General features: G+C 64.3%; 54 protein-coding genes, 1 other RNA gene and 1 pseudogene. 17 read left to right on the top strand and 39 right to left on the bottom strand.

Going from position 1 to position 54760, the window contains the following annotated elements:
* Window positions 1-257 precede the first annotated feature (257 nt).
* The 5 genes from ACTIFE_RS18010 (at window position 258) to ACTIFE_RS17990 (ending at window position 5193) form a co-directional block, all read left to right on the top strand.
* The gene (locus ACTIFE_RS18010) at window positions 258-1868 is read left to right on the top strand and encodes a phosphoenolpyruvate carboxykinase (RefSeq protein ID WP_439530517.1); all 1611 of its coding nucleotides are present in this window, start codon (window positions 258-260) and stop codon (window positions 1866-1868) included.
* Between the two features lie 206 nt (window positions 1869-2074).
* Window positions 2075-2431, top strand: coding sequence for an XdhC family protein (locus tag ACTIFE_RS18005; protein ID WP_439530516.1), 357 nt, complete (start codon window positions 2075-2077; stop codon window positions 2429-2431).
* On the top strand, window positions 2421-3137 hold the full coding sequence (locus ACTIFE_RS18000) for an XdhC family protein (protein ID WP_439530515.1): 717 nt from the start codon (window positions 2421-2423) through the stop codon (window positions 3135-3137). Before ACTIFE_RS18005 ends, ACTIFE_RS18000 begins: the two co-directional genes overlap by 11 nt.
* Entirely contained in the window at window positions 3137-4747 is a 1611-nt protein-coding gene (locus ACTIFE_RS17995) for an NTP transferase domain-containing protein (protein WP_439530514.1), read from the top strand. The genes ACTIFE_RS18000 and ACTIFE_RS17995 overlap by 1 nt, the downstream gene beginning before the upstream one ends.
* Before the next feature lie 242 nt (window positions 4748-4989).
* The gene (locus tag ACTIFE_RS17990) at window positions 4990-5193 is read left to right on the top strand and encodes a hypothetical protein (RefSeq protein WP_439530513.1); all 204 of its coding nucleotides are present in this window, start codon (window positions 4990-4992) and stop codon (window positions 5191-5193) included.
* Window positions 5194-5360: 167 nt separating this feature from the next.
* Here ACTIFE_RS17990 and ACTIFE_RS17985 read toward each other — a convergent pair whose 3' ends face one another.
* From ACTIFE_RS17985 to ACTIFE_RS17960, 6 genes are all read right to left on the bottom strand, one after another.
* Complete coding sequence (locus tag ACTIFE_RS17985) at window positions 5361-5768, bottom strand: F0F1 ATP synthase subunit epsilon (protein WP_439530512.1); 408 nt, start codon at window positions 5766-5768, stop codon at window positions 5361-5363.
* A gap of 107 nt (window positions 5769-5875) precedes the next feature.
* Window positions 5876-7300 carry a F0F1 ATP synthase subunit beta gene (gene atpD / locus ACTIFE_RS17980; protein ID WP_439530511.1) on the bottom strand — a complete coding sequence of 475 codons (1425 nt, stop codon included), beginning with the start codon at window positions 7298-7300 and terminating at the stop codon, window positions 5876-5878.
* A gap of 19 nt (window positions 7301-7319) precedes the next feature.
* The gene (locus ACTIFE_RS17975) at window positions 7320-8198 is read right to left on the bottom strand and encodes a F0F1 ATP synthase subunit gamma (protein WP_439530510.1); all 879 of its coding nucleotides are present in this window, start codon (window positions 8196-8198) and stop codon (window positions 7320-7322) included.
* 36 nt (window positions 8199-8234) lie between these two features.
* Entirely contained in the window at window positions 8235-9764 is a 1530-nt protein-coding gene (gene atpA, locus ACTIFE_RS17970) for a F0F1 ATP synthase subunit alpha (RefSeq protein WP_439530509.1), read from the bottom strand.
* Window positions 9764-10324, bottom strand: a complete 561-nt coding sequence (locus tag ACTIFE_RS17965; RefSeq protein ID WP_439530508.1) for a F0F1 ATP synthase subunit delta — start codon at window positions 10322-10324, stop codon at window positions 9764-9766. The genes atpA and ACTIFE_RS17965 overlap by 1 nt, the downstream gene beginning before the upstream one ends.
* A gap of 232 nt (window positions 10325-10556) precedes the next feature.
* The gene (locus tag ACTIFE_RS17960) at window positions 10557-12728 is read right to left on the bottom strand and encodes a primosomal protein N' (RefSeq protein ID WP_439530534.1); all 2172 of its coding nucleotides are present in this window, start codon (window positions 12726-12728) and stop codon (window positions 10557-10559) included.
* Window positions 12729-13088: 360 nt separating this feature from the next.
* Here ACTIFE_RS17960 and fsa point away from each other — a divergent pair, with 360 nt between their 5' ends.
* Together fsa and ACTIFE_RS17950 are read left to right on the top strand one after the other, a co-directional pair.
* Window positions 13089-13742, top strand: coding sequence for a fructose-6-phosphate aldolase (fsa, locus tag ACTIFE_RS17955; protein WP_439530507.1), 654 nt, complete (start codon window positions 13089-13091; stop codon window positions 13740-13742).
* Window positions 13743-14142: 400 nt separating this feature from the next.
* Complete coding sequence (locus ACTIFE_RS17950; protein ID WP_439530506.1) at window positions 14143-14565, top strand: MerR family transcriptional regulator; 423 nt, start codon at window positions 14143-14145, stop codon at window positions 14563-14565.
* 310 nt (window positions 14566-14875) lie between these two features.
* Here ACTIFE_RS17950 and lpdA read toward each other — a convergent pair whose 3' ends face one another.
* The 12 genes from lpdA to ACTIFE_RS17890 all read right to left on the bottom strand — a co-directional run bounded on the left by lpdA (window position 14876) and on the right by ACTIFE_RS17890 (window position 28643).
* Window positions 14876-16279 carry a dihydrolipoyl dehydrogenase gene (gene lpdA / locus ACTIFE_RS17945; protein WP_439530505.1) on the bottom strand — a complete coding sequence of 468 codons (1404 nt, stop codon included), beginning with the start codon at window positions 16277-16279 and terminating at the stop codon, window positions 14876-14878.
* 47 nt (window positions 16280-16326) lie between these two features.
* A complete protein-coding gene (gene lfb1, locus ACTIFE_RS17940; protein WP_439530504.1) occupies window positions 16327-16785 on the bottom strand; it encodes an LIC10280 family protein in 459 nt (152 codons plus the stop codon).
* Complete coding sequence (locus ACTIFE_RS17935) at window positions 16782-17369, bottom strand: HXXEE domain-containing protein (protein WP_439530503.1); 588 nt, start codon at window positions 17367-17369, stop codon at window positions 16782-16784. Before ACTIFE_RS17935 ends, lfb1 begins: the two co-directional genes overlap by 4 nt.
* Before the next feature lie 185 nt (window positions 17370-17554).
* Entirely contained in the window at window positions 17555-18784 is a 1230-nt protein-coding gene (odhB, locus tag ACTIFE_RS17930; protein ID WP_439530502.1) for a 2-oxoglutarate dehydrogenase complex dihydrolipoyllysine-residue succinyltransferase, read from the bottom strand.
* A gap of 78 nt (window positions 18785-18862) precedes the next feature.
* Window positions 18863-21850, bottom strand: a complete 2988-nt coding sequence (locus ACTIFE_RS17925; protein ID WP_439530501.1) for a 2-oxoglutarate dehydrogenase E1 component — start codon at window positions 21848-21850, stop codon at window positions 18863-18865.
* 198 nt (window positions 21851-22048) lie between these two features.
* A complete protein-coding gene (gene sucD / locus ACTIFE_RS17920) occupies window positions 22049-22951 on the bottom strand; it encodes a succinate--CoA ligase subunit alpha (RefSeq protein WP_439530500.1) in 903 nt (300 codons plus the stop codon).
* The gene (locus tag ACTIFE_RS17915) at window positions 22951-23331 is read right to left on the bottom strand and encodes a hypothetical protein (RefSeq protein ID WP_439530499.1); all 381 of its coding nucleotides are present in this window, start codon (window positions 23329-23331) and stop codon (window positions 22951-22953) included. Before ACTIFE_RS17915 ends, sucD begins: the two co-directional genes overlap by 1 nt.
* The gene (sucC, locus tag ACTIFE_RS17910; RefSeq protein WP_439530498.1) at window positions 23331-24530 is read right to left on the bottom strand and encodes an ADP-forming succinate--CoA ligase subunit beta; all 1200 of its coding nucleotides are present in this window, start codon (window positions 24528-24530) and stop codon (window positions 23331-23333) included. The genes ACTIFE_RS17915 and sucC overlap by 1 nt, the downstream gene beginning before the upstream one ends.
* A gap of 81 nt (window positions 24531-24611) precedes the next feature.
* The gene (gene mdh / locus ACTIFE_RS17905) at window positions 24612-25574 is read right to left on the bottom strand and encodes a malate dehydrogenase (protein ID WP_439530497.1); all 963 of its coding nucleotides are present in this window, start codon (window positions 25572-25574) and stop codon (window positions 24612-24614) included.
* 159 nt (window positions 25575-25733) lie between these two features.
* The gene (gene zapE, locus ACTIFE_RS17900; RefSeq protein WP_439530533.1) at window positions 25734-26909 is read right to left on the bottom strand and encodes a cell division protein ZapE; all 1176 of its coding nucleotides are present in this window, start codon (window positions 26907-26909) and stop codon (window positions 25734-25736) included.
* A 269-nt stretch (window positions 26910-27178) separates the two neighbouring features.
* Complete coding sequence (locus ACTIFE_RS17895; protein ID WP_439530496.1) at window positions 27179-27982, bottom strand: DUF7662 domain-containing protein; 804 nt, start codon at window positions 27980-27982, stop codon at window positions 27179-27181.
* 112 nt (window positions 27983-28094) lie between these two features.
* Window positions 28095-28643: a protease inhibitor Inh/omp19 family protein gene (locus tag ACTIFE_RS17890; protein WP_439530495.1), complete on the bottom strand. Its 549-nt coding sequence runs from the start codon at window positions 28641-28643 to the stop codon at window positions 28095-28097.
* Between the two features lie 196 nt (window positions 28644-28839).
* On the opposite strand from ACTIFE_RS17890, the gene ACTIFE_RS17885 reads away from it, so the two are divergent.
* The gene (locus ACTIFE_RS17885) at window positions 28840-29421 is read left to right on the top strand and encodes a GNAT family N-acetyltransferase (RefSeq protein ID WP_439530494.1); all 582 of its coding nucleotides are present in this window, start codon (window positions 28840-28842) and stop codon (window positions 29419-29421) included.
* A 39-nt stretch (window positions 29422-29460) separates the two neighbouring features.
* Here ACTIFE_RS17885 and ACTIFE_RS17880 read toward each other — a convergent pair whose 3' ends face one another.
* The gene (locus tag ACTIFE_RS17880) at window positions 29461-30642 is read right to left on the bottom strand and encodes a pyridoxal-phosphate-dependent aminotransferase family protein (protein ID WP_439530493.1); all 1182 of its coding nucleotides are present in this window, start codon (window positions 30640-30642) and stop codon (window positions 29461-29463) included.
* Window positions 30643-30900: 258 nt separating this feature from the next.
* Here ACTIFE_RS17880 and ACTIFE_RS17875 point away from each other — a divergent pair, with 258 nt between their 5' ends.
* On the top strand, window positions 30901-31758 hold the full coding sequence (locus ACTIFE_RS17875) for an N-formylglutamate amidohydrolase (protein ID WP_439530492.1): 858 nt from the start codon (window positions 30901-30903) through the stop codon (window positions 31756-31758).
* On the opposite strand, the gene ACTIFE_RS17870 is transcribed toward ACTIFE_RS17875, so the two are convergent.
* Complete coding sequence (locus tag ACTIFE_RS17870) at window positions 31759-32943, bottom strand: NAD(P)/FAD-dependent oxidoreductase (RefSeq protein WP_439530491.1); 1185 nt, start codon at window positions 32941-32943, stop codon at window positions 31759-31761.
* Between the two features lie 341 nt (window positions 32944-33284).
* Window positions 33285-34493, bottom strand: coding sequence for an acyl-CoA dehydrogenase (locus tag ACTIFE_RS17865; protein ID WP_439530490.1), 1209 nt, complete (start codon window positions 34491-34493; stop codon window positions 33285-33287).
* A gap of 170 nt (window positions 34494-34663) precedes the next feature.
* Here ACTIFE_RS17865 and ACTIFE_RS17860 point away from each other — a divergent pair, with 170 nt between their 5' ends.
* A complete protein-coding gene (locus tag ACTIFE_RS17860) occupies window positions 34664-35587 on the top strand; it encodes a LysR substrate-binding domain-containing protein (RefSeq protein WP_439530532.1) in 924 nt (307 codons plus the stop codon).
* Between the two features lie 66 nt (window positions 35588-35653).
* The gene (locus ACTIFE_RS17855; RefSeq protein ID WP_439530489.1) at window positions 35654-36742 is read left to right on the top strand and encodes a glycosyltransferase family 61 protein; all 1089 of its coding nucleotides are present in this window, start codon (window positions 35654-35656) and stop codon (window positions 36740-36742) included.
* A gap of 23 nt (window positions 36743-36765) precedes the next feature.
* Here ACTIFE_RS17855 and ACTIFE_RS17850 read toward each other — a convergent pair whose 3' ends face one another.
* The 5 genes from ACTIFE_RS17850 to ACTIFE_RS17830 form a co-directional block, all read right to left on the bottom strand.
* Window positions 36766-37506 (bottom strand): hypothetical protein, encoded by a 741-nt coding sequence (locus ACTIFE_RS17850; protein ID WP_439530488.1) that lies wholly within the window; start codon window positions 37504-37506, stop codon window positions 36766-36768.
* Between the two features lie 17 nt (window positions 37507-37523).
* Complete coding sequence (locus tag ACTIFE_RS17845) at window positions 37524-38480, bottom strand: glycosyltransferase family 2 protein (protein ID WP_439530487.1); 957 nt, start codon at window positions 38478-38480, stop codon at window positions 37524-37526.
* Window positions 38477-39541 carry a glycosyltransferase family 4 protein gene (locus ACTIFE_RS17840; RefSeq protein WP_439530486.1) on the bottom strand — a complete coding sequence of 355 codons (1065 nt, stop codon included), beginning with the start codon at window positions 39539-39541 and terminating at the stop codon, window positions 38477-38479. Before ACTIFE_RS17840 ends, ACTIFE_RS17845 begins: the two co-directional genes overlap by 4 nt.
* A 75-nt stretch (window positions 39542-39616) precedes the next feature.
* Window positions 39617-40570: a DMT family transporter gene (locus ACTIFE_RS17835; RefSeq protein WP_439530485.1), complete on the bottom strand. Its 954-nt coding sequence runs from the start codon at window positions 40568-40570 to the stop codon at window positions 39617-39619.
* An 87-nt stretch (window positions 40571-40657) separates the two neighbouring features.
* The gene (locus ACTIFE_RS17830; RefSeq protein WP_439530484.1) at window positions 40658-41284 is read right to left on the bottom strand and encodes a nitroreductase family protein; all 627 of its coding nucleotides are present in this window, start codon (window positions 41282-41284) and stop codon (window positions 40658-40660) included.
* Between the two features lie 122 nt (window positions 41285-41406).
* Here ACTIFE_RS17830 and ACTIFE_RS17825 point away from each other — a divergent pair, with 122 nt between their 5' ends.
* Window positions 41407-42330, top strand: coding sequence for a LysR substrate-binding domain-containing protein (locus ACTIFE_RS17825; RefSeq protein ID WP_439530483.1), 924 nt, complete (start codon window positions 41407-41409; stop codon window positions 42328-42330).
* Here ACTIFE_RS17825 and ACTIFE_RS17820 read toward each other — a convergent pair.
* On the bottom strand, window positions 42327-42806 hold the full coding sequence (locus tag ACTIFE_RS17820) for a methyltransferase family protein (RefSeq protein WP_439530482.1): 480 nt from the start codon (window positions 42804-42806) through the stop codon (window positions 42327-42329). The genes ACTIFE_RS17825 and ACTIFE_RS17820 overlap by 4 nt on opposite strands.
* A 93-nt stretch (window positions 42807-42899) precedes the next feature.
* Between ACTIFE_RS17820 and ACTIFE_RS17815 the strand changes: the two genes are divergently transcribed.
* Window positions 42900-43277 (top strand): MAPEG family protein, encoded by a 378-nt coding sequence (locus ACTIFE_RS17815; protein ID WP_439530481.1) that lies wholly within the window; start codon window positions 42900-42902, stop codon window positions 43275-43277.
* A gap of 118 nt (window positions 43278-43395) precedes the next feature.
* Window positions 43396-45270 carry a DNA helicase RecQ gene (recQ, locus tag ACTIFE_RS17810; protein WP_439530480.1) on the top strand — a complete coding sequence of 625 codons (1875 nt, stop codon included), beginning with the start codon at window positions 43396-43398 and terminating at the stop codon, window positions 45268-45270.
* Between the two features lie 33 nt (window positions 45271-45303).
* On the opposite strand, the gene msrA is transcribed toward recQ, so the two are convergent.
* The 4 genes from msrA to ffs all read right to left on the bottom strand — a co-directional run bounded on the left by msrA (window position 45304) and on the right by ffs (window position 48604).
* Window positions 45304-45939, bottom strand: coding sequence for a peptide-methionine (S)-S-oxide reductase MsrA (gene msrA / locus ACTIFE_RS17805; protein WP_439530479.1), 636 nt, complete (start codon window positions 45937-45939; stop codon window positions 45304-45306).
* A gap of 95 nt (window positions 45940-46034) precedes the next feature.
* Complete coding sequence (locus ACTIFE_RS17800; protein ID WP_439530478.1) at window positions 46035-46355, bottom strand: heavy metal-binding domain-containing protein; 321 nt, start codon at window positions 46353-46355, stop codon at window positions 46035-46037.
* Between the two features lie 75 nt (window positions 46356-46430).
* Window positions 46431-48461: a DNA polymerase III subunit gamma/tau gene (locus ACTIFE_RS17795; RefSeq protein WP_439530477.1), complete on the bottom strand. Its 2031-nt coding sequence runs from the start codon at window positions 48459-48461 to the stop codon at window positions 46431-46433.
* A gap of 45 nt (window positions 48462-48506) precedes the next feature.
* Window positions 48507-48604, bottom strand: an RNA gene (gene ffs / locus ACTIFE_RS17790) — signal recognition particle sRNA small type.
* Between the two features lie 465 nt (window positions 48605-49069).
* On the opposite strand from ffs, the gene ACTIFE_RS17785 reads away from it, so the two are divergent.
* Both ACTIFE_RS17785 and ACTIFE_RS17780 read left to right on the top strand, forming a co-directional pair.
* Complete coding sequence (locus ACTIFE_RS17785) at window positions 49070-49225, top strand: DUF5993 family protein (RefSeq protein WP_439530476.1); 156 nt, start codon at window positions 49070-49072, stop codon at window positions 49223-49225.
* A 10-nt stretch (window positions 49226-49235) separates the two neighbouring features.
* Window positions 49236-49802, top strand: coding sequence for a disulfide bond formation protein B (locus ACTIFE_RS17780; protein ID WP_439530475.1), 567 nt, complete (start codon window positions 49236-49238; stop codon window positions 49800-49802).
* Between the two features lie 78 nt (window positions 49803-49880).
* Here ACTIFE_RS17780 and ACTIFE_RS17775 read toward each other — a convergent pair whose 3' ends face one another.
* Window positions 49881-50153 (bottom strand): DUF1150 family protein, encoded by a 273-nt coding sequence (locus ACTIFE_RS17775; RefSeq protein ID WP_439530474.1) that lies wholly within the window; start codon window positions 50151-50153, stop codon window positions 49881-49883.
* A 64-nt stretch (window positions 50154-50217) separates the two neighbouring features.
* Window positions 50218-50646 carry an Hsp20 family protein gene (locus tag ACTIFE_RS17770; protein ID WP_439530473.1) on the bottom strand — a complete coding sequence of 143 codons (429 nt, stop codon included), beginning with the start codon at window positions 50644-50646 and terminating at the stop codon, window positions 50218-50220.
* A 160-nt stretch (window positions 50647-50806) separates the two neighbouring features.
* Here ACTIFE_RS17770 and ACTIFE_RS17765 point away from each other — a divergent pair, with 160 nt between their 5' ends.
* A complete protein-coding gene (locus tag ACTIFE_RS17765) occupies window positions 50807-51157 on the top strand; it encodes an MmcQ/YjbR family DNA-binding protein (protein ID WP_439530472.1) in 351 nt (116 codons plus the stop codon).
* Between the two features lie 37 nt (window positions 51158-51194).
* Here ACTIFE_RS17765 and ACTIFE_RS17760 read toward each other — a convergent pair whose 3' ends face one another.
* The 6 genes and pseudogenes from ACTIFE_RS17760 to ugpC form a co-directional block, all read right to left on the bottom strand.
* Window positions 51195-51434, bottom strand: coding sequence for a hypothetical protein (locus tag ACTIFE_RS17760; protein ID WP_439530471.1), 240 nt, complete (start codon window positions 51432-51434; stop codon window positions 51195-51197).
* Window positions 51435-51531: 97 nt separating this feature from the next.
* A complete protein-coding gene (locus tag ACTIFE_RS17755) occupies window positions 51532-51993 on the bottom strand; it encodes a hypothetical protein (protein WP_439530470.1) in 462 nt (153 codons plus the stop codon).
* A 135-nt stretch (window positions 51994-52128) separates the two neighbouring features.
* Window positions 52129-52359 carry a 30S ribosomal protein S21 gene (gene rpsU / locus ACTIFE_RS17750; RefSeq protein WP_106752703.1) on the bottom strand — a complete coding sequence of 77 codons (231 nt, stop codon included), beginning with the start codon at window positions 52357-52359 and terminating at the stop codon, window positions 52129-52131.
* A gap of 241 nt (window positions 52360-52600) precedes the next feature.
* Window positions 52601-52807 carry a cold-shock protein gene (locus ACTIFE_RS17745; protein ID WP_106752704.1) on the bottom strand — a complete coding sequence of 69 codons (207 nt, stop codon included), beginning with the start codon at window positions 52805-52807 and terminating at the stop codon, window positions 52601-52603.
* A gap of 313 nt (window positions 52808-53120) precedes the next feature.
* The gene (locus tag ACTIFE_RS17740) at window positions 53121-54038 is read right to left on the bottom strand and encodes a tyrosine recombinase XerC (RefSeq protein ID WP_439530469.1); all 918 of its coding nucleotides are present in this window, start codon (window positions 54036-54038) and stop codon (window positions 53121-53123) included.
* Between the two features lie 206 nt (window positions 54039-54244).
* Window positions 54245-54760, bottom strand: a pseudogene (gene ugpC, locus ACTIFE_RS17735) (sn-glycerol-3-phosphate ABC transporter ATP-binding protein UgpC); the annotation flags it as partial.

Here is a 54760-nt window from a genome sequence, read left to right as displayed (position 1 = left end):
CCCTCAGTCAACGGAATAAGGAAAGACAAAAGCAGCAGCGCCACAGTTTTGCTTAAATTCGAACAGTGAAATAAATCATATTCGCAAGTCTTCGCCTTTTAATCGATTTAGTGCGACGGTTCTCCAAAGGGATCACTTGTTGCAGAAATCCCAATCAACTAGGTTCCGGCAGCCGCAGGACTTGGGAGACGGCGCAACGGTAAAGGCCCCTCCCCCTGCCGCTCCATTTCACGTTCTTCGACAGGGATTGCGCGACCATGAAAGAGACGGGCGTCAGAAATCCGGCCTTTGGCCTTGAAACAATCGGGCTGACGGATCTGTCCGCGATCTACTGGAACCAGAACGAGCCGGCGCTCTATGAGCAGGCGCTGGCGCGCGGGGAAGCCTGCCTGGCGGCCGGCGGCGCACTGGTTGCCGACACAGGCCAGCACACAGGGCGCTCGCCCAAGGACAAGTTCGTCGTTGCCGATGAGAACACCGAGAATCAGGTCTGGTGGGACAACAATGCCCGCATGAGCCGGGAGCAGTTCGACGTGCTGCTGACCGACTTCATCGCCCATGCCAAGGGCCGGGACCTGTTCGCGCAGGATCTGTTTGGCGGTGCCGACGCCGACTATCGCCTGCCGGTCCGGGTCTACACCCAGTATGCCTGGCACTCGCTGTTCATCCGCAACCTGTTGATCCGTCCGAAGGCCGAAGAGCTGGCCTCGTTCCTGCCGAAGATGACTATCATCGACCTGCCGAGCTTCAAGGCCGATCCGGCCCATCACGGTTGCCGCTCCGAAACCGTCATTGCCTGCGACCTGACGCGAATGATCGTGCTGATCGGCGGCACGTCCTATGCCGGCGAAATGAAGAAGTCGGTCTTCACCTTCCTCAACTACCTGCTGCCGCCGCAGGGCGTGATGCCGATGCATTGTTCGGCCAACGTCGGCAAGGATGGCGATACAGCCGTCTTCTTCGGCCTGTCAGGCACCGGCAAGACCACCCTGTCCGCAGATCCTGAGCGTACGCTGATCGGCGACGACGAGCACGGCTGGGGCAAGAGCGGCGTCTTCAACTTCGAAGGCGGCTGCTACGCCAAGACCATCAAGCTGTCGAAGGAAGCCGAGCCGGAAATCTACTCCACCACCCAGCGTTTTGGCACCGTGCTTGAAAACGTCGTGCTGGACGACAACCGCGTCCCGGATTTCGATGATGGCCGCAAGACCGAGAACACCCGCGCGGCTTACCCGATCCACTTCATCTCGAACGCATCGAGCACCGGCATTGCCCCGCAGCCGAAGACGATCATCATGCTGACTGCCGATGCTTTCGGCGTGATGCCGCCGATCGCCAAGCTGACCCCGGCGCAGGCCATGTACCACTTCCTGTCCGGCTACACTGCCAAGGTCGCCGGTACCGAAAAGGGCGTCACCGAACCGCAGGCGACCTTCTCCACCTGCTTCGGCGCTCCGTTCATCCCGCGCCACCCGACCGAATACGGCAACCTGCTGCGCGACCTGATCGCGGAGCACAATGTCGACTGCTGGCTGGTCAACACCGGCTGGACGGGCGGCGCCTATGGCATCGGCAACCGCATGCCGATCAAGGCCACCCGCACGCTCTTGCGGGCAGCGCTGGACGGGTCGCTGAAAGATGCTTCGTTCCGCACCGACGCCAACTTCGGCTTCGCCGTGCCGGAAGCGGTTCCGGGCGTCGACAGCGCCATCCTCGACCCGCGCTCGACCTGGGCTGACGATGTCGCCTATGACGCGCAGGCCAAGAAGCTGGTGCAGATGTTCATCAGCAACTTCGCCAAGTTCGAAGAAGCCGTGGACGGCGCCGTGCGCGACGCGGCCCCCGTCCTGCGGGAAGCGGCGGAGTAACACACGGCTTCCCTTTTGGCAGCCTGTCCGCCGGCAGGCCGCCCTTCGCAGCGCTCCGGGGAAACCCGGGGCGCTGTTTTGCTGTGGCGTGGCCTGCGACAGTTCCGGTTCCCCTTCCGCGCAGGCCCCTTTTCGCCCTGCGGACCGCCCTATATGGTCTTGTCGTAAGGCTTGCAGCACTCGGCTGCAGGAAGGGAGGACGCAGGATGCAGCAGGAGAACCAGAGCAACGCTGGAAACACCGGCGCCGATGTTCTCGCCATTGCGGAACGCTGGGCTCGGTCCGGGCGCAAGGTGGCCGTGGCAACCGTTGTCGAAACCTGGGGCTCTGCCCCGCGTCCGGTTGGCTCGCATCTCGTCATCGATGCCGATGGCAACTTCGAAGGATCGGTTTCGGGCGGCTGCGTCGAAGGCGCCGTCGTCAGCGAAGCGGCAGATGTCATCGCCAGCGGCAAGCCAACCGTACTCGAGTTCGGCGTTGCCGATGAAACCGCCTGGCGCGTCGGCCTGTCCTGTGGCGGCCGCATTCGCGTCTATGTGGAGCCCGTGACCGATGCGGCTTGACCTCCTTTCCGCGCTGAATGACGCAAGGGCCCGGCGGCAGGCCGCGATCCTTGTGACCGATCTGCAGGATGGCGGCCAGCGCCTCGTCCGCTCGTCAACCCTGTCTGCCGATGACCCGCTGTATCTTGAATTAGAAAAGCGCTTTCGCAGCGGGGCGTCCGGTCAGGTCGAGGCCCCGGACGGCCGCGCCGCGTTCCTGACGGTCTCGGTCCCCTCGCCACGGCTCGTCATCATCGGCGCTGTCCATATCTCGCAGGCGCTGCTGCCGATGGCCGAGATCGCCGGCTTCGATGTCACGGTCATCGATCCGAGAACTGCCTTTGCCAGTGAGGAGCGCTTTCCAGCGCAGGTCTTGAAGCCGGATTGGCCGCAGGATGCGCTAGCGACCGCCCCACTTGACGCCTATACCGCCGTTGCAGCCGTCACACATGACCCGAAGATCGACGACTACCCCTTGATCGAGGCTCTGCGCGCCGGGTGTTTCTATGTCGGAGCGCTTGGCAGCCGGAAGACCCACGCCAGGCGGGCCGAGCGCCTGCTGGCTGCCGGCCTTGGCGAGGCAGACATTGCCCGCATAAAAGCTCCGATCGGCCTCAGCATCGGCGCGTCCTCCCCGGCAGAGATCGCGGTTGCCGTTCTGGCTGAAATTATCGCCGCCCTGCGCCAGAAAACGGAAGCCCGGTCTAACAACCCGGTGACCCTCTGATGCGCTTTGGTCCGGTTTCCCTTGCCGAGGCCGTCGGCGCCCTGCTCGCCCACAGCCAGCACGCCGGGGAGCGGGTGCTGAAAAAAGGTCACACCCTGACGTCTGACGATGTCGCCAGGCTGGCTGAGACCGGGCTCACGTCCCTCATCGTTGCGCGGCTTGAACCAGGCGATGTCTCCGAAGATGACGCGGCCCGGCAGCTTGCAAGTGCCGTCGCCGGGCCGGCCATCACCACCGACGCGCCCTTCACGGGCCGGGTCAATCTCTATGCCGAAGCCAATGGCGTGTTGCAGCTCGACGTGGCGGCGATCCATCGCTTCAACCGGATCGATCCGGCAATCACCCTTGCCACCCTGCCGGACCTGACCGCCGTTGAGGCTGGACGCATGGTCGCCACCGTAAAGATCATTCCCTTTGCTGTACCGGGCCAGTCCGTAGCCGTCGCTGATGCGGCGGCGCGCGCTGCGGTGCGCATTGCCCCTTACCGGCCGCGCCCGGTGGGTTTAGTGGCAACGCGGCTGCCGCAACTCAAGACGGTCACCATGGACAAGACGCGCCGCGTCGTGCAGCAGCGCCTGGCGCCGTCCGGCAGCCTGTTGCTGCCCGAAATCAGGACAGAACATGCAGCTCATACCGTCGCTGCTGCCTTGCGGGAGCTTCTCGACCAGGGCGCAGGTCTGGTGATCCTTTTCGGCGCATCGGCAGTCGTTGACCAGGGGGATGTGCTGCCTGAAGCCATCCGGCTTGCCGGTGGATCGGTCCGGCACTTCGGCATGCCGGTCGATCCCGGCAATCTGCTGCTGCTGGGCGACGTCGCCGGCGTGCCGGTCATCGGCGCACCGGGCTGCGCCCGCAGCCCCAAGGAGAACGGCTTCGACTGGGTGCTGCAGCGCTTGCTTGCCGACATCCCCGTCACCGCCGATGATATCACCGCGCTGGGCGTTGGAGGCCTGCTGATGGAAATCACATCCCGGCCGCAGCTGCGTGAGCCGGCCACTCCTCGCCGGAAGCGGCGCTATGGCGCGCTGATCCTTGCCGCCGGGCGCTCCAGCCGGATGGAAGGCGGCAACAAGCTGCTCGCAAGACTGGGTGGCCAGAGCCTTGTCGCCCATGCCCTCGATGCGGCCTGCAACAGCTGCGTTTCCGATGTTGTGCTCGTCACCGGTCATATGGCCGATGTCGTGGCAGCCGAAGCGACGGGGCGGGCGGTCGGGATTGCCCATAATCCGGATTTTGCCTCCGGCATGGCGAGTTCCATCCGGACAGGACTGCTGGCGCTGCCGGTTGACCTCGATGGGGTCGTCATTCTTTTGGGCGATATGCCCGGCGTCACGGCTGCAATGGTGGACAAACTGATTGCCGCGCATGATCGGGACAGGCGTCACCTCATCGTTATCGCCACCGCCGAGGGAAAGCGCGGCAATCCGGTTCTGTTCGACGCGGTCTTTCTCGACGCGCTGAAAGCACTTGAAGGTGACATCGGCGCAAGGCACCTGATCGCCCGCGAAGCCGAGACCGTGGTAGAGGTGGAACTTGGAGGAGCCGCCCGGCTCGACCTCGACACCCGGGAAGCACTGGCGGCGGCCGGCGGGGAAATAAACATCAGTTAACCTTTGGCAAAGCCATGTGATTTCTGCGCAGCTCTTATGCCGTCAAAAGAGTTGCGTTGCAGCATCTGGGTGCTTATGTATGCACCACTCGCGTTGCCACGCGGCAGGCCGGGCTCGCCCGCGCCTCGCGTTACAGCAACCAGGATTTCATAGACAGGTGCGCACGCATGGCCGTCCCGGAGACCCCGGGCCAACGGCCGGCTTTTTGCGCTTTCCTGTCACAGACCGACATGAGGATGACCATGGATCTGAGCTTGCCCCGTCCGGGCCGCTGCAAATGGGCAGAAGGCGATACCGGCAACTACACGTTCCCGTGCAACCAGCGCGTTGATGCGGGTGTGTCTTACTGCACCGATCACCGTGCGCTCGTCTACATGCCGCCGGAAGAGCGTCGCCGCTCCAAGCCGGCAAACAACTCGGCAAGCTTCAAGCGAATCGCCGCCTAATAAAAACACAAGCGGCGCACGTGGCCCCATCGCGTGCAAAGAAGTCCGGAGCGAAAGCCCGGGCTTTTTTGTTGAGCTGAGTTTGGCGCGGCGGACGCTGCAAAAGCAAAGGGCAGGAACCTTTCGGTCCTGCCCTTAAACCTTGACAGTGTGTGGGACGCGTCGGATCAGGCGGCCTTGAGGGCGGACTGGATCTCGCGGAGCTGGCTCAACAGCGTCTCGGCCTTCAGCCGGCTGGCGTCATCGCGCGCATCGGCGACGTCTTCCTCGGCGTTCTTGACGTGTTGCGCCAGGACATCCGCCTTCAACTCGGTCACCGGGATCGCCATTTCGGCAAGCACGGTAAGACCGCGGTCGTTGACATCAGCGAAGCCGCCCCGGACAAAGAATTCGAGGACCTGGCCGCCATCCTTGCGCACCTTCAGGAGGCCGGGACGGATGGTGGACATGAACGGGCTGTGATCCTTGAGGACGCCGAACTCGCCTTCGCTGCCCGGCACGGTGACCTCAAGAACCTTTTCCGACAGGAGAAGGCGCTCGGGCGAGACAAGCTCGAACTGGAATGGCTGTGCCATCTGGCAAGTCCTTTACTGGTCGACTGGCTGGCAATCGGATCGTTAAACGAGGCGCGGCGGCCGCGCCCCGGTTGAGCAGACCGCCGGTCGCCCGGCGGCCTGTTGCATCACGCGGCTTCGGCAGCCAGGCGCTGAGCCTTCTCGATCGCTTCCTGGATGTTGCCGACCATGTAGAAGGCAGCTTCCGGCAGGTGATCATAGTCGCCGCTGACCAGGCCCTTGAAGCCCTTGATCGTGTCTTCGAGGGCGACGAGCTTGCCCGGCGAACCGGTGAAGACTTCTGCGACGAAGAACGGCTGCGACAGGAAGCGCTCGATCTTGCGGGCGCGGGCCACGGTGAGCTTGTCCTCTTCGGACAGTTCGTCCATGCCCAGGATCGCGATGATGTCCTGCAGGGCCTTGTAGCGCTGCAGGGTCTGCTGAACCTGACGCGCGACGTTGTAGTGCTCGTCGCCAATGATGCGGGCGTCAAGCATGCGCGAGGTGGAGTCCAGCGGATCCACGGCCGGGTAGATGCCCTTTTCGGCGATCGAACGGTTCAGAACCGTCGTTGCGTCGAGGTGGGCGAAGGTCGAAGCCGGCGCCGGGTCGGTCAAGTCGTCGGCGGGCACGTAAACGGCCTGCACCGAGGTGATCGAACCCTTGGTGGTGGTGGTGATGCGTTCCTGCATCGTGCCCATGTCGGTCGCCAGCGTCGGCTGGTAACCCACGGCCGACGGGATACGGCCGAGCAGAGCCGACACTTCCGAACCCGCCTGGGTGAAGCGGAAGATGTTGTCGACGAAGAACAGAACGTCCTGGCCCTGGTCGCGGAAGTGCTCGGCAACGGTCAGACCGGTCAGCGCAACGCGGGCGCGCGCACCGGGGGGCTCGTTCATCTGGCCGTAAACAAGCGCGGCCTTGGAGCCTTCGCCGCCGCCTTCCTTGTTCACGCCGGACTCGATCATTTCCCAGTAAAGGTCGTTGCCTTCACGGGTGCGCTCGCCGACGCCTGCAAACACGGAGTAACCACCGTGTGCCTTTGCGACGTTGTTGATCAGTTCCATGATCAGAACGGTCTTGCCCACGCCGGCGCCGCCGAACAGGCCGATCTTGCCGCCCTTGGCGTAAGGAGCCAGAAGGTCCACGACCTTGATGCCGGTGACCAGGATCTCGGCTTCCGTCGACTGTTCGACGAAGGACGGAGCTTCCTGGTGGATGCCGCGCTTGGTGTCGTGCACGATCGGTCCGGCTTCGTCCACCGGCTCGCCGATCACGTTCATGATGCGGCCAAGCGTGCCGGCGCCGACCGGAACCGCGATGGAACCGCCGGTGTCGGTCACCTTCTGACCGCGGACCAGACCTTCGGTCGAGTCCATGGCGATGGTGCGCACGGTGTTTTCGCCAAGATGCTGGGCAACTTCGAGCACCAGACGGGCGCCCTGGTTCTCAGTTTCCAGGCTGTTCAGAATCTGCGGCAGGTGGCCGTCGAACTTGACGTCGACCACGGCGCCGATGACCTGGGTAATCTGTCCGACTTTGGTGTCAGCCATCCCTCAATCCTCGATCCGGTCAGAGCGCCTCTGCGCCCGAGATGATTTCAATCAGTTCCTTGGTGATCTGAGCCTGACGCTGACGGTTGTACTTCAAGGTCAGTTTCTTGATCATGTCACCGGCGTTGCGGGTCGCGTTGTCCATGGCGGACATGCGGGCGCCCTGCTCCGACGCGGCGTTCTCAAGGAGCGCACGGAAGATCTGCACCGCGATGTTGCGGGGCAGGATATCGGTCAGAATTTCGGCCTCGTCCGGCTCGTACTCGTAGATCTGCGCAGCGTCAGTGGACACCTTGCCTTCCGGCAGCTTGGCCGGAATGATCTGCAGAGCCGTCGGCACCTGGCTGATGACCGACTTGAACTCGGCATACATCAGGGTGCAGACGTCAAACTGATCCTTGTCATACATGGACAGGACCAGATCGGCCACTTCGGCGGCATTGGCATAGCCAATCGACTTCACGCCGCGCAGTTCGATCGTGCGCAGCACGAGCTTGCCGAACTCACGCTTGATCGCGTCATAGCCCTTCTTGCCGACGCAGAGGATTTTCACCTCCTTGCCCTGGGCAATCAGGCTGCGGGCGCGCTCGCGCGCCAGCTTGGCGATCGACGAATTGAAGCCACCGCACAGGCCGCGCTCGGCCGTGGCGACGATCAGGAGATGTACCTGATCGCGCCCCGTGCCGGACATCAGCTTCGGCGCATCGTCGCGGCCTTCGAAGGCGACGGCGATATTGGCCAGCACCTGGTCCATGCGTTCCGCATAGGGCCGGGCAGCCTCCGCAGCTTCCTGGGCGCGACGCAGCTTCGCCGCGGCCACCATTTTCATGGCCTTGGTGATCTTCTGCGTCGCCTTGACCGAGGCGATGCGGTTTCGTAGGTCCTTCAGGCTCGGCATGGCCGCCCCCGCTCCTTCTCAGACAGCGTTCCGGGATTAAGAGAAGCTCTTGGCGAAAGCATCGATCGCCGCGCGCAGGCGGGCGGTCAGCTCGTCGTCGAGAGCCTTCTTCTGCCAGATCGCGTCGAGAAGGTCCTTGTGCTCACCACGCAGGGAGAGCAGCAGGCCTGCCTCGAAGGCGCGAACGCGATCGACGGGGATTTTGTCCAGGTAACCGTTCACGCCGGCATAGATCACCGCAACCTGCTCCTCGGTCTTGAGGGGCGAGAACTGCGGCTGCTTCAGCAGCTCGACAAGACGGGCACCGCGGTTCAGCAGGCGCTGGGTGGTGGCGTCCAGATCCGAACCGAACTGGGCAAAGGCCGCCATTTCGCGGTACTGCGCCAGTTCGCCCTTGATCGGGCCTGCGACCTGCTTCATCGCCTTGACCTGGGCCGCAGATCCCACGCGGGACACGGACAGGCCGACGTTCACCGCCGGGCGGACGCCCTGGTAGAACAGGTCGGTTTCAAGGAAGATCTGACCGTCGGTGATCGAGATCACGTTGGTCGGAATATAGGCCGACACGTCGTTCGCCTGGGTCTCGATGACCGGAAGAGCGGTAAGCGAACCGTTGCCATTGGCATCGTTCAGCTTGGCCGCACGCTCCAGCAGACGGGAGTGCAGGTAGAACACGTCGCCCGGGAAAGCTTCACGTCCGGGCGGGCGGCGCAGGAGCAGGGACATCTGGCGGTAAGCCACGGCCTGCTTGGACAGATCGTCATAACCGATCACGGCATGCATGCCGTTGTCGCGGAAGAACTCGCCCATGGCACAGCCAGCAAACGGGGCCAGGAACTGCAGCGGAGCGGCGTCCGAAGCGGTCGCGGCAACGACGATGGAGTACGGCAGGGCGCCGGCGTCTTCCAGGGTCTTCACGAACTGGGCAACGGTGGAGCGCTTCTGACCGACTGCGACGTAGATGCAGTACAGCTTGTTGCTCTCGTCGTCGCCTTCATGCAGGGACTTCTGGTTCAGGAAGGTGTCGAGCAGAATGGCGGTCTTGCCGGTCTGACGGTCACCGATCACCAGTTCGCGCTGGCCACGACCGACCGGGATCAGGGCGTCAATCGCCTTGAGGCCGGTGGACATCGGCTCGTGCACGGACTTGCGCGGCAGAATGCCAGGCGCCTTGACGTCCACGCGACGCTTCTCGGTGAACTCGATCGGGCCCTTGCCGTCCAGCGGGTTGCCCAGCGGATCGACAACGCGGCCGAGCAGGCCCTTGCCGACCGGAACTTCCACGATGGCGCCGGTGCGCTTGACGGTGTCGCCTTCCTTGATTTCACGGTCGGAACCGAAAATCACGATACCGACGTTGTCGGTTTCAAGGTTGAGCGCCATTCCGCGCACGCCACCGGGGAACTCGACCATTTCACCAGCCTGGACATTGTCCAGGCCGTAGACACGGGCGATGCCGTCACCGACGGACAGTACCTGACCAACCTCAGAAACTGCGGCATCCTGGCCGAAGCTCTTGATTTGGTCCTTGAGGATAGCGGAAATTTCCGCGGCCCGAATATCCATCAGCCGACCTCTTTCATTGCGAACTTAAGAGAATTGAGCTTGGTGCGCAGCGACGTATCGATCATCCGGCTGCCGACCTTGACGATAAGACCGCCAATGAGGGCTGGATCGACGCGTGCGGCGATGTTGATCTTCTTGCCCGTGGAGGCGGAAATCGCCTCCTTGAGCGCCGCGACATGGGCGTCCGACAGCGGGGCTGCGGACAGGACCTCTGCCGTTGCCTCGCCGCGCTTTTCAGCCAGCAGGGCACGGAAGGCCTTGATCATGTCGGGAAGAACGAAAAGGCGCCGGTTCTTGGCCGCCAGTTTGACGAAGTTGGCCGCCAGACCAGAGATGCCTGCCTTCGACAGCAGGGCATCAAGCGCCGCCAGCTGCTCGTCGGCAGTAAACACCGGGCTGCGTACAAGGCGAACGAGATCCGCGCTTTCCGCCAACATGGCATCAAAAGCTGCGAGGTCACGCTCGACCTCGCCGGTCGCGCCACCGTCTTCGGCAAGTTCGAGCAGGGCTGCGGCATACCGCTTCGCCACGCCGGAAACGAGAGTTGTGTTGTCAGTCACCTGATCCGAGCTCTCTGACACAATTTCAAGGCACCGCAGCAGACTATCTGCCTGCAAAACCTTGAAATTAATTGGGTTTTCAGGGTCAATTGGATTGACGGCATAACCGCGCCCCCAGAAGCCGCGCCTCGCATAACACAGGCTGTCGGGGTGTGCAACTTCACAAGGCTGGACATTCGCTGCAATTGCGAAGGATTCTTGCCGCAGCGGCTCGCCCCCGTCACAAATGCCGTCACAGAAACTGCTGCGGATCGATGTCGATTTGCAGTTTCAGCCCCCCGCGCGCCGGCGGAGCTAGGCGCATCCAGTGCCTCAGGTAGGCCTGCAGATCGGTCTGGCGCGGCGCCATCGCCAGGAGCCGGAAGCGGTAGCGGCCGCGCACCATCGCCAGTGCCGCTTCGGCCGGGCCCAGGATCGTGACATTCCTGTCTGGCGGGGCGACGCGCGAGACCGCACGGGCGAAAGCTTCCGCCGCAGCTTTCTCCGGCCCCGAGATCACCAGCGCGGCGAGGCGGCCGAACGGCGGCAACCCGGCCACCCGGCGCGCTTCGATTTCTGCCCGGTAGAAGGCCTCCCGATCGCCCGATAGCAGCGCCCGCAGCACCGGATGGTCCGGCGAATAGCTCTGCAATATGCCGCGTCCGCCGCCCGTCACGCGCCCGGCCCGGCCCGTGACCTGCGCCAGCAACTGGAATGTCCGCTCCGCTGCACGGGGGTCGCCATGCGCCAGACCCAGGTCGGCATCGACGACACCCACCAGTTTCATCAGCGGAAAGTTATGCCCCTTGGCGACAAGCTGCGTCCCGATGACGATGTCGGCCCCGCCTTCTTCGACAATCTTCATTTCCCGCCGCAGCCGCTCCGGTCCGCCGAGGAGGTCGGAGGACAGGACGAGGACGCGAGCTTCCGGAAACAGCCCCTCCACCTCTTCTGCAACACGCTCGACGCCCGGACCGCAGGCGACCAGCGCATCCTGGGTGCCGCAGGCCGGACAGGACCGAGGAATCGCTTCGCTATGGCCGCAGTGATGGCAGATCAGCTTGCCCTTCATCCGGTGCTCCACCAGCCAGGCGCTGCACTGGCTGCACTGGAACCGGTGGCCGCAGGACCGGCAGAGTGTCAGCGGAGCATAGCCACGCCGGTTGAGAAACAGCAGCGACTGGCCCTTCTGGGCCAATGTCTCGCGCATCGCCATGATGAGGCCGGGCGCGATCCAGCGGCCACGTTCGGGCCCTTCGATGCGCATGTCGATGACCGACAGGTCTGGCAGGCTGGCGCCGCTGGCCCGTTCCGGCAGCACATGGCGCTGGTAACGTCCGACGTCGGCATTGACCCGGCTTTCCACGGATGGCGTTGCTGAGGCAAGGACGACCGGAAACCGCGCCAGATGCCCGCGCACCACCGCCATGTCGCGGGCATTGTAGGACACCCGGTCATCCTGCTTGAAGGCCGTGTCATGCTCTTCGTCGACAACGATGAGCCCCAGATCGGCGAAAGGCAGGAAGAGGGCCGAGCGTGCCCCGACCACCACCGGCACCTCTCCGCTCGCAACCCCGCGCCAGACTCGCGCGCGTTTCTTTGGTGTGATTTCCGAATGCCATTCGGCCGGCGCGACGCCGAAGCGCGTCTCGAAGCGGCGCAGGAACTGTTCCGTCAGGCCGATTTCAGGCACCAGCACCACCGCCTGCCGGCCGCGCCGGACGGCTTCGGCGACGGCCTCGAAATAGACCTCGGTCTTGCCCGAGCCGGTGACGCCGTCAATGAGCGAAACAACGCCGCCCTTGTCGAAGCTTGCCACCAGCGCGCTCGCCACCTCAGCCTGCATCGGCGTCAGGTTCGGCGGGTTGAAGTCAGGCTCAGGCATTGGTGGCAGCGGGGTCGCCGTCATGAACACGGGTTCAAACACTCCTTGCGCCGTCAGGCCGTCGATGACGGAGGAACTGACCCTGGCGGTGGCGGCAAGGCCGGCGCGGGTCCAGGCAAAGCCCTCGCTCGCGGTATCGATCACCCGCGCCCTTGCCGGGGTCATGCGATCGGGCTGGCGATCCAGCACCAGACGCAGGCCGGGGACTGGCGCTTCCCGCTCCAGCGCGTCTTCCGAGCGCAGCACCATGCGCAGCACCATGCCGGGGGAAGCCAGGGTCCAGGCGGCGACCCAGTCAATGAAACGGCGCAATTCGTCCGTCAGCGGCGGACAGTCATAGACCTGACTGATCTGTTTCAGCTTGGCGGGATTGATCGCCGCATCCGCCGGCGTGTCCCAGACAGCGCCGATGACCTCGCGCGGGCCCAGCGGCACCCGCACGATGGTCCCCGGCACCACGGTCTGGCCCGCCGGAACGCGATAGGTATAGGGTTCCGGCACAGCGACAGGCACCAGCACACTGGCGATGGTCTCGCGCATTTCGGGCAGGTCGTCGAACAGCACGCCGCAATCGTCTCCGGTTGTTTTATCCAGCTTGGCTGGCCCGATTTCAGCCGAGGTCCGGCTCAGGTCAAACCAGTGTTCTCGCTCAGGTCTGGTCCAAGCCTGAAGATGGGCCTGAGCACCCCTGGCTTCGACCTCGTGGCCCTTCCCTTGCCGAAGCCTGAGGTACGCTCCGCAAAATGACAGGCCTCACCGAATCGGGGGTGTTGCACTGTGCGATCCTACGCTAAACAGACGGGGACCGGAGTGGCAGATGGCGCATGCCGTCTTCCGTCCCGCCTCATTTCGAGTGGACGCGCTCTGTTTCTGTCGGGCGCAAGGGGAGTTGATACCCAAATGAAGTTCTTTGTCGATACGGCTGACACCGCAGAAATCGCCGAACTGGCCGCCACCGGCCTGCTGGACGGCGTAACCACCAATCCGTCCCTGATCATGAAGGCTGGCCGCCCGATGAAGGATGTGATCGCAGAGATCTGCCAGATCACCGATGGCCCGGTTTCCGCAGAAGTTGCCGCGACCGACTATGAAGGCATCATGCGCGAGGCCAAGGTGCTCGCCGCCATTGCGCCGAATGTCGTCATCAAGCTGCCGCTGACCATGGATGGTCTCAAGGCCTGCAAGGCGCTCACTTCGGCCGGCCACAAGACCAACGTCACCCTGTGCTTCTCGGCCACCCAGGCCCTTCTGGCGGCCAAGGCCGGCGCCACCTACATCTCGCCCTTCATCGGCCGCCTCGACGACATCAATCTCGATGGCCTCGAACTGATCCGCGAAATCCGCACGATCTACGACAACTACGGCTTCGCCACCGAGATCCTGGCTGCCTCGATCCGCACGATCAACCACGTGCGTGACTGCGCCATCATCGGCGCAGATGTCGCCACCATCCCGCCGTCGACCCTCAAGGCCCTGGTCAAGCACCCGCTGACCGACAAGGGCCTCGAAACGTTCCTGGCCGACTGGGCCAAGACCGGCCAGTCGATCGCCTGATCGCTCTGGTCTCCCGCCTTGAAACGGCACCCTTTGGGGTGCCGTTTTTGTTTGTACGCCTTCTCATTCGTCGCGTTTCTCCGCCGTCATTCCGGACAAGGTGAGCGCAGCGAACCGCAGATCCGGAATCCAGCGTGTCAGTGCGAGCGCAAGCGAGCGCATCATCAATGCAACATCAACGCCACGTACTGGAAAAGCTATGTCGCGCTCCGCGCGGCTGATTTCTGGATCCCGGCTCGGCGCTTCGCTTACGCTCAGCTGGGCCGGGATGACGGCCTCGTTCAGGTTTGCGACCCGCAGCCTCGCATACGAACTCCGTTTCCGCCCACCCCTCATACCCCTTGCAGTCAGCGCACAAAACACTCAATCTATAGCCATTGGAGCTATAGGAATTCCGGCCATGTCCGACCTGTCCATCGGTGATCTCGCCCGCCGTACCGGCGTCAAGGTGCCGACGATCCGCTATTATGAACAGATGGGGCTGGTGCCGGAACCCCCGCGCACCGAGGGCAACCAGCGCCGCTATGGACGGGCCGAACTGGACCGCCTCACCTTCATCAAGCATGCCCGTGATCTCGGGCTGCCAATGGAGGCGATCCGCGACCTGATCAACCTCAGTGCCCATCCCGAGCGCCCCTGCGGCGATGCCGAACGGATCGCCGCCGAACAGCTCACTGCAGTTCGCGACAAAATCGCCCGCCTGCAGCGGCTGGAAGCGGAACTGGCGCGGATCATGGCCCATGACCACGGCGCCCACACCGTCGCCGACTGCCACGTCCTGCGTGCCCTGGCCGACCATTCCCTCTGCGACGGCGACCACTGAGCGCGGCGTGGCGCCTGGCCTACTGCTTCCGAGACGACACACCGCCAACGACCCCACTCCGAGGTCATCCCCGCGCGAGGCGGGGATCCAGCTGCGCCGCACAAGCATCAACGCTCTGAAACAGTCGAGGCAGAATGGATCCCCGCACGAGGCGGGGGTGACCGTGGTGGTGAAAGGCAATGGCCGAGAGCCGACAAGCACCTTTCCAGCATCCGCGGGTCTAACCGGAGCACAGGCGACAACGAGAACAAAAAATGGCCGGAGCGTCACCGCTCCGGCCTTCTTGTATCCGGCGCTGAAACCAGCCCGATCAGGCGTGGATCGGCTTGGCGAACGTCGCGAGGGCTGCTTCCTTCACGGCTTCCGACATGGTCGGATGCGCGTGGCAGGTGCGGCCGAGGTCTTCCGAAGAGCCGCCGAATTCCATCAGCACGGCGGCTTCGTGGATCATTTCGCCAGCGCCATGGCCAACGATGTGCACGCCGAGCACGCGGTCCGTGACGGCATCCGCCAGCACCTTGACGAAGCCGTCGGTGTGGTTCATGGCGCGGGCCCGGCCATTGGCGACGAAGTTGAACTTGCCGGCCTTGTAGGCAATGCCTGCGGCCTTCAGCTCTTCCTCGGTCTTGCCCACCGACGCCACCTCCGGCGAGGTGTAGACCACGCCCGGAATGATGTCGTAGTTCACATGGCCGGCCTGGCCAGCCAGCATCTCGGCCAACGCCACGCCTTCGTCTTCCGCCTTGTGCGCCAGCATCGGGCCGACGATGACGTCGCCGATGGCATAGATGCCCGGCACGCTTGTCTGGTAATGGCCATTCGTCTCGACGCGGCCGCGGTTGTCCAGCTTGACGCCAGCCTCTTCGAGGCCAAGTCCCGCCGTGTAGGGTTTGCGGCCAATGGCGACGAGCACCACGTCGGCCTCGATCACTTCAGCGGCACCGCCAGCGGCCGGCTCAACCGAGACTTCCAGGCCCTTGCCCTTCTTGGCAACGCCGGTGACCTTGGACGACAGCTTGAAGGTCATGCCCTGCTTGCCCAGCATCCGCTGGAACTGCTTCGACACGTCGCCGTCCATCGGGCCGAGGATCTTGTCCATGAATTCGACCACGGTGACCTTGGCGCCGAGACGGCCCCAGACCGAGCCCAGTTCCAGGCCGATGACGCCGCCGCCGACCACCACGAGGTGATCCGGCACCTTTTCCAGCGTCAACGCACCGGTGGAGGAGACGACCTGCTTCTCGTCGATCTCGACGCCCGGCAATTGCATGACGTCCGAGCCGGTGGCAATCACGATCGACTTGGTGGCGAGTTCAGTCACCGTGCCGTCTTCGGCGGTGACGGACACCTTGCCCTGCCCGAGGATCTTGCCGGTGCCATGGAAGGCGTCGATCTTGTTCTTCTTCAGGAGGAAGGCAACGCCGCCGACATTGGCGTCGATGGTCGCCTGCTTGTGCGTCATCATCGCCGGCAGGTCGAGCTTCGGCTTGGCTACCTTGATACCGAGCGCCTCGAAGCCGTGGCCGGCCTCATGGAACATCTCGGAGGCATGCAACAATGCCTTGGACGGAATGCAGCCGACGTTCAGGCAGGTGCCGCCATGGGTGGCGCGCTTCTCGACGACCGCGACCTTCAGGCCAAGCTGGGCCGCCTTGATGGCGCAGACATAGCCACCGGGACCGGTACCGATGACGACGAGATCATACTGGGACATTGGAATGCCTCTGTTTCAGGATGTGGAATGATCTGGGAACGGGAGGTTCATTTGAGCGGGAGCAGCTTTTCCGACGCGCGGCCACGGGCCCAGGTCCCTTCCAGCGTCCGGTCCGGCCGGACCACATAGACCACCGGATCCGGTTGCCCCCAATAGACGGTGAGAATGTCGCCGGCCAGGGTTCCCTCGCCGAGATAGACGCTGCCGCCAACCTCCCAGCGCAGGAAGGCCCGTCCGTCCTGGACCCGCAACTGCAGCCGGCCCTTGTAGGTCGAGCCATCCGGGTTCCGTCCCTCGACCGCATAGGAGCCCTCAAGGCTGGCGGGCTGCGGATTGAACGCGCGGACGACCGGAGCGAACCGGGAGGCATCGGCCTGGAGTTTGCCGAAGGGAGCCGCCGCGGCTTCAGACGGGGCGAGGAAGAGAGGCGAACAGGCGAACACGACAATGGCCAGGCGCAAGGCGAGCGTGATCCATGACCGGGGACGGGCGAACAAGGTCATCATGCCGATTTCTCCTGTGCGTTCCCGGCGAGACCAGCCTTGACCCGCGCAAGGATCAATCCATGCAGCGCGAGGATCAGGACCAGGGACACGACATGCTGGGTCAGGCTGGCATCAGACCAAAGCCCGGCGAAACCGGCTGCGCCCAGCGGCAGGAACAGGACGATGGCCGTCCAGACGCCCGGGTTGGGCTGACGCATGGCGATCATCTGGACGATGTGCAGAACGGCGTTCACCAGCACCAGATAGACAGCGGCCATGCCCCATCCGGCATCGATGAAACGCATCGCCAGCATGGCCAGCGCCGCTACCCACCAGACACCGAAGATGTTGACGGCAAAGACAAAGCCCGGCGTCAGCACCTCACGGCCATGGCCGATATGGGCATTGACGAACTGGCGGAACCGGTCGCGGTCATGCTCCTCGAACTGATGCAGCATGTAGACCGGCAGGACGAGATAGACGAGCATTTCGGCCTGGGGCCATCCGGCCGTGAACACGGGGGTCAGAAGCAGCAGGACAAACCCTGCCATGAAGCCACCGTAGACCCAGTTTGCGCTGAGGCGCTCAAGCACACCCGTCATCATGCCCATCCGCTCCATGTGTCCGGCTGCGACCAGTTGCCGCGCGGGCTAGCTTGACCGCCGTTCCCGCAATTGCAAGGGGCAAAGGCAGGGAACGCGTCAGAAGATGGCGGCAGGCATCAGGGTCGCCAGCCGGAGAAGGGATCTGCGGCGGAGGGCAAAAACCGCTCCGCCGCCGATCAACAGGATCAGAGATCCAGCACCAGACGGCGCGGGTCTTCCAGGCTTTCCTTGACGCGGACGAGGAAGGTCACGGCTTCCTTGCCGTCGACGATGCGGTGGTCGTAGGACAGGGCCAGATACATCATCGGGCGGATGACGACCTGACCGTTCACGGCCATCGGCCGGTCCTGGATCTTGTGCATGCCGAGGATGCCCGACTGCGGTGCGTTCAGGATCGGCGATGACATCAGCGAGCCATAGACGCCGCCGTTCGAGATGGTGAAGGTGCCGCCCTGCATGTCGGCGACGCCGAGCTTGCCGTCGCGCGCCTTGCGGCCGAGGTTGCCGATTTCCTTCTCGATCTCGGCAATCGACATCTGGTCGGCATCACGGACGACCGGCACGACGAGGCCCTTGTCGGTGCCGACGGCCACGCCGATGTGGCAGAAGTTCTTGTAGACGACGTCGGTGCCGTCGATCTCGGCGTTGACGGCCGGGATTTCCTTCAGCGCGTGGCAGACGGCCTTGGTGAAGAAGCCCATGAAGCCGAGCTTCACGCCATGCTTCTTCTCGAACACGTCCTTGTAGGCGGCGCGCAGGTCCATCACCGGGCCCATGTCCACTTCGTTGTAAGTGGTCAGCATGGCGGCGGTGTTCTGGGCGTCCTTCAGGCGGCGCGCGATGGTCTGGCGCAGCTTGGTCATGCGGACCCGCTCTTCGCGGGCCTCGTCGCTGGCCGGAACCGGCGCGCGAACCGAAACCGGAGCTGCGGCAGCAGCCGGGGCAGCGGTCACACCGGCGGCAACCGCAGCCAGCACATCGCCCTTCAGCACCTGGCCACGCTTGCCCGAGCCGGCAACCTGGTCAGCCGACAGGCCGGTTTCGGCGAGCAGCTTGCCGGCAGACGGGGCCGGCGGCATGGAGGTCGGAGCAGCCGGGGCGGCGACGGCCGGTGCCGGAGCAGCGGCGGCAACGGCAGGGGCTGCAACGGCGGCAGGAGCTGCAGCAGCCGCAGCGGCGCCAGCAGCGATCAGGCCGAGCAGGGCGCCGACACCGACAGTGTCACCTTCCTTGACCAGGATGCTTTCAAGCGTACCGGACGCCGGGGAGGGAACCTCCACCGTGACCTTGTCGGTTTCGAGTTCAACGAGCGGCTCGTCGGCCTTGACGGCTTCGCCGGGCTTCTTGAACCACTGGGCAATCGTTGCCTCGGAGACGGATTCGCCCAGGGTGGGCACGCGGATTTCGGTTGCCATGGTCGCCTTCTCTAAAAAATTGCCTTGGCCAGTTCCGGATCGGGGGTCTGGCCCGCCACCGGGGCGGGCCAGCCGGGATCAGTTTGCGAATGCCTCGTCCAGGAACGCCTGGAGCTGGGCAAGGTGCTTGGACATCAGGCCCGTCGCCGTCGAGGCCGAAGCCGCACGGCCGGCGTAGCGCGGACGGCGGCACTTGGCGCCGATCTGCTCCAGCACCCACTCGATGTAGGGTTCGACGAACGTCCAGCTGCCCATGTTCTGCGGCTCTTCCTGGCACCAGACCATGTCGGCATTGCGGAAGCGCGACAGTTCCTGCACCAGGGCCTTCTTCGGGAAGGGATAGAGCTGCTCGACACGCAGGAGATAGACATCCGTGATGCCGCGCTTCTCGCGCTCTTCGTAGAGGTCATAATAGACCTTGCCCGAGCACATCACCACCCGGCGGATCTTGTCGTCCGGCACCAGCTTGATGCCGCTGTCCGCCAGATATTCCGCATCGTCCCACAACAGGCGGTGGAAGGTCGAATCCGCTCCCAGTTCCACCAGCTTCGAGGTCGCACGCTTGTGGCGCAGAAGCGACTTCGGCGTCATCAGGATCAGCGGCTTGCGGATGTCGCGCTTCAGCTGACGGCGCAGGATGTGGAAGTAGTTCGCCGGGGTCGAGCAGTTCGCGACCTGCATGTTGTCTTCCGCGCACATCTGGAGGAAACGCTCCAGACGGGCCGAGGAATGTTCCGGACCCTGACCTTCATAGCCATGCGGCAGAAGGCAGACGAGGCCGGACATGCGCAGCCACTTGCGTTCACCGCTGGAGATGAACTGGTCGAACAGCACCTGGGCACCGTTGGCAAAGTCACCGAACTGCGCTTCCCACATGGTCAGGGCGTTCGGTTCAGCCATCGAGTAGCCGTACTCAAAGCCCAGCACCGCCTCTTCCGAGAGCATCGAGTTGATGACCTCGTAGCGGGCCTGGTCGTCGGCCAGGTTGTTCAGCGGAATGAAGCGGTTCTCGTCTTCCTGATCGTAGAGGACGGTGTGGCGCTGCGAGAAGGTGCCGCGTTCACAGTCCTGACCGGACAGGCGCACCGGATGGCCTTCGGTCACCAGCGTGCCGAAGGCCAGCGCCTCGGCCGTTGCCCAGTCAATGCCTTCGCCAGTCTCGATCATCGTCGAGCGGTTCGACAGGAACCGGCCGATGGTCTTGTGAACGTTGAAGCCTTCCGGCACCTGCGTCAGCTTCTTGCCGATTTCCTTGAGCCGCTCGGTCGGAACACCGGTCGCCCCGCGGCGCGCGTCTTCCTGGTCGTCGGCCGGCTTCATGCCCGACCACTTGCCGTCCAGCCAGTCGGCCTTGTTCGGCTTGTAGCTCTGGCCGGCTTCGAACTCGGCTTCCAGCTTGGCCCGCCAGGCAGTCTTCATCGCGTCGACTTCCTCGGCGGTGATGACACCTTCCGCCATCAGACGCTCTGCATAGATCTGCAGCGTGGTCGGATGGTTGCGGATCTTGCGATACATGATCGGCTGGGTGAAGCTCGGCTCATCGCCTTCGTTGTGACCGAAGCGGCGATAGCAGATCATGTCGATCACCACCGGCCGGCCGAAGGTCTGGCGGAACTCGATCGCCACCTTGGCGGCAAACACCACGGCTTCCGGATCATCCGCGTTGACGTGGAAGATCGGCGCCTCGATCACCTTGGCCATGTCGGAGGGATACGGCGAGGAGCGCGAGAAGCGCGGGTTCGTCGTGAAGCCGATCTGGTTGTTGATGATGACATGCAGCGAGCCGCCGGTGCGGTGACCACGCAGGGCCGACAGCCCGAAGCACTCGGCGACGACGCCCTGGCCTGCGAAAGCCGCATCGCCGTGGATCAGCAGCGGCAGCACATTCGAACGATCCGTCTGGCGCGAGTCCATCAGCCAGCGGCCTTCAACGGCCGACAACTGGTCCTGCTTGGCGCGGGCCTTGCCCAGCACCACCGGGTTGACGATTTCCAGGTGCGACGGGTTCGCCGTCAGCGACAGGTGCACCTGATTGCCGTCGAAGGACCGGTCGGACGATGCGCCCAGATGGTACTTCACGTCGCCGGAGCCTTCCACTTCATCAGGGGCGTAGGAGCCGCCCTTGAACTCGTGGAACACCGCACGGTGCGGCTTGCCCATCACCTGGGTCAAGACGTTCAGGCGGCCACGGTGCGCCATGCCAAGGACGATGTCCTTGAGGCCCATGTTGCCGCCGCGCTTGATGATCTGTTCCAGCGCCGGGATCAGCGCCTCGCCGCCATCAAGGCCGAAGCGCTTGGTGCCGGTGTATTTGACGTCGATGAACTTCTCAAAGCCTTCGGCCTCGACCAGCTTGTTCAGGATCGCGCGCTTGCCTTCCGGCGTGAACTCGACATGCTTGTCCGGGCCCTCGATGCGCTCCTGCAACCAGGCCTTGGCGGCCGGATCGGAAATGTGCATGAACTCGACACCTAGGGTCGAGCAATAGGTGCGCTTCAGGATCTCCAGCATCTCGCGCAGGGTGGCATATTCCAGCCCCAGCACGTTGTCGATGAAGATCGGACGGTCCCAGTCGGCATCCGTGAAGCCGTAGGACGAGGGATGCAGCTCCTCGTGATCGCCGGGAGGCGAGAGACGCAGCGGATCCAGGTCGGCGTGCAGATGGCCGCGCATGCGGTAGGCGCGGATCATCATCAGCGCCCGCACACTGTCGCGGGTCGACTGGTGCACATCGCCAGCCGTGGCTGGAGCGCCCTTGGCCTCGGCCTTCTGCTTCAGCTTGTCCCCGACGACCTTTTCGATCTGACCCCAGTTGCCGTCGAGTGCATTGATCAGGTCGCCCCCGGCGGCCAGCGGCCAATCGGCGCGCGCCCAGGGGGCCCCGCGTGCTTCCTTCAGCACATCGGCCTTTTCATCCTGCAGTCCGGCAAAGAAATCCTGCCACTCGGCGTCAACCGAGGCAGGGTTCTCCTGGTACTGGGCATAGAGTTCTTCGATATAGGCTGCGTTGGCGCCGTAAAGGAACGACGTCAGCGCGAAGACATTGTTCGCGTCCTGCCGTGCCATGCTCGCTCAGCGGAGGGGTACTCCGCCCTTTTTTTCTCGGGTGCAGCGTGAAATGCGACCCGGGTTGCACGTTCGGGCCCGCATCACGAGACACGGACCCCGCTCAAAAAAGGCGGACACCGGCGTTTGGATCCGATGTCCGCTTACCAGCTGGTATGCCTTACGAACCGTAAACAAATTGCACGGTTCGCGCAGCAATCAACCTTTCAGGACCTGGACGAGGGTCTCGCCCAGCTTGGCCGGAGAGGAGGAGACGCGGATGCCGGCCGATTCCATGGCGGCAATCTTGTCTTCCGCACCGCCCTTGCCGCCGGAGATCACGGCACCTGCGTGACCCATCGTGCGGCCCTTCGGGGCGGTCCGGCCCGCGATGAAGCCGGCCATCGGCTTCTTGCGGCCCTTCTTGGCCTCGTCGATGAGGAACTGGGCTGCTTCCTCTTCCGCAGAGCCACCAATCTCGCCGATCATGATGATCGACTGGGTGGCCTCGTCGGCGAGGAACATCTCCAGCACATCGATAAATTCCGTGCCCTTGACCGGATCGCCGCCGATGCCGACAGCCGTCGTCTGGCCGAGGCCTGCATTGGTGGTCTGGAACACGGCTTCATAGGTAAGCGTGCCCGAGCGCGAGACAATACCAACCGAACCCTTCTTGAAGATGGAGCCCGGCATGATGCCGATCTTGCACTGTTCCGGGGTCAGGATGCCGGGGCAGTTGGGGCCGAGCAGGCGCGACTTGGACTTCTCCAGGCGGGCCTTGACCTTCACCATGTCAGCCACCGGAATGCCTTCCGTGATGCAGACGATGAAGGGGATCTCGGCGTCGATGGCTTCGATGATCGCAGCTGCGGCACCGGCCGGCGGCACGTAGATCACGGACGCATCCGCACCGGTCGCATCCTTGGCAGCGGCGACGGAAGCGTAGATCGGCAGGCTTTCACCCTTGGAGCCGGTCCACTTCTCGCCACCCTTGGCCGGATGCACGCCGGCCACCATCTGGGTGCCGTAATAGGCCAGTGCCTGTTCCGTGTGGAACGTGCCGGTCTTGCCGGTCAGGCCCTGGACGATGACCTTGGTCTCTTTGTTGACGAGGATCGACATTATTCTGCTTCCTCTTCCTCAAATTCGAGGGCGTCAAATTCCTCGAAAACGTCATTCGTGAAACGGTAGCCCTTGCCGGCCGCCTGCTTGTGCGGCATCTGCGCATCAAGGTTGCGGGACCAGTTGGTGCTGAACCAGTCGAAGTGGCCATCGGTCTTCGAGATACCGAGTTCGCCCTGCCAGACAAACGTCTTGGAGTCCTTCGACTTGAGGCCGAAATACTCAGCCGCATCTTCACGGTCGGTGAAATGTGCCCAGCTGTTGGCGATGCCGTCTTCCGGCGTCGCGGTCAGGTCCCAGCACACGAAGTAGCACAGGTTGATGTCGGTCTCGTTGGGCCCGAAAGCCTGGCGCTTGACGCCTTTGCTTGCGGCGGCCATCACTGCGCACCCTTCACGGCGGCAACGATCTTCTGGGCGGCATCGTCCAGATCGTCGGCAGCGATCACATTCAGACCGCTTTCGGCGATGATCTTCTTGCCGAGGTCAACATTGGTGCCTTCGAGGCGCACCACCAGCGGAACCTTGAGGCCGACTTCCTTCACGGCGGCAATCACGCCTTCCGCAATGACGTCGCACTTCATGATGCCACCGAAGATGTTGACGAGAATGCCTTCCACGCGCGGATCTGCGGTGATGATCTTGAAGGCTGCGGCCACCTTCTCCTTGCCAGCGCCGCCACCGACGTCACAGAAGTTCGCCGGCTCCTTGCCGTAGAGCTTGATGATGTCCATGGTCGCCATGGCAAGGCCGGCGCCGTTGACCATGCAGCCGATGTTGCCGTCGAGGGCGACATAGGCGAGGTCCCACTTGGAAGCCTCGATTTCCTTGGCGTCTTCTTCGGTTTCGTCGCGCAGGGCAACGATTTCCGGGTGACGGAACAGGGCGTTGCCGTCGAAGGACACCTTGGCGTCCAGAACGCGCACGCGTCCGTCCTTCATGACGATCAGCGGGTTGATCTCCATGAGGCTCATGTCTTTTTCCATGAAGGCCTTATAGAGGATCGGGAACAGCGTCATGCCGTCCTGGCGGGCTTCGCCGTCGAGCTTCAGCGCATCGCAGAGCTTGGCAGCGTCCGCCTCGGTCACACCGGTGTCCGGATCGATCGGCAGGGTGATGATCTTTTCCGGGGTGTGTTCGGCAACAGCTTCGATGTCCATGCCGCCTTCGGTGGAGACGACGAAGGCCGGGCGGCCAACGGAACGGTCCACGAGGATCGAGAGATACAGCTCGCGCTCGATGTCGGCACCGTCCTCGATATAGAGGCGGTTGACAACCTTGCCGGCGTCACCGGTCTGGGCGGTCACGAGCGTGTTGCCGAGCATTTCGCCGGCGTGCTTGATGACGTCGTCCAGCGAGAAGGCGAGGCGCACGCCGCCCTTGGCATCAGCCGGCAGTTCCTTGAACTTGCCCTTGCCACGGCCACCGGCGTGGATCTGTGACTTCACGACCCAGAGCGGGCCGGGCAGCTGCTTGGCTGCAGCTTCCGCTTCGCCGGCCGAGAAAATGGCGACGCCCTCGGCTACCGGAGCACCGTATTCCTTCAGGACCGCCTTGGCCTGATACTCATGAATGTTCATGGTCTCCCCCGTCGTTCGGAGTACCGCCGCCGGTGAGCCGGCGGCGGGTTGCATCTCTGGCTCTTTAGTTCAGCACGAGGCTCAGGCGAGCGCCGGCTGGATCTTCTTGCAGGCCTCGACCAGCGCGTCGACGGATGCGACGGACTTGTCGAACATGGCCTTCTCATCGGCGTTCATGTCGATCTCGATGACGCGCTCGACGCCACCGGCGCCGATCACCACCGGAACACCGACATAGGTGTTCTTGAGGCCATACTGGCCGTTCAGCGCAGCCGCGCAGGGCAGCACGCGCTTCTTGTCCTTGAGATAGCTTTCCGCCATCGCGATGGCCGAGGAGGCCGGGGCGTAGAAGGCCGAGCCGGTCTTCAGCAGGCCGACGATCTCGGCGCCGCCGTCACGGGTGCGCTGGACGATCTGTTCCAGGCGCTCGGCCGTGCACCAGCCCATCTTGACGAGGTCCGGCAGCGGAATGCCGGCAACGGTGGAGTAGCGGGTCAGCGGCACCATCGTGTCGCCATGGCCACCCAGGACGAAAGCGGTGACGTCCTCGACCGAGACGTTGAACTCGTCGGCCAGGAAGTAGCGGAAGCGGGCGCTGTCCAGCACGCCGGCCATGCCGACGACCTTGTGGGCTGGCAGGCCGGAGAACTTCTGCAACGCCCAGACCATCGCGTCGAGCGGGTTGGTGATGCAGATGACAAAGGCATTCGGCGCGTGCTTGGCGATACCGGCGCCAACCTGCTCCATGACCTTCAGGTTGATTTCCAGCAGGTCGTCGCGGCTCATGCCCGGCTTGCGCGGCACGCCGGCGGTGACGATGACGACATCGGCGCCTTCGATGCCCTCATAGGTGTTGGTGCCGGCGAGTTTGGCGTCGAAGCCGTCAACCGGGGAAGATTCGGCGATGTCGAGCGCCTTGCCCTGCGGCATGCCCTCGGCGATGTCGAAGAGGACGATGTCCCCCAGCTCCTTGAGACCAGCCAGGTGGGCGAGCGTGCCGCCGATCTGACCCGAACCAATCAAAGCAATTTTGTTGCGCGCCATGTCCGAAAGTTTCCCTTTACGTAAGATGGAACCTCACGCCATCCGCCGATGACTGCGGATGGCACTACTCCGTTTGACCTGCCCACGCAAGCCAATCAAAAGAATATACCCCTGCGAGAGGCCAGTTTATGCCATTCCTTGCGCGCCCACGTGCATGACCTAATGGGAATGCGTATCAGGACGTGTAGCGCTTCTGTTCTCTCCCGACAGATAGGCGTCGGACCGCATTTCGATCAAACGCGAGATCGTCCGGTCGAATTCAAAGATCTCTGCCCCACTGGCGGCGCGGTAGAGCCCGTCAGCATCGGCCTCGGCCGAGATCACTGTCTTGACGCCATTGTCATACAAGGTATCGATCAGATTTATGAACCGCTTGGCCTCATTGCGGCGGGCCATGTCCATGGCTGGGACATTTTCGATGAAGATCGTGCCATAGGCGTGGGCGATGCGCAGATAATCCGCGGCTCCGAGCGGATTGCTGCATAGATCGGCGAAGCTGAAGCGGGCGATGCCGCTTGCAACGCGCGGCACCTCGATGCGGCGCCCCTTCATCTCCAGGTGCTCGGCATGTTCCGGCATGCCGTGGGTGAGTGCCCGCCACAGATCATCGAAGGCGCGGGTGGTGTCGGCCCCGAGCGGCGTCATGTAGAGCTTCGATCCACCCAGTTTCTCCAGGCGATAGTCCGTCGGCGAATCCAGTTTGAGAACCTCGACATGCTTGGCCAGCAGGCTGAGGAACGGCAGGAACAGCTGGCGGTTGAGGCCATCCTTGTAGAGATTTTCGGTTGCAACATTCGATGTTGCAACCACAATCACGCCGCGCGCAAATAGCTGCGTGAACAGCCGTCCGAGGATCATGGCGTCAGCTATGTCAGTGACCGCGAATTCGTCAAAGCACAGCAGCCGCGTCTCGAGCGCGATCTGGTCGGCAACGGGCGGGATCGGGTCGTCGCCCTTCACTTCGCCGCGCTTCAGCGCCTGGCGCCAGGCGTGGATGCGCTCATGCGTCTCGGCCATGAACTCATGAAAATGCACCCGCCTCTTGCGGCGGATGACCGTCACTTCCATGAACAGGTCCATCAGCATCGTCTTGCCGCGCCCGACCCCGCCCCACAGATAGAGACCGCGCACGGCAGCCCACATCTCGTTTTTCTTGCGGGCAAACAACCAACCGAGGGAACTTTTCTTGGAGGCAAGCCGCACTTCGGCAAGGTGATCGTTCAGGGCATCGAGCTTGCGCACGGCGGCAAGCTGCGCCGCATCCTCGACAATGGCGCCACTGGCGACCAGGGCTTCATAGCGTCTGGCCAGTGCGCGACTGCTCGGCAATTCCATTCTTGTCGTCGGCTTCAACGTCAGCTCTCCGCCTGCAGCAGACGTGTCCGGGCAATCGAGGGCCCGGGCCACGCCCGAGCGCGCCTGCACATTGGCGCCCATGAATTCCGCTGCTGCGATACGGAGATTGGCATGCGGACGCAAGTCCCATCAAACTAAAGGGATCTGCTTTCTAGCACCAGGAAGCGACCGGAGCGTAAATGCCGGCGAGATTTACCCCGAAAAGGCAATGCCCTTCAGCCGACCCGACACGACCCGGCCTCAGCCGCCTACCAGCGCAGCAGCCGGCCGCCGCGTCCTGATTGCCGTTCCTGGATTGCGAGAAGACGCGCAACCAGTTCCCGCTCCTGCGACTTGGCAAGGTCCGCGCCGCGCCCCCGTCCGTCGCTGAGGATCCAGGCATTGCCAGGCCGCAGGATGTCGATCTCGCAGGCGGTCCCCGGTTCAATACCGAGCCGATCGATCAGCCGCACGCCGCCGACCGCTTCCGGGGCCGTGTCCTGCTGGTCCATTCCCTTGAAGGAACGGCGCAGGGCGGCATGGAACCCGGCAAGGTCACGACTGTCGACAATGCAGGTAAAGACCAGACCGTCGCGCAACCGGGTGAGCCGATAGACGCCCGGCTCGGCCGGCAGGAGCTGGGAACTGCAGGCAACGTCCGCCAGGGCCCCGATTGCCGTCCACTCGGCCCGGATCGTGATCGAAACGGACTCGCGCAAGGCCGTCATGGCCTGCGCCAGGCGGGCGGCATCGGCCGGCGGTGCCTCGCTGGACTTCGGCGCATCGGTCTCGGCGCGGCGCGGCGCCTGCGCGAGCGAAGTTCCGCCGATGCGCAACCGGCGAAAGACAACCAGGTCGCGTTTCAGATCCGTGTGATCAACACGCCAACCGGCATCGAGCCAGGCGTTCTGGTGCACGAGACTGCCGCCAGAATTCGCCCACCAGGTTCGATGTTCACGCGCGCTCATCGGCAGATTAGAGCCGAGAATTGTCTCAAGATCATCCAACTTGGCGGCCCAGACAACCTCGTCCAACCGGGCCAGATGTTCGCGCAGCGGATCATACTTCGCCATAATCCTCGGACACTCCCCCAAGTTGCTGATTGTGAAACGATTGCCCGTTTCGCGTGAAATTTTCGCGAAACGGGCGTGAACGTTTCCAGGGGGAGGCGTGAAACAACGACGATCAGCGCGACAGGCTGACTGCGGATCCCGTGCTGGTCTGACCGCTGAAGCGTTCTCCGGAGGTGGAGTAGAGCCGGGCGATCTCGCCACCGCTGCCATCCTTCAGCACGACCTGCTTGCCCGACAGGTCCCAGGCCGAGACGCCGGCGAGGGTTGCGTCGTTGCAACCACGGGTATTGGCCCGGTAACCGCCGCTCCAGGTGGTCAGGGTCATGAACAGCATGCAATTGCTGCTGCCGGAGGCGATTTTCCAGCCGCCAAGCATGTCGTTGCGGCCAATTTCACGGCTGTCGGCCGGAGCCGGGGTTGCCGGCAGTGCCGCCACGGGGCCGGGGGCACCCGGTACTGCCGGAGTGCCGGGAAGCGGGGCCATCGGGTCGGTGGTGACAGCGCCCGGTGCCGGGACCAGGGGCTGCAGCTGACCGCCGGACACCGGCGTCGTGGGCGTCGCCGGAAGCGGCGGCGCGGAATAGTTCCCGCCGCCGAAGCGCTGGCAGCCGGCCACACCGGTCAGACAAAGCACCACGGCGATCGTTGCTAGGCGTTTCATATCGAATCAGTCCTTCCTGCCTCACAGGTCTGGCGTAGTCTAGCGCCCCCGCCTGCATAATTCTCCCCCGACAAACCTTCAATTCACGATGTTTGACGAAACGGCTTGATCCTTGTTGCCGTTAACGTCATATTTGAGGCAAGTCTTAGGGAGACCCAAGGGCGGCTCGTCACTTCGTTCAAGAAGGCACGGGATCATGCCGCACCTGACTACAAACGGGCGCATCCGCCTTCTGGGCAGCGCCGATAAACATCTGTTCCGCGACCATCTGCTGCGTCTCGATCCGGAGACGAAGCGGAGCCGTTTTGCCATGCTCGTCAGCGACACCTTTCTCGAAGCCTATGTCGAGACCTCGTTTTCGCTCGACACGGTGATCTATGGCTATATCGAGGACGGCACGCTCCGGGCCACGTCCGAACTGCGCCGGGTCGCTGACGCGACCTCGGGCGAAGCTGCCTTTTGCGTCGAGACCGGCTGGCGTGGCCAGGGGCTTGGAACCGCGCTGATGGAACTGGTCCTGATCGCGGCCAGGGCGCAGGGCTATCAGCACATCTACATGAACTGCCTCGGCACCAACCGGTCGATGCAGGCCCTCGCACGCAAGTTCGCCGCTGATCTGAGCTTCGAGGCCGGCGATGTCATCGCCCATCTCGCTCCGGCTCCGCTCGAACCTGTCGAAACGGAACCACAGGCCGACTGGCCGCGCCTCGCCTTCGGCCGGCTCCGGGCGTTGCTCGGACTGGGTGACCGCGACAAGGAACGCGCTGCAGGCGGATAGCCAGACCCTTCAGGGTCTGGGCCTGGGTCTGGGTCTGGTTCAAGCCAATGCCTGCTGCAAACTCTCGATCGCCGCATCGACACCGCCGGCGCCATGCGGAATGCCAAGATGGCGCAGGCCCAGTTCCAGCGCCGACAAGGTGCCGAGCAGCATCACCGCATTGACATGGCCCATGTGGCCGATGCGGATGCCGCGTCCACCGATCTCGCCGATGGTCCCACCGACGGTGACGCCGCAGATGTCCTTGACGAAGGCGCGCAAAGGCGCTGGATCCACACCCTTGAACAGGATCACCGTGACGCTGTCCGACCTGGCCTCCGGCGCCTTGATGTTCAGTTCCAGGCACCCGGCCTGACCCCAGACCCCGACCGCAGCACGGGTCGCCCGCGCCAGCAGTGCGTGCCGCCGCCAGACGGCCTCCAGCCCTTCCTCCTCGATCAGCTCGACCGCGCGGTTGAAGGCGAACAGCAGATGCTCCGGCGGCGTGCCGCAATATTTCATGTAATGTTCCGGCCCATCGCGGAACGTCCAGTCCATGTAGCTGTTGCGCAGGCCGGCGGTCTTGTGCGCCGCCAGCGCGCGTGGCCCGGCGGCCACGAAGGCAAGACCGGGAGGCGCCATCAGCCCCTTCTGCGAGCCGGTCAGTGCCAGATCGACGCCCCAGGCGTCCATCTCGAAGGGCACGCAGCCCAGCGAGGCGATGCAGTCGACCATGAACAGCGCCGGATGCCCGGCCGCATCGATGGCCTTGCGGATGGCAGCAATGTCATTCAGGACACCCGAGGCCGTGTCGATCTGCACCACCAGCACCGCCTTGATTGCATGCGCCGTGTCGGCCTTCAGCCGGGCCTCGACGGCAGCCGGATCGACCGGCAGGTGCCAGCTGCCCGGCAGAACCTCCATCTCGATGCCACTCACTTCCGCCGCCTCGCCCCAGCCCAGTGCAAAGCGGCCCGATTCCAGCACAAGCACCTTGTCGCCGCGCGACAGCGTGTTGGACAGCGCCGCATCCCAGGCCCCATGGCCGTTGGAAATGTAGATGTACGGCTTGCCTTCAGTCCGGAACAACCGCTTCAGCCCGGCGAGGCAGGCGTCCGTGGTGCGCAGCAGGGGACCTTCATAGATGTCGACAGCCGGCCGGTGCATGGCGCGAAGCACCTCGTCGGGCACGTTTGTCGGGCCCGGGATCATCAGGAATTCCTTGCCGTTACGGAGGGTCATGTCGATGCGTCCTGGAGGGCGGGAGCGTGGAAACTGGCGAGGCCCCAGATATAGCCCTGCCAGGCAGGCCACGGCAACGGATAGAAACAACCGCAAAACCCGCCGTTTCCTGGGGATTGACCGGCGCGAATGGTGGTGTGCCCTGACGCTGTCGCATCAATGTCACCCCAGATGCGACGATTCGTGAGAGGAGTAGCCAGCGCAGCCTTGTGCGCCGGCACGACCTCGCCGAAACTGACGCTTCGGATCTCGTGAGTTATGGCAAAAATGATTGTGGTTGAAGAGCGTAACTCGCCCCTGCTTCTGGTGTTGCCCCATTCCGGCCAGCGGATTCCGCGCGAGCTGGAACGCCGCATGACCGCAACCGGGCGCCTTCAGACTGACCTGTCCTGGCACATGGACCAGGTCGCGGATTTTGCCGCCGAGCTGGACATCACCGTGCTGCGGACGTCGACGTCCCGCCTTGTCATTGACGTCGACCGTGACCCGGTGCGCGAGGCCGACGGCCAACCGTCGGATCCTGCCGTCGCGCTGTGTCCGCTGACCACGCTGGACGGCAAGCGGGTGTATCAGGCCGATGAGGACCCGGGACCGGTCGAGATCGACGAGCGCCGCCGGCTGTTCCACGAGCCGTTCCACACCGCACTCGGCCTGCAGATCGAGCGGCTCAAGCGGATGAACAAGCAAGTGGTCCTGTTCAATGTCCAGTCGATGCGCTCGCGCATCAAGGCTCGCTTTGCCGGCGAACTGCCGATGGTGAACCTGGGCACCTGCCAGGGCCGCAGTTGCCATGAGGATGTAAGCAGCATCGTCGCCAGTCTTGAAAGGGACTTTCCGGGCGGCGGCATTTCCGAGAACGACATCACCACCGGCGGCTTTATTGCCCAGATGGTCGGACAGCCGCGCGACGGCGTTCATGCGATCACCCTCGTCCTGGCCCAGCGCGCCTATATTCGGCACGAGACGCCACCGTTCGAGATGGACAAGGAACGGCTGAGACAAACGCGGGCTGCGCTTCGGCGCGTTTCCAGCGATCTCATCGACTGGGCGAAAGGCGCGCAGAAGGCGCCGCCGCGCACGCTGCTCGAGCCGCTGCCGGACTTCCTCTCTGTCTGACTACACCACATTGCGCTCGATCAGCGGCTTGCCCTGTGCCAGCCGCTCCAGCCCCAGCGGGGACAGGTCCAGCGTCTCGTAGCCTCCCGTTGCGATCAGTTCCGCCAGCCCGCGACCAACCGCCGGCGACTGCTGCAACCCATGGCCGGAAAAGCCCAGCGCGATATAGAGCCCCGGATGGCCCGGCACGCTGCCGACGAAGGCATTGTGATCGAACAAGTTCATGTCGTAGTGCCCGGCCCAGGCCGCACCGGGGCGGATGGCCTCGAAGGCTGGCACCCGGCTCGCCAGGCTCGGCCACAGCCGCTCGTCGAAGAAGCCGTGATCGACCTCGAAGTCGTCCGCCGCCACGTCCGGATCGTCATCCGGACCGGCGCCGCAAATGAAGCCCTCCCCCTCGGGTCGGACATAGGTGCCATCCGGATCGATCAGCAGCGGCACGCCTGAAACCCTCTCACGGCAAGTGAAGGGGAAGACGAAGCGCTTGCGCCGGTGGATCGGCAGGTCCAGTCCGGCCAGCCGGCAGATTTCCGCGCCGCCTGACGCTCCCGCCGCATTGAGCACCGCACCTGCCTCGATCACATCGCCCGTGTCGAGCCGCACCCGCCAGGCCGCCTCGCCGCGCTCCAGCCCGATCACCCGTGCGGCGACATACTCGACGCCAAGCGCCCGGGCGCGGGCCCGGAACGCCTGCATCAGGCCATAGCCGTCGAACCAGCCCTCTCCAGTCGTGCCGTGACAGCCTGCGGCAACGCCCTCGGTGTTGAGGAAAGGAAAGCGCCGCTGCAGATCACACGGTTCGTAGAAGGCAATGTCAGCCCCGAGCCGGCGTTGCAGCGCGTGGTTTTGCTCCAGGATCGGGCGCGTTTCCGGCGTTGCCAGAAACAGGTAGCCGCCCTCCTTCAGCCCGATGTCGGGCGCCTGCCCGCCCCCCGGCACGGCGAGGCGCTTACCGATGTCGCGCAGGAACGCGATGCCGAAGAGTGAGATCTCGATGTTGATCGCACTGGAAAACTGCTGCCGGATCGAAGCCGCCGAGCGGGCCGAGGCGCAGAAGGTGTAACCGGGGTCCGCCTCGACCACCATGATGCGGCCGGAAAAATCACCCCGCCCGGCAAGCTGCGCGGCAACCGACGACCCGATCGCGGCGCCGCCGATGATCACGAGATCTGCTGTGTCTGCCAAGGCGTCCTCCCCGCCACAAAACGCGAAAGACCGGGCGGCCATGCCGTCCGGTCGAGTGATCAAACGCGCTCAAGTCGCTCCGCCGGCATCCCTGCCCTCTCCGCTGTGCTCCCTGCCCCTCTCCGCAGTCATCCCGGCTCCTTTCCGCGGTCATCCCTGCCCCCTCCGCAGTCATCCCCGCCTTGTGCGGGGATCCAGCCCCCGCATCAACGCGCGCCGGAATGGGAGCAAAGGCCGAAGGCCGCAAGGATCCCCGCACGAGACGGGGATGACCTCGGAGTGCGGAACGGGCCCTGTGCCAGCGGCGACACGAAGGCACAGGCGTCACCTTCGTCCCTGGCTCAGAAGAACGCCTGCAGACCCGTCTGGGCGCGGCCCAGAATCAGGGCGTGGACGTCATGCGTGCCTTCGTAGGTGTTCACGGTCTCCAGGTTCTGGGCGTGACGCATCACGTGGTATTCTTCCTGGATGCCGTTGCCGCCGTGCATGTCGCGGGCCTGGCGGGCGACGTCGAGGGCCTTGCCGCAGTTGTTGCGCTTGACCAGCGAGATCATCTCCGGCGCCACCTTGCCTTCGTCGAACAGGCGGCCGACGCGCAGCGAGCCCTGCAGGCCCAGCGCGATTTCCGTCTGCATGTCGGCGAGCTTCTTCTGGAACAGCTGCGTCTGCGCCAGCGGGCGGCCGAACTGATGCCGGTCGAGGCCATATTGCCGGGCACGGTGCCAGCAATCCTCGGCCGCGCCCAGCGCGCCCCAGGAAATGCCGTAGCGGGCGCGGTTGAGGCAGCCGAACGGACCCTTCAGGCCCGAGACATTCGGCAGCAGCGCGTCTTCGGACACTTCCACGCCGTCCATGACGATCTCGCCGGTGATCGAGGCGCGCAGGGACAGCTTGCCGCCGATCTTCGGCGCGCTGAGGCCCTTCATGCCCTTCTCCAGCACGAAGCCGCGAATGGCATTGTCATGCGCTTCGGACTTGGCCCAGACGACGAAGACATCGGCGATCGGCGAGTTGGAGATCCACATCTTGGATCCCTTGAGGCGGTAGCCGCCGTCGATCTTTTCAGCGCGGGTGCGCATGCCGGCCGGGTCGGAGCCCGCGTCCGGCTCGGTCAGGCCGAAGCAGCCGACATATTCGCCGGAGGCAAGCTTCGGCAGGTACTTCTTGCGCTGCTCTTCCGTGCCATAGGCATAGATCGGGTACATCACCAGCGAGGACTGCACAGAGTTCATCGAGCGGTAGCCGCTGTCGACGCGCTCGATCTCGCGCGCCACCAGACCATAGGCGACGTAAGACGCGCTGGCGCAGCCGTAGTCTTCCGGCAGGGTCACGCCGAGCAGGCCCAGTTCGCCCATCTCGTTGAAGATCTCGCGGTCGGTCTTCTCATGCGCATAGGCTTCAAGCACACGCGGCATCAGCTTGTCCTGCGCATAGGCGCGGGCGGTTTCCATGATCAGGATCTCGTCCTCGTTCAGCTGCTCGCGCAGCAGGAACGGATCGTCCCACGAAAACGTACCGCCACCGGTGGGATCTGACTTGAGATTGGACATGCGCTTCTCCTCCTGCGTCTGGTCATGCCGGCCGATCATGCTCCGCCCTGCGGCATCGCCGCAGGCACCGGGCGTATGCAGCCTCGATTGCCTGGACTATGCGGGCTGACAGACCGCACGGAAAGGGATAGTTTGTTCAATGGTCATGCCTCAATGGAATGAACTTCATGCTGAAACGTGCCTTCCTGCCGCCAGCCGATGCCCTTGTCGCCTTTGAGGCTTCCGCCCGGCATGAGAGTTTCACCCGGGCGGCCGAGGAGTTGCATCTGACGCAGGGCGCGGTGTCGAAACAGATCCGGCATCTTGAACTGCGGCTCGGCGTGGCCCTGTTTTCCCGCGTGCGGCAACGGGTGGTGCTGACCGATGCGGGCCGGCTCTACCTGCACGAGGTGCGCGGCGCGCTCGATCACCTGAGCGACGCCACCCGCCAGGTGATGTCCTTTGCCGGCAGCCAGGACGTGCTGAACCTCGCCGTCCTGCCCACCTTCGGCACCCGCTGGCTCGCGCCGCGCCTTGCCGATTTCCTGCGCGAAACGCCGCAGGCCGCGCTGAACATTTCGATCCGTCTCAGGCCCTTCGACTTCGAGCTGGAGCCTTTCGACGGGGCCATTCATCACGGTGATCCGATCTGGGCCGGGGGCATCGTCGAGCCGCTGTTCCCGGAAGAAACCGTCGTTGTCTGCTCCCGCCCGTTTCGTGACCGGCAGCTGTTGGCGCAGCCTGTTGACCTCCTGCGGGTGCCGCGCCTGCAATTGGCCACACGTCCAATGGCCTGGCGGGACTGGCTGGAGGCCAATGGCCTTGCCACAGACACCGCCTTCCAGGGGCCGCGCTTCGAGCAGTTCGGCATGATCGCGGAGGCCGCCGCGCATCACCTGGGCGTCGCCATCATGCCGGTCTTTTTCGTCGAGGACGAGCTGGCGTCCGGCCGTCTGGTCAAGCTGTTTCCCGGCACGCTTGCCGAACGCTCCGCCTATCATTTCGTCTATCCGGAGAACCGGGCGCTGCGGCCTGTTGTCTCGGCCTTCCGCCGCTGGCTGCTGGCTGAGGCGAAAGCGGCACGCATCAGCCGTGAAAGCCTGCTGCCGGGGTGAAGGAGCGCCTTTGCAGCGCGCCCGGCGCAGCGTATTGAAGGCAGGCCATCATCCGGGAGCGCGAGCGTGAACACCCCTTTCCGCGACAGGTTCCATGCCGCCCGCAAGGCGATGATCCACCGCCTCGAGCATTTCTGGCCGTCGCTGCCGCTTGTCGCCGTCAGCCGGGAGGTGCCGCCCGGCCTCGTCGCACGGACAGCGCCCCGCCTGGATCCGCCGACGGCAATTCCGGAGCAGGCGCGTGGCTGGCTCGAGCAGCACGGCGGCCGGCAGGAGTGGCAGGGCGTGCTGCGCCTTACCCGGCCAGTGACTGTCGACCCGAAGATGGGCCTCCTGTTCAGCGAGAAACGCATCATCTGGGGCACCAGCGACACGCCGGAGCGCGAGCGCGGCCCGCGCTTCGCCGGCCATCTTGCCGCCCCGTCCCGGCGCCTGCCCGGCGCGATCCTGCTGCACCATGTGCATGGCGACAATTACTTCCATTTCTTCTTTTTCGTGCTCAGCAAGGCAAGCGTGGCCGACGCCGCCGGCCTCGATCCCGCCCTGCCCTTTCTTGTCGGCGAAAAGACCGCCGCGACCGGATTTTTTAAAGAGGCCCTCGAAATGGGTGTCTTCGGCAGCCGCCCGGTCCTCGTCCAGGGCCGCAAGGAGGTCATCGCCGTCGACGAAGCCTTCCTGGTGCGCGATTTTTTCCTCACCGACGCGATCATGTCGGCCATCGCCGAGCGTTTCGCAGCCCCCGTCGGCGGCCAGGGCGACCCGCTGCTGATCGAGCGCAAGGCAACCGCCAACAATGGCCGCCGCTTCCGCAACCAGGACGCGGTCACCGCCCTTGCCCGGCGCAAGGGCTTGCGTCCCGTCGACCCCGGCAGCCTGCCGCTGCGGGATCAGATCCAGCTCTTCGCCGATGCGCCGGCGGTCGCGGGAGCACATGGGGCCGGGCTGACGAACCTCCTGTTCCGCCGCGGTCCCTGCCGGGTGCTGGAGCTGTTCAGCCCGGGCATGGGCTCGCCGCACTACTTCATGCTCGCGCGCGAAAAGGGCTTTTCCTACGAGAGCCAGATGACGCTGGCGCCGCAGGGCCGCGCCTTCACCGCCGACACCGAGGTTGATCTGGACGCATTCGACGCCGGTCTTGACCGGTTGCTCGGTTGAACCCGCAAAACGGGAAAGACTGCCTATTGATAATCGCGGAAGCCCGGCGGCGGCAGGCCCTGCAGGATGCGCGAGCGATGCCGGAACACCAGGGGATGCAGCACATCGGCGCAGATCCCGGACCAGGGCAGCGGATAGCCGGTCAGGCGGCCGTCGATGAGGCTGTCGCTCGCCTCCCGGGCGATCCGGGCCGGATTGGCCAGCAGCGCTTCACGCACGAGTTCAAGCCGGCCGGTCACCGTCGCCAGCCATTCAGCGGTGAACGCGGTGCCGGGGCGGAAAATATAGGCCCCGTTCCCGATCAGTGACCGATAGGCCCAGCGCATCCGGCGATAGTGCAGATAGCTTTCGGGCCAGCTCCGCGCCCGCACGCCCGAGCGCAGCGCCCCGGCGAGCCGGTGGCGATGCACATGCGCCACGCCTTTCGGCGAGATCTCGCGATAGCCGATGCCAAAGGCATCGCTTGCTTCCAGCACATCGAAAGCAGGCAGCCAGGACTGGCTGGTCGGCTTTATATCCGAATAACCGCCGCCATGGTGATGCATGAAATAGGCGCGCAAATAGTCCGACCGGTGCACGACGCTCAATGCCTCATAGGTGTCCGGCAGTGGCGCCCCCGGCACCAGCCACGGCGCAAGCGTCTCCGGCGTCACCAGGATGATTTCGCAGCCCGTCACGGCCATGCTGTCCAGGCCGCGTCGCCGGGCATCGGACATGGCATTGGAACCGGTCCAGAAGGTGAAGATCCGCCTTTGAAGCTGCATTGCCGCTGCCTTTGCCATCAGCGCCCGTCGATGGTGCCGTAATAATCCGGCCGGTGACCGAAGACACCTTGCAGATTGCCCGAGGCCCGCGCCAGCCGCAGCCGCGCCTTGTAATACCGGTTCTCGCCCCGGGCGATCCCCAGCCGCTGCTGCAGCACGGCGAGCGCCAGCAGGATGGCACCACCGACAAGCCGGCGCAGCCCTTTCAGCAGATATTTCAGCGCCGCCCTCGCATAGCCCATCTTCAGGATATCGGCCTGCACATGCGCCTCGGCACTGGCGCGCACCAGGGCGATCAGGCGGTCGGGGGCAACACGGCTGGCCGGCACATCCTCGGTCACAACGGCAAGCGGCGCCCAGACAATCCGGTGCCCCTTGGCATGGGCGCGCTCGAAGAAATCGAGATCCTCGTAGCCGTTGAGAAACACCGGATTGTAGCTCAAGTTGCTGCCGCCCGGCCGGATCAGCCGGGCTGAAAATGCGACGTTGTTGGTCGAGGCGCGCGGCAACACCGTGCCCTCCGGGTCCGGCCGCATCACTTCCGGCGGCCACCAGGCCGGCGGCTCCACCTCGAAGTTTTTCCTCACCCAGCCATAGGTCACGTCGGCCGCATGCTTGCGTGCCGTCGCAAGGTGCTGCATCAGCCAGTCCGGCTCGGCGATCTCGTCATCATCGATCAGGGCAATCCAGTCGTAGCCACGCGACAGGGCCTCGGCAAGCGAGCGGTTGCGGGCAAAGGGAATGCCGCGCCGGGGCTCCTGTACATATTGGATGGCCAGCGGGGACACCGCGCGCATGTCCTCGACCACCTGCCGGCTCAAGGGCTCAGCGTCATTCTCGATGACACAGATCTCGGCCGTGATACCAGCGGCGAGGCTTTGCCGGCTGAGCGCGATCAGGCAGGCACGCAGCATCTCCGGCCGGCGGGCCGTGCAGACCAGAATCCCGACAAAGGCGGCTTCAGGCTGCATCATGCCCCCTTGCTGGCGACATCTGCAATAAGGTCATCATAGCGCCGCGCCACGACGCCAAGATCCAGCTGGCTCGTCGCATGAGCCCGCGCGCCGGCGCCCAGGGCGGTACAGAGCACCGAATCGGCCACCAGCCGTGCCAAGGCAGCTCGAACACTTGCCACATCGACACCATCCAGCAACACGGCCGCCGTACCGGCGGCCTCCGGCGTGCCACCGCCCGTGCCGGCAATGACTGCGCAGCCGCAGGACATCGCCTCGACAACAGCGCGCGGAAACCCCTCGCGCACGATGGAGGGCAAGGCCGCGATGGCGGAGCGGGCAAGTTCGGCCCGCACGGCATCGATGGTCAGGCTGCGGAACAGCTCCACATCGGCCCGCCCTTCGGCCCGCGCCTCGATCTCGCGGGCGAAGGCAGCCTCCTCCTCGGACTGGACCGACATGACCAGCGACAGCGTCCAGCCGGGCGCCTCAAGGCCAAGGAATGCCTCCAGCAGCTCGCCGATCCCCTTGTCCGCCCGGGCCCGTCCGACATAGGTGATGCGGCGGTCCTTCGCGGCCGGCAGCCACAGGCGGGTATCGACTCCGTTGGGAATGACCACGCTTTTTGCTGCAACGCGCGGAAAGTCCTCGAGAAACGTGCCCCGGATAAACTGGCTGACAAAGACGATACGCTTCACTCGTTCAAGTTGCCGGGCCCGCCGCCAGCGCGACAGCCAGCCGCGCTGCTTTTTCAAGAGACCGTGTCGATGCAGGATGACGGGCACCCCGGACATCGCCCGGGCGATGGCGGCAGCGCTTTCCGGGTGCTGATGGACCAGGATTACATCGGGCGAATCCGCCTTGAGCCGGTCAATGCAGCCAGCAATCATACCCCGCTGGGAGGAGGCAACAACGGCGCGGAAAGGCACATCCGGGAACGGATTGTCGACCGCCGCGCCAACCACGCTCGTCGCCTCGCGATAGCGGCTGGCCAGCAGCAGGTCTCGGGCGACGAGGTCAATGGACGTCGCCCCTTCCGGCGAAAACCGCATGCCGCGCGGCAGGACAATGGATACGCGCACCGCGAAGGCTCCGTCTGTTTCCGGGTTTCCTCCTGACTACCTGTCACCGTGCGCAGCTGCAAGCGCCTCGCGCCATCAAGCAAGACCGGCCGGGCGCGCTGTGACCGGTCCATCCGGGACGGCCGAAGCCGCCCCATCGCCGACAGGAACGGCCTCAGGATGTTTCAGAGCAGACGCCTTCCCGGCTGCCATCCCGGCCCATTGGCCTGCCAGGACGCTGAGGATGACAAGCGCCATGCCTACGAATTGCCAGGGCCCGAGCGACTGGTCCAGCCAGGCCCAGCCAAGCACCACGGCCATGGCAGGCGAAAGCAGGCCGAGCGGGGCAATTGCCGTCGGTCCCATCAGCTGGATGCCACGGAACCACAGGAGATAGGTCAGCCCGGCCCCGATGAAGCTGAAATAGGCAAAGGCAACCCAGTTGGTCATGGTCAGCGTCGGCATGGCCGGTTCGGTCAAAAGGGCCAGCGGCACAAGCAGCAGTCCACCTGCCGTGAGCTGCCACGCCGTGAAGGTCAGCGCAGAAACATCCGGCTTCCAGAGCCGGGTCAGCACCGTTCCGAAGGCCATTGAGACTGCAGCTGCAACGGCTGCCGCCACACCGACACTGTCGAGCGCTGCCTGCGGCTTCAGGGTGAGGAGACCGACGCCGACGATGCCGATCAGCGCTGCGGCGGCAGCCAGCACGGTCAGCCGCGTTCCCAGCAGCAGGCGCGACAGACCCAGAACGACGAGGGGCTGGATTGCACCGACCGTTGCCGCAACACCGCCGGGCAGCCGGTAGGCGCCGATGTTCATCAAGGTCCAGAACAGAGTGAAGTTCAACGCCCCAAGCACAGTGACGCGCCAGATCCAGATGCCGCGCGGCAGGGTGCGGACGATCAGCAGGAGCAGGAACGCCGCCGGCAGCGCCCGCCACATGGCGAGGGTCATGGGCCGGTCCGGAGGGAGGAATTCGGTTATGACGAGATAGCTGCTGCCCCACACAAGCGGGGCCAGCATCGTTGCCAGCAAGGAAAGCTGTTTCATGGCCTGATCCGATCACAAGGCCGGATTGCAGGAGGTCCGGCATCTGAGCGAGAAGACCACCTGCACTCCGAAGGAGAGACTATTGCCTCAGACGAGCTTTGCAACCGCCGTGGCGGCGCGGCGCGACTTCTGCGGCCAGTTGCCATCGAGAGCAGTCCCGACCGTGATCAGCATCACCGGAACTTCGTCGGCATCCAGTTCGAAAGCGTCCGACAGTGCCTCGGCATCGAACCCCACCATCGGGCAGGCGCCAAGGCCATGCGCCTCGGCAGCCAGCAACAGGAAGGCACCCGCAAGGCTGGCAGAGCGAACGGCCTCGTCACGCGCCAGCTGTTCGCTGCTGGCGTAGAAATCATCCGCATTCCGTGAAAGGTCTGCCGCCATGGCCGCCGGCATGAAACCGGCCTCGACACTGGGGGCGAGAAGGGCCGGGAGCGAGCCCTTGCGCGGATACTGGCCGCACATGATGAAGGTGACGGCGGCCTCTTCGATCTTGGCCTGGTTCATCGACACGGCGCGCAATCGCGACTTCTGCTCGGGCGAACGGACCGCGATGAAGCGCCAGTTCTGCAGGTTGAAGGCGGACGGTGCGCGCACCGCAAGGTCGACAAGGCGGAGGATCGCCTCGTCCTCAAGGATTTCGCCAGCCTGGAAGAAGTTGACCGAGGAACGGGATTCGATGGCCTTGATCACGGCCGGCGTCTGGATCTGCATGGCTTTGTCCTTTCAGTTGCGCCGTGCGGCGCTGTCCGGAAGGAGATAGACCACCTCTACCATGGCGATAATTCACCTGACTTTTGCTTCACTCATTACGAAAAGTGAATAATACTCCATCAATGGAAAGCCTCTCGACCCTCCGCCTGTTCCGGGCCATCGCCGATCTTGGCAGCTTTGCCGCCGCAGCCCGCGCCATTGGCCTTTCCCCGGCCGGGGCCAGCAAGGCCATAGGTGAACTGGAAGCCGATCTTGGAACGCGCCTCTTCAACCGCACCACTCGGCGCCTCCACCTGACGGAGGCGGGAAGCCTCTATCTGGAACAGGTCCGCCGCGCCCTTGACGAGCTGGAGGAGGCCCGCGACCAGCTTGCGAGCCTCAACGCCGAGCCGTCCGGCCGGTTGCGGGTCAGTGCGCCCATGACCTCCAGCCTCGTCTTGCTTACGGAACGCATTCCAGAGTTTCTTGACCGCTACCCCAGGATTTCGCTCGACCTGGACCTGAATGACCGCCGGGTTGATCTTGTCCGCGACGGGTTTGACCTTGCCCTGCGCGGCGGGCAGAAGCTAGAGGATGCCGCCCTGATCACGCGCCGCGTCGGCACACTGTGTCATGTGCTTTGCGCCTCTCCCGCCTATCTGGCACGGGCAGGCGAGCCAAGGGAACCAGCGGATCTGGCCCAGCACGAATGCGTGCGTTTCTCCCTGTCGGGTCACGCGGATGCCTGGACCTTCCACCGCGGCGGCGACGTAGTGAACCAGAAGATCCAGGGCCGCTATCAGGTCTCGTCCAGCCTTGCCGTTCGCGATGCGCTGCGATCCGGCTTCGGGCTCAGCCTTATTCCCCGCGCCTATGTTGCGGAGGACCTGGCCGCCGGGCGGCTGGCCCAGGTGCTTGCGGACTGGACGACGCCGGACGTTGTGGTCAACGCCCTTTACCCCTCCCGCCGTCATGTGCCCCCAAAAGTCCGCGCCTTCATCGACTTTGCCGTCGAGGTGCTGCAGCGGCATACAGGATCACCACCGGAGGCAAGGTCAGGCGGCTAGATCCAGCGCCGCACCCGGGCCTTGTAGTCGCGGTACTCCTGTCCGAACCGCGCTTCAAGTGCGGCCTCTTCGGCCAGGATCTGGAGCCGGGTCAACACGATTGCAAAGAGGACGGGCCCGGCAGCAGCGATCAAGTGACCGAGCCAGACAGCCCAGCCGCAGAGCACCAGCAGCATGCCGAAATACATCGGATTGCGGGTGTAGCGGTACAGGCCGGAGACGACCAGGTGGCTGGCGGCCTCGGGCTTAAAGGGGTTAATGGTGGTGCGCTGGCGAAAGAAGCGGGCGACCGAAACAAGATCGATGCCAAGCCCGCTCGCTGCCAGAATACCGGCCAAAACGGTCTGGCCCGGAAACCTGACAGTCAGCTCCGGCCAGACCCAGGCAACCAGCCACATGGCGACCGCCCAGCCGAGGGCCTGAACCGGCGGAGGAATGATTGGCCGGGAAATCCGGTGCGGCGGAGGTTCTTGCATGGGCGTCTTTCATTGACGTGCGGCGCATCATGACCAACATAGCCAAATCACATCCCTGCCGCATCGAGCGGTTTTCATTCAGGAGCCGTTCCCTTGCCGATTGCCCTCTGGTGCGTTCTTGTCGCTGCTTTCCTGCCCATGCTTTCCGTGCTGCCCGCCAAGATGTCGAAGGGCTTCGAAAATGCCCGCCCGCGCGATCCGGCCTATTTCGCCGAAGGATTCCGGGCCCGCGCCCAGTGGGCTCAGGCGAACGGGTTCGAGGCCTTTCCGCTGTTTGCAGTCGCCGTTGGTGTCGGCCTCTGGCAGGGCGGTGATCCGATCTGGATCGACAAGCTTGCCATTCTCTTTGTCCTGATGCGGATCATCTACACCCTTTGCTACTGGACCGACCGGGCGACCCCGCGCTCGCTGTCCTGGATGGTGGCAACCGCGTCGTCTGTCGCCATTTTCACCAGTCCGCTCTGGAGCTGAGGCAAGCACTGCTGCTTCGGCGCGTTTTTCGGCGCGTTTTCAGCTGTCATCCACAGGCGGTCATTGCCCGGCGCGCGCGAATAAGGGATTGTGCGCCGGACAAGGGAAACCGCCGCAGATGTCGCATCCTCAGGCTCGACAAGCCGACGCCTTCATCACCCCCGCAACGCCCGCCGCCCGCCGCGATCCGGCGAAGGTTCTGGCCGACGTCTTCGGCTACGCCTCCTTCCGGGGCCGGCAACGGGAAGTGGTTGATGCACTGATTGCCGGCGAGGACGCGATCGTCCTGTTCCCGACCGGTGCGGGCAAGTCGCTGTGCTTCCAGATCCCGGCGCTGTGCCGACCCGGCACGGGTATCGTCATCTCGCCGCTGATCGCCCTTATGAAGGACCAGGTCGGCGCGCTGAAAGCTGCCGGCGTTCGGGCCGCAGCCCTTAACTCCGCCATGAGCGCGGATGAACAGACAAAAATTGTCGGAGATTGTCGCGCCGGAGCACTGGATTTTCTCTATGTGACCCCGGAAAGGGTGGCCACGGCCTCCTTCTCACGGCTGCTTGAAGGCATCCCGATTTCCCTGTTCGCCATCGACGAGGCCCATTGCGTCAGCCAGTGGGGGCATGATTTCCGGCCGGAATACCTGCAGTTGGCGAGCCTTGCCGAGCGCTATCCCGGCGTGCCGCGCGTCGCCCTGACGGCGACAGCCGATCCGCACACTCGCGAAGACATCGGCATCCGCCTGAAGCTTGAAAACGCTCATGTTTTTACGACGTCCTTTGACCGGCCCAACATCCGCTACGAGATTGTCGAGCGCGACAACCAGCGGCAGCAGTTGCTCGACTTCCTCAAGCGGCACAAGGGCGAAAGCGGCATCGTCTATTGCCTGTCGCGGGCAAAGGTGGAGGATATCGCCGACTGGCTGACCTCCAAGGGCATCCGCGCCCTGCCCTATCACGCCGGGCTCGACCGGGAGATCCGGGAAGCGAACCAGGACGCTTTTCTCCTGGAGGAAAACCTCGTCCTCGTCGCCACGGTGGCCTTCGGCATGGGCATCGACAAGCCGGATGTGCGGTTCGTAGCCCATCTGGATCTGCCCTCGTCCGTCGAGGCCTATTATCAGGAAACCGGCCGCGCCGGCCGCGATGGTGCCCCGGCCGAAGCCTGGATGGCCTATGGCATGGCCGACATGGTGCAGCGCCGGCGGATGATCGCCGAGGGCGACGCGCCGGATGAGGTGAAGCGGGCGGAAACCGCCAAGCTCAACGCCCTGCTCGGCATTTGCGAAACGGCCGGCTGCCGCCGGCAGGCGCTGCTGGCGCATTTCGGCGAGGTGTACCCGAAGCCCTGCGGCAACTGCGACACCTGCCTGTCCCCGGTGGAGACCTGGGACGGCACGGAGGCTGCCTCTAAGTTCATGTCGGCGATCTACCGCACCGGCCAGCGCTTCGGCGCCGGGCATGTCATCGACGTGCTGCTGGCCAAGGACAACGAGAAGATCACCCGCTTCGGCCATGACAAGCTGACCGTTTACGGGATCGGCAAGGACCTGTCGCCGAAGACCTGGCAGTCGGTGGCCCGGCAGCTTGTGGCGATGGGTCTGGTGGGGGTCGATCACGCCAGCTATGGCGCGCTGGTGCTGACCGAGGAAGCCCGCGCCGTTTTCCGCAACGAGCGCAAGGTGTTGCTGCGCCGCGACCGCGCTGCCGCCAGCCTCAAGTCCTCGCGCGGCGAGCGGTCATCCACGCTGGCGGATGATCTGGATGCGGAAGAGCGGCTGCTGTTCGAGCGCCTGCGCCGGCTCAGGACGCAGATTGCGCGGGAGAATGAAGTGCCGCCCTATGTGGTGTTTCCCGATGCCACACTGATCGGCATTGCGCATGCGCGGCCGGTGACACCGGAGCAACTGCTTGCCGTCTCCGGCGTCGGCCAGACCAAGCTGGATCGCTATGGCGATGCGTTTATCGAGCTGGTCGAGGCGTTCGAGGCGGGCGTCTGACGGTAAGCGCCGGGCGCCGGACCACTGGCGGCGTCAGGAACCAGCCTTGCTGAGGCCCTTGTAGGCTTCGTTGCCCCAGACCCGCTTGACCTGGACATCGCGGCCGCAGGCCCCGCGATAGCCCTTGTAGGCTTCGCTCTGCTTGACATAGCCGAAGCGGGTCAGCGTGCGGTCCTCGCCGAGATAGTAGTTCTGGTGATAGTCCTCGGCCGCCCAGAACGTGGCCTTGCCCTCGACCGGGGTCACGATGGACTGGCCCAACACCTTCTCGGCCTTGGCGATTTCCGCCTTGGCAGCCTTTTCCTGGGCCGCGTCAAGCGCGTGGATCGCGGTTGAATAGCCATGGCCCCGGTCGCAGAACTGGCCACCGGCATCTGTCACATCGACAGTGCGCAGGAAGATGGCGACGAGGTCGCCATAACTGACCTTCGCCGGATCGAACGTGACCTCGACCACCTCGCGGTGGCCGCCGTCCTCATAGGTCTTGTAGGTCGGCTTGTCGGTCCTGCCGCCGGCGTAGCCGGAAACGGTGGCCGTGACGCCGGGCACCTTGTCCATGTCCGCCTCGACGCACCAGAAACAGCCGCCGGCGAACAGCGCTGTGTCCGCGCTGGCCGGCAGGGGGACGGCAAGGCCAAAAGCAAGAGCGAGAACAGTGGCGCGCACCATGGTGGCAATCTCCCGATGAATGATCACCGGACCATAGGGCGCACGCCAGTCACCGTCATCTCACAGTGGCTTGAGCGTATCGGACAAGGCAGGAATCAACGCACCAGAACAGCGGTTCCGGTTGCGGTGACCATCAACATCGAGCCGCCATTGCCGACGGTCTCGTAGTCGAGATCGACGCCGATCACCGCGTTGGCGCCCAGACGCGCGGCATTCTGCTGCATTTCTTCGAGCGCAATCGTGCGTGCCTTGGCAAGCTCGGCCTCATAGGCACCGGAGCGCCCGCCGACGATGTCGCGGATACCGGCAAAGAGGTCCTTGAAGATGTTGGCACCCAGAATGGCTTCCCCGGTGACGAGGCCCTTGTAATCAAGAATCTCGCGGTTCTGCAGGGTGCTGGTGGTGGTAACGATCATTCCGACCTCCATCGATTGACGAAGAGCAACTGGGAATGCGGCGCGGCGATTGCAAGCCACGGGCGCTGGCGCGGCTCAGATATCGTCGCTGTCGTCGGTGCCGAGGGCTTCGTTGAGCAGCGGATCGGCGAGGTCTGCCTCGTCCTCGTCAGCGGTGACGCGGACGTCCACGATGCGCGCGCCTGGAAACTCCGACAAGAGCGCGGCAACGGTCGGATGCGACTTGGCATCGGAGAGGAGCTGCGCCTGGGTCGCCTCGCGTTCCTCATGGATCGTCGGGCGGCCCTGTTCGCGGCTGACGGAGACGATCCAGCGGGTTCCGGTCCATTCAGTCAGCTTGCGGCCCAGTTCACCGGCGACATCGGCCCCCGCGTCGCGGGTCGGCTGGATTTCGATGTGCCCCTGATCGAACTTGACCAGACGCATCTGCCGCTCGATGGCGACCTTCATCGGAATGTCGCGCTTCTCGGAGGCGAGCGCAGCGCAATCAGCGAGGGTGCGCAGGACAATCGCTGGCCTGGCCGGCGGAATGTCACGCTGCGGCTGGGCCGGCTGCGGTGCCACGGCGGGCTGGGTCATGCCGCCCTGAATGGATGCGAGACGTGGCCGCCCGTCTGGCTGCGGCTGTGCGCCGGAAAGCGCTGCGACAGGCGCGCCTGAGGGCTGCGGCATCTGGCCCATCTGGCCAGACCCCATGCCAACGGCCATGGCGCCACCTCCGGAAGAGCCTGCACCAGAGGGACCAGCGCCAGAAGGACCAGCGCCCTGGCCGCCACCCGGCGCAGAGGCCCCCTGCGGCAGGGCACCAAGCGCGCCGGAGCGGAGCAGCTTCAGCGCTTCTTCCGGATCCGGTAGATCGGCGGCATAGGCAAGGCGCACGAGCACCATGTCGGCGGCGGCCAGCGGCTTCGGCGCGGCCTGAACCTCGGAAATGCCCTTGAGCAGGATCTGCCAGGCGCGCGACAGGGCCCGCATCGACAGTTTTTCGGCAAACTCCCGGCCGCGCAGACGCTCTGTCTCGGTGACGGAGACTTCCTCGCCCGCCTTCGGCACGATCTTCAGGCGCGTCACGAGATGGGTGAAGTCCGCAAGATCGGTCAGGACGACGGCGGGATCTGCGCCGATGGAGTATTGCTGCGCCAGTTCCTGCATCGCCTCGGCGATGCGGCCCGACATGACATGGCCGAACAGGTCGATGACGCGGGCGCGGTCGGCAAGCCCCAGCATCTCGCGCACCTGGCCGGCGTCGATGTGACCGGCACCGTGGGCGATGGCCTGGTCCAGCAGCGACAGGCTGTCACGCGCCGAGCCTTCGCCGGCACGCGCGATCAGCGTCAGCGCATCGTCGGAAATGTCGATCGTTTCAGCATTGGAAATCCGGCGCAGCAGGCCGACGAGCTTCGGCTGCTCGATGCGGCGCAGGTCGAAGCGCTGGCAGCGGGACAGGACCGTGACCGGGACCTTGCGGATTTCCGTGGTGGCGAAGATGAACTTCACATGCTCCGGCGGCTCTTCGAGCGTCTTCAACAGCCCGTTGAAGGCCGCGTTGGACAGCATGTGCACTTCGTCGATGATGTAGACCTTGTAGCGCGCCGTCGCCGGACGGTAGCGCGCCGCATCGGTGATCTCGCGGATGTCGTTGATGCCGGTGTGCGAGGCGGCGTCCATCTCGATCACATCGACGTGGCGGCCTTCCATGATCGAGCGGCAATGCACGCCCTCGCGCGTCAGCTTGACCGTCGGCCGGTCAGCCTCGCCGGGGATCTCGTAATTGAGGCCGCGCGCCAGAATGCGTGCGGTCGTCGTCTTGCCGACACCACGCACACCGGTCAGCATCCAGGCCTGGGCTATACGACCCGTTGCAAACGCATTTTCCAGCGTCTGGACCATCGGCTCCTGGCCGACGAGATCGTCGAATGTCTGGGGGCGGTACTTGCGGGCAAGGACGCGATAGGCCGCAACCTTGGGCGCTGCCTCGGCAACCACCGCAGGAGCGGCGGCAGGCGCTGGCGCTTCGCCAAACATGGAGAGGGTCAGATCATCACGGATCTCGTCCGCGCCGGGTTCCGTCACGCCGTCCGGGCTGTCGCCATCGATACCGCTCATGAAAGCCCGTGGTCTTTAAGCGCAAGCAAAAACGCGCTGAAAAGGGTGGGAGGCTGGCACGGTGACCCGTGCCGGATCTCGTTAGGGCTGCTTCCTTCCGGACCTGACCCGGTTGGCGAGTGGCTCGTCCACCACCAACCTCCCGAGGTCCTTATATCAGCAAGGCATGGGCCTTTGGCAAGGCTTTCATCCAAGAAAGCCGAAGATGGGCTATTTTCCCAGCGTTTTCAGCTAATTACGCTCTGAAAAACAAAGAGGGCCGCAGTCGCGGCCCTCCCGTGAGATCGACGTGACCTCGTGTCCGGATCAGATCCCGGCGGAAATTCTCGCTGCCAGAGGCTGCTCCAGCATCTCACCCTTCCGCCCAGACATCAGGGCCACGCACAGGGTCTCACTCGACATGGGCTCACCTCCTTTCGGTTGTTGCAGACACGAAGAAGGGTAGCGCAGTGGCCAGATCCTGCAAGAGGCAAAAAGCGACATGACTGAATGACGGGATGGTGCCGCCGCCTGAAACTTGCCGTAACGTGAAAAATTCAATGAAATCAAATTGAAAGACTTTGAGCCGACACTTGGGTCCGGCCGTCGACTGGCCCGGAGACCTTTGCATGACGACGCTCATCTTTGCCCTTCTGACCGCTGCCTTCTGGGTGGCGGCCACTGACCGGGCCCGGACGGCCAGCCTTCTGTTCGCCCTTGCGCTGGTCGTCGGTCTTGTGTGGTTCAACCACCACATGACCGATCCCCTCGCCATTTCGCTTTAAGGAGGCACCGATGTTGACGCCCGCACTCGCCCGCCACCTCAATGCGCTCGGCCTTCTGGCAGTTTCCGCCGCACTGGCCTTTGCCTATTACGACCAGTTTTTCGGCGGCGACCTGCCCTGTCCGCTCTGCCTGCTGCAGCGCGCGGCTCTGACAGCAGTCGGATTTGGACTGCTGATGAACGTGGTTCACGGGCCAAGGCCACGCCACTACGGATTCATGTTGCTGGCTGCCTGCTTTGGCGCTGCCGTTGCCAGCCGACAGGTGCTGCTGCACATCGTTCCGGGAACCGGCAGTTACGGCGCACCGTTCCTGGGGCTGCATTTCTATACCTGGGCGCTTGTGCTGTTCTGCCTCGTCATCCTGGGCAGCGCGATCCTGCTGCTCATGGACCGCCAGTTCGAGCGCACCGAAACTGCGCCTGGACGCTTCTCTGCGTTGCCTGTGCTCGGCAAGTTTGCCGTCGCAGCGATCATCGGGCTCGCGGCCGCCAACACGGTGACGACCTTTGCCGAATGTGGTCCGATTGAATGTCCGGACGACCCGACAAACTACTGGATCCTTGGTGGCGGTCAGTAGCCGGGATTGGCCCTATAGAACGAAAAAGGGACCGGCAAACTTTCCTGCCGGCCCCCTGTCTGGCTTGAACAGCGCGGTTCAGTGCACGCTGACCATGATCAGTTCCGTTTCGAGCGCATTGGCGATGGCCGCCTCCCGGCTGTCCGAGACCAGGATCGGATTGCCGTCCGCTCCTAGGAGGGCCCAGAGACGCAGGCCGCGCGCCATCTCCGGGGTTCCCGGAAACAGCCGATGCAGATCGTCCGACGAGATCTGGCGCAGATAGCCGACATGGCCGGTGCCAAGCTGGGCAAAAACTTCAGGTGACAGAGCGCGCGGGTTGTCAGCGCGCGGATGGGGATCACGCGTCATTGTCAGTGCTCCTTATTGTGTTCAATCGACCGGACGTTCCGCCCGCCGCCGAGCGCAGAGGCGATCAGTCCGGGGCCGAAATCTCGATCCGGCGGATCACCCGCTGCTGCTCGGGCCGGGCCAGATCGATCGAGAGAAGTCCGTCCTTGAGGTCTGCGCCGAGGATTTCAATTCCCTCGGCGAGCACGAAGGCGCGCTGGAACTGCCGGGCGGCAATGCCGCGATGCAGATACTGGCGGGCCTTGTCATCCAGCTGCCGTCCGCGGATGACAAGCTGGCGTTCCTCAACGGAGACATCCAGTTGCTCGCGCGTGAAGCCGGCAACCGCAAGAGTGATGCGGATTACCTCGCCGGTTTCGTCCGTTTTCGGCAAACGCTCGATGTTATAGGGCGGATAGCCGTCACTGGCGGCTTTCGATACCCGATCCAGCACCCGTTCGATATCATCGAAACCGAGCATGAACGGGCTTGAAAACGCTGACATTCGCGTCATCGTCAAAGTCCTCTTGAAGCGACCTTGAGACCCGGACCCTCAGCGGAGGCATCCGGACCGGGGTGCCAACCACCCCTTACTGCTTGCGAATATGGCGACTGTCCGACAGAGTTTCAAGCAACCCGCCCACTGCCATTTCTTCTCGATGAGCCTTTGCACCATGACCCGGTCCGACTTCGACACCTTCTGCGCCAGCCTTCCCGGCACCACCCATGTCATCCAATGGGGCGGCGCTTCTGTCTGGAAGGTCGGCGGCAAGATCTTTGCAATCTGGTTTGGTGATGACGCTGACGGCCGCGTCAGCTTCAAGGCCTCGGACCTCACCGGGCATATGCTGCGGGAGCGGCCCGAGTATCAGCCCGCCCCCTATCTGGCCCGCGCCGGCTGGATCCAACTGATCTCGAGCACAAGCGTCGAGGCAGACGAGGCGAAAGCCTATGTTTTAGCCGCCCACGGGTTGATCGCCGCGAAACTGCCGCGGCGGATCAAGTTGGAACTGGGGCTTGCCTGACGCGGCCACCCTGCCTGAGGCAATTCCCTCGCCTGGTTCAACGCGTTGCCGGGGCCTGCGGCTGGACAACGGTGAACGGCGCGATCTTCACATCGCTGGTGGCAATCGACATGCCGGTCGCAGCGCTGCCGGTCTGCTGCGGCAGTTGCGCCACGGACATGTCGGACTTGGCCTTGACGGACTTCATGTGCCCACAGGCCAGCGCTGCGCCGGACATGGCCAGGCTGCCAGCCAGACCGAGAGCCAAAACCGATGCGGACGTCTTCAATGCAGTCATGTGATGTCCTCCTCGACAGGGCGTTCACTGCCCATTGCCGTAGGGTAACCGACACCGGACAGCGAGCAAGCGCCTTGTCATCACAAGTCGGTGTGGATTATCGCTTTGCCCGGCTGAGGATGTGGCTCGTGACAACTTCCTGGCGCGTCGGGTCATGCGGCATCGCCGTGACATAGGCCTCGACCTGATCGCCAAAGGCACGGATATCGATAATGCGGGCACCATAGAAGCCAAGCAGACGCACATTGACGCCGCCGCCGGGGCGAAGGGTCGCTTCCGTCCAGCCCCATTTGCAATCACTCGGGCTGCAGCGCATGAAGGCCCGGGCGCGGATCTCCACCTTATCGTCGACGCAGCGACTTTCCACCTCAAGCCGCGTCAATTCCTGGCGTTTGGCCTTGCGGTCAACCCAGATGCCGTCTTCGGGCAGCGGGCAGTAAACCCGCCCGGTCGACTGCGCCAGAGCCATGTCCACTGTCCGACCCCAGGGCATGACGCCACCAACAACCAGGCCGATGGCAAAGGCGGCAGTGGCGGTATACTGGACCAGCGGCGTCATAGGCATCCTCCCATGACCAGACGCTAGCGGTCGGCGCTTAACCTTCCGTTAATTTTCAGCGCGGCGCATCCCATGCAAAAACCCCCGGAACCGGTTGGTCCGAGGGCATTGCAGGAAAGACAAGACCTGGACGGCTCAGCGCGCCTTGCGCTTGGGAGCTGCGATCAGGCCTTCACGCTGTGCGAGCTTGCGAGCAGCCTTGCGGGCACGGCGAACGGCCTCAGCCTTTTCACGCACGCGCTTCTCAGACGGCTTCTCGAAAGAGCGGCGCGCCTTCATCTCGCGCAGCACGCCCTCACGCTGGAGCTTCTTCTTCAGGACGCGGAGCGCCTGCTCGATGTTGTTGTCACGAACGAGAACCTGCAAGGTAAATCCTGACGTTGGCCCGGCCGAAACTGCCTTGGCGGCGACCGGGGGAGTTGAGTACAAGCGCCATACGGCACGAAAGGTGGCGCAACCTAGCAGGTTTCTGGGAAATTGCACCCCCCTGCGGCGAAAAAATTTAGGCCCCGGACAAGTCCGGGGCCTGGCGTCTTGGAGGCGGCTCACTCGCCTGTCCGGTCTGGCCAGATCAGGGCGACGGCGCTCTCAAAGCGCTGAATTCAGCTCAGAGAAGCTGCAGGTTTGCAGCAGCGCTGCGGCCCTGACGGTCGGTTTCCAGCTCGAAGCTGACCTTCTGACCTTCGCCGAGGTGGCTGAGGCCCGAACGCTCGACAGCGCTGATGTGAACGAAGACATCGCGGCTGCCGTCTTCCGGCTGGATGAAGCCAAAGCCCTTCTGGCCGTTGAAGAACTTTACGGTTCCGGTTTTCATGTGCAGTACCTTGATATAGAGTTTCGACGCCCGGATCCGAATGATCAAGGCGGTCGTGTATCGCAGATTTTTGGAAGAGAGATTGGCGGGTCGATATCGTTGACACCGCGAGAAGCCAAGCCTGGCCCAAAAAGTCGATAGCTTTCATATACAGCAGAATAACGGCTGCGCCAACACCGAATCTACAAAATCGTCATGGAGCGGCGAGGCGTGGCGCTCAAGGCGCAGGGCCGCAGCAAAGCCTACGGTGCGAAAGTACTCTGTTTTCAGGCAGTTACTGACGGAGGACCACCTCATCGTCGCCGGATCTGCCCTAGACCCGCTCGCCCCGCGCCCGGGGATGCGCCTTGTCATAGGCCTGCAGAAGCCGCGCGGCATCGACTTCCGTGTAGATCTGCGTGGTGGAAAGGCTGGCATGGCCCAGCAGTTCCTGGATCGAGCGCAAGTCCCCGCCGCTCGCCAGAAGATGCGTGGCGAAGGAGTGGCGCAGAGCATGCGGTGTTGCACTGTCGGGCAGACCCAACGCGCCGCGCAGTTTCTCGACTGCCATCTGTATCAAGCGCGGGCTGAGCGGCCCGCCGCGCGCGCCGACAAACAGCGGCCCATCGGGCTCCAGCTGGTAGGGACACAGCCGCAGATAGGCGGCGATTGCCTCGCCAACCGCCGGCAGCAAGGGCACGATGCGCTCCTTTCCGCCCTTGCCGACAATGCGCAAGCTGCGCGTGGTCGGCAAAGGCGCACTGCGCAAGGACAGCGCCAGGGCTTCGGAGATACGCAGGCCACAGCCATAAAGCAGCGTCAGAACGGCTGCATTGCGCGCCTCGATCCAGGGCGCAGTCTCCAGAGCCAGATCGCCGGAGGTCACCGCCCTCGCATCCGCGACCGACAGCGGCTTGGGCAACGAACGCGGCTGGCGCGGCGGCCGAACCGCTCCGGCGGCCGCTGCATTGACCTCGCCGCGCCGCTCCAGAAAGCCGAGGAAAGATCGGATGCCGGCAAGGCCGCGCGCCAGCGAGCGACTGCCAACACCGGCGTTGCGCCGACGGGCCAGAAACGCCCGAAAGTCCGCAGGAGCAAGACTTCGGATCTCGTCGACGCCCAGCGCACCGCCGAGATGCAGCGTCAGGAACTGCAGGAACTGGGTCACATCGCGCTCATAGGCAACCAGAGTCTTGTCAGAAAGACGCCGTTCGTCGCCAAGGTGATCGAGCCAGGCGGTCACGCGGCGCATCAGCTCCGGCGTTGCGTGGACTAGTGGGGATTCGGACGAGGGAGCGCTGGACATAGCGCAGTCTATACCAGATGTGCGTGCCGGTGGAGATCCGCCAGTAGCGCCTGCCCCTCGCCTTTTGGCACCAAAAAACCCCGGCGCGCGCGAAGGGTCGCGGCCGGGGCGTGAGTGTCATTCGGGCGGTTCTGGTTTCTGCCTCCCCGCGTTTAGCGTTGGATGCGTTTGCCTGTAGTCTTGTCGAAGGGGTGGATGCGGTCTGCGGGGGCGGTGAAGGAGAGGACTTCGCCGGGCTGGTGGCGGGCGGCGGCGGGGACGCGGATGACCACATGCGGGGCCGCGCTGTTTGCCACTGCGCCGGTTGCCGCACTGTCACCGCCGATGGTGGCATAGAGGTAGCTCTCTGCGCCGACCGGTTCGAGCACGGTGGTGGTGACGGTGAGGCTGAGGTCGCCGGGACCGGCGGGCCGCTCGCTTGCCGGCACGAAGTGCTCGGGCCGCACGCCCAGCGTATAGCCAGCTCCATTGGCAAGGTCGGGCCCGGTAAGGCCGGTGCCCCCTGCTGCCGTTTCGCTGTCGAGGGTGGCGCGGCCGTCGCGCAGGCTGACCGGGATCAGGTTCATGGCCGGCGAGCCGATGAAGGAGGCGACGAAGGTGGAGGCGGGCTGTTCATAGACCGAGATCGGATCGCCGATCTGCTCGATGGCGCCGCCATTGAGCACGAC

Source organism: Pannonibacter sp. (assembly GCF_051860505.1).
Lineage (GTDB): Bacteria > Pseudomonadota > Alphaproteobacteria > Rhizobiales > Stappiaceae > Pannonibacter.
The sequence above is the reverse complement of the archived record's forward strand: the minus strand, read 5'-3'. Positions and strand labels throughout refer to the sequence as shown.

What these genes read in the sequence shown, in the direction of transcription:
- ACTIFE_RS18010 (WP_439530517.1), top strand. Translation starts at nt 258, where the DNA reads ATGAAAGAGACGGGCGTCAGAAATCCGGCCTTTGGCCTTGAAACAATC.
- ACTIFE_RS18005 (WP_439530516.1), top strand. Translation starts at nt 2,075, where the DNA reads ATGCAGCAGGAGAACCAGAGCAACGCTGGAAACACCGGCGCCGATGTT.
- ACTIFE_RS18000 (WP_439530515.1), top strand. Translation starts at nt 2,421, where the DNA reads ATGCGGCTTGACCTCCTTTCCGCGCTGAATGACGCAAGGGCCCGGCGG.
- ACTIFE_RS17995 (WP_439530514.1), top strand. Translation starts at nt 3,137, where the DNA reads ATGCGCTTTGGTCCGGTTTCCCTTGCCGAGGCCGTCGGCGCCCTGCTC.
- ACTIFE_RS17990 (WP_439530513.1), top strand. Translation starts at nt 4,990, where the DNA reads ATGGATCTGAGCTTGCCCCGTCCGGGCCGCTGCAAATGGGCAGAAGGC.
- ACTIFE_RS17985 (WP_439530512.1), bottom strand. Translation starts at nt 5,768, where the DNA reads ATGGCACAGCCATTCCAGTTCGAGCTTGTCTCGCCCGAGCGCCTTCTC.
- atpD (WP_439530511.1), bottom strand. Translation starts at nt 7,300, where the DNA reads ATGGCTGACACCAAAGTCGGACAGATTACCCAGGTCATCGGCGCCGTG.
- ACTIFE_RS17975 (WP_439530510.1), bottom strand. Translation starts at nt 8,198, where the DNA reads ATGCCGAGCCTGAAGGACCTACGAAACCGCATCGCCTCGGTCAAGGCG.
- atpA (WP_439530509.1), bottom strand. Translation starts at nt 9,764, where the DNA reads ATGGATATTCGGGCCGCGGAAATTTCCGCTATCCTCAAGGACCAAATC.
- ACTIFE_RS17960 (WP_439530534.1), bottom strand. Translation starts at nt 12,728, where the DNA reads ATGCGCGAGACCATCGCCAGTGTGCTGGTGCCTGTCGCTGTGCCGGAA.
- fsa (WP_439530507.1), top strand. Translation starts at nt 13,089, where the DNA reads ATGAAGTTCTTTGTCGATACGGCTGACACCGCAGAAATCGCCGAACTG.
- ACTIFE_RS17950 (WP_439530506.1), top strand. Translation starts at nt 14,143, where the DNA reads ATGTCCGACCTGTCCATCGGTGATCTCGCCCGCCGTACCGGCGTCAAG.
- lpdA (WP_439530505.1), bottom strand. Translation starts at nt 16,279, where the DNA reads ATGTCCCAGTATGATCTCGTCGTCATCGGTACCGGTCCCGGTGGCTAT.
- lfb1 (WP_439530504.1), bottom strand. Translation starts at nt 16,785, where the DNA reads ATGATGACCTTGTTCGCCCGTCCCCGGTCATGGATCACGCTCGCCTTG.
- ACTIFE_RS17935 (WP_439530503.1), bottom strand. Translation starts at nt 17,369, where the DNA reads ATGATGACGGGTGTGCTTGAGCGCCTCAGCGCAAACTGGGTCTACGGT.
- odhB (WP_439530502.1), bottom strand. Translation starts at nt 18,784, where the DNA reads ATGGCAACCGAAATCCGCGTGCCCACCCTGGGCGAATCCGTCTCCGAG.
- ACTIFE_RS17925 (WP_439530501.1), bottom strand. Translation starts at nt 21,850, where the DNA reads ATGGCACGGCAGGACGCGAACAATGTCTTCGCGCTGACGTCGTTCCTT.
- sucD (WP_439530500.1), bottom strand. Translation starts at nt 22,951, where the DNA reads ATGTCGATCCTCGTCAACAAAGAGACCAAGGTCATCGTCCAGGGCCTG.
- ACTIFE_RS17915 (WP_439530499.1), bottom strand. Translation starts at nt 23,331, where the DNA reads ATGGCCGCCGCAAGCAAAGGCGTCAAGCGCCAGGCTTTCGGGCCCAAC.
- sucC (WP_439530498.1), bottom strand. Translation starts at nt 24,530, where the DNA reads ATGAACATTCATGAGTATCAGGCCAAGGCGGTCCTGAAGGAATACGGT.
- mdh (WP_439530497.1), bottom strand. Translation starts at nt 25,574, where the DNA reads ATGGCGCGCAACAAAATTGCTTTGATTGGTTCGGGTCAGATCGGCGGC.
- zapE (WP_439530533.1), bottom strand. Translation starts at nt 26,909, where the DNA reads ATGGAATTGCCGAGCAGTCGCGCACTGGCCAGACGCTATGAAGCCCTG.
- ACTIFE_RS17895 (WP_439530496.1), bottom strand. Translation starts at nt 27,982, where the DNA reads ATGGCGAAGTATGATCCGCTGCGCGAACATCTGGCCCGGTTGGACGAG.
- ACTIFE_RS17890 (WP_439530495.1), bottom strand. Translation starts at nt 28,643, where the DNA reads ATGAAACGCCTAGCAACGATCGCCGTGGTGCTTTGTCTGACCGGTGTG.
- ACTIFE_RS17885 (WP_439530494.1), top strand. Translation starts at nt 28,840, where the DNA reads ATGCCGCACCTGACTACAAACGGGCGCATCCGCCTTCTGGGCAGCGCC.
- ACTIFE_RS17880 (WP_439530493.1), bottom strand. Translation starts at nt 30,642, where the DNA reads ATGACCCTCCGTAACGGCAAGGAATTCCTGATGATCCCGGGCCCGACA.
- ACTIFE_RS17875 (WP_439530492.1), top strand. Translation starts at nt 30,901, where the DNA reads ATGGCAAAAATGATTGTGGTTGAAGAGCGTAACTCGCCCCTGCTTCTG.
- ACTIFE_RS17865 (WP_439530490.1), bottom strand. Translation starts at nt 34,493, where the DNA reads ATGTCCAATCTCAAGTCAGATCCCACCGGTGGCGGTACGTTTTCGTGG.
- ACTIFE_RS17850 (WP_439530488.1), bottom strand. Translation starts at nt 37,506, where the DNA reads ATGCAGCTTCAAAGGCGGATCTTCACCTTCTGGACCGGTTCCAATGCC.
- ACTIFE_RS17845 (WP_439530487.1), bottom strand. Translation starts at nt 38,480, where the DNA reads ATGATGCAGCCTGAAGCCGCCTTTGTCGGGATTCTGGTCTGCACGGCC.
- ACTIFE_RS17835 (WP_439530485.1), bottom strand. Translation starts at nt 40,570, where the DNA reads ATGAAACAGCTTTCCTTGCTGGCAACGATGCTGGCCCCGCTTGTGTGG.
- ACTIFE_RS17830 (WP_439530484.1), bottom strand. Translation starts at nt 41,284, where the DNA reads ATGCAGATCCAGACGCCGGCCGTGATCAAGGCCATCGAATCCCGTTCC.
- ACTIFE_RS17825 (WP_439530483.1), top strand. Translation starts at nt 41,407, where the DNA reads ATGGAAAGCCTCTCGACCCTCCGCCTGTTCCGGGCCATCGCCGATCTT.
- ACTIFE_RS17820 (WP_439530482.1), bottom strand. Translation starts at nt 42,806, where the DNA reads ATGCAAGAACCTCCGCCGCACCGGATTTCCCGGCCAATCATTCCTCCG.
- recQ (WP_439530480.1), top strand. Translation starts at nt 43,396, where the DNA reads ATGTCGCATCCTCAGGCTCGACAAGCCGACGCCTTCATCACCCCCGCA.
- msrA (WP_439530479.1), bottom strand. Translation starts at nt 45,939, where the DNA reads ATGGTGCGCGCCACTGTTCTCGCTCTTGCTTTTGGCCTTGCCGTCCCC.
- ACTIFE_RS17800 (WP_439530478.1), bottom strand. Translation starts at nt 46,355, where the DNA reads ATGATCGTTACCACCACCAGCACCCTGCAGAACCGCGAGATTCTTGAT.
- ACTIFE_RS17795 (WP_439530477.1), bottom strand. Translation starts at nt 48,461, where the DNA reads ATGAGCGGTATCGATGGCGACAGCCCGGACGGCGTGACGGAACCCGGC.
- ACTIFE_RS17785 (WP_439530476.1), top strand. Translation starts at nt 49,070, where the DNA reads ATGACGACGCTCATCTTTGCCCTTCTGACCGCTGCCTTCTGGGTGGCG.
- ACTIFE_RS17780 (WP_439530475.1), top strand. Translation starts at nt 49,236, where the DNA reads ATGTTGACGCCCGCACTCGCCCGCCACCTCAATGCGCTCGGCCTTCTG.
- ACTIFE_RS17775 (WP_439530474.1), bottom strand. Translation starts at nt 50,153, where the DNA reads ATGACGCGTGATCCCCATCCGCGCGCTGACAACCCGCGCGCTCTGTCA.
- ACTIFE_RS17770 (WP_439530473.1), bottom strand. Translation starts at nt 50,646, where the DNA reads ATGACGCGAATGTCAGCGTTTTCAAGCCCGTTCATGCTCGGTTTCGAT.
- ACTIFE_RS17765 (WP_439530472.1), top strand. Translation starts at nt 50,807, where the DNA reads ATGACCCGGTCCGACTTCGACACCTTCTGCGCCAGCCTTCCCGGCACC.
- ACTIFE_RS17760 (WP_439530471.1), bottom strand. Translation starts at nt 51,434, where the DNA reads ATGACTGCATTGAAGACGTCCGCATCGGTTTTGGCTCTCGGTCTGGCT.
- ACTIFE_RS17755 (WP_439530470.1), bottom strand. Translation starts at nt 51,993, where the DNA reads ATGACGCCGCTGGTCCAGTATACCGCCACTGCCGCCTTTGCCATCGGC.
- ACTIFE_RS17745 (WP_106752704.1), bottom strand. Translation starts at nt 52,807, where the DNA reads ATGAAAACCGGAACCGTAAAGTTCTTCAACGGCCAGAAGGGCTTTGGC.
- ACTIFE_RS17740 (WP_439530469.1), bottom strand. Translation starts at nt 54,038, where the DNA reads ATGCGCCGCGTGACCGCCTGGCTCGATCACCTTGGCGACGAACGGCGT.